Source organism: Brevibacillus laterosporus DSM 25 (assembly GCF_002706795.1).
Lineage (GTDB): Bacteria > Bacillota > Bacilli > Brevibacillales > Brevibacillaceae > Brevibacillus_B > Brevibacillus_B laterosporus.
This window is the reverse complement of record NZ_CP017705.1, coordinates 1,540,514-1,598,184: the sequence shown is the minus strand read 5'-3', so window position 1 is coordinate 1,598,184 and position 57,671 is coordinate 1,540,514. Positions and strand designations below refer to the sequence as shown.

43 protein-coding genes and 2 riboswitches (2 of these 45 running past the window's edge) are annotated in these 57,671 nt (G+C 40.7%); of the genes, 30 read left to right on the top strand and 13 right to left on the bottom strand.

All coding sequences use genetic code 11. The features are described 5' to 3' along the window. The 21 genes from BrL25_RS07705 to BrL25_RS07605 all read left to right on the top strand — a co-directional run. Positions 1–320, top strand: partial view of an efflux RND transporter periplasmic adaptor subunit gene (locus BrL25_RS07705; protein ID WP_140576846.1) — the end only. The gene continues 943 nt to the left of window position 1, outside the view; only the last 320 of its 1,263 coding nucleotides appear in the window; the start codon falls outside the window, past its left edge; it ends in the stop codon at positions 318–320. Beyond that, complete coding sequence (locus tag BrL25_RS07700; RefSeq protein ID WP_018670327.1) at positions 313–3,696, top strand: efflux RND transporter permease subunit; 3,384 nt, start codon at positions 313–315, stop codon at positions 3,694–3,696. Before BrL25_RS07705 ends, BrL25_RS07700 begins: the two co-directional genes overlap by 8 nt. Positions 3,697–3,834: 138 nt before the next feature. After that, a complete protein-coding gene (locus BrL25_RS07695) occupies positions 3,835–4,341 on the top strand; it encodes a VanZ family protein (RefSeq protein ID WP_018670328.1) in 507 nt (168 codons plus the stop codon). A gap of 120 nt (positions 4,342–4,461) precedes the next feature. Further along, the gene (locus BrL25_RS25555; protein ID WP_018670329.1) at positions 4,462–6,201 is read left to right on the top strand and encodes an acetate/propionate family kinase; all 1,740 of its coding nucleotides are present in this window, start codon (positions 4,462–4,464) and stop codon (positions 6,199–6,201) included. A 113-nt stretch (positions 6,202–6,314) separates the two neighbouring features. Further along, entirely contained in the window at positions 6,315–6,758 is a 444-nt protein-coding gene (locus tag BrL25_RS07685; RefSeq protein WP_018670330.1) for a S1 RNA-binding domain-containing protein, read from the top strand. A gap of 109 nt (positions 6,759–6,867) precedes the next feature. After that, on the top strand, positions 6,868–7,698 hold the full coding sequence (locus BrL25_RS07680; protein ID WP_018670331.1) for an alpha/beta hydrolase family protein: 831 nt from the start codon (positions 6,868–6,870) through the stop codon (positions 7,696–7,698). A gap of 335 nt (positions 7,699–8,033) precedes the next feature. Then, positions 8,034–9,329, top strand: a complete 1,296-nt coding sequence (locus tag BrL25_RS07675; RefSeq protein ID WP_018670333.1) for a radical SAM/SPASM domain-containing protein — start codon at positions 8,034–8,036, stop codon at positions 9,327–9,329. Next, positions 9,329–9,604: a PqqD family protein gene (locus BrL25_RS07670; RefSeq protein WP_018670334.1), complete on the top strand. Its 276-nt coding sequence runs from the start codon at positions 9,329–9,331 to the stop codon at positions 9,602–9,604. The genes BrL25_RS07675 and BrL25_RS07670 overlap by 1 nt, the downstream gene beginning before the upstream one ends. A gap of 151 nt (positions 9,605–9,755) precedes the next feature. Beyond that, positions 9,756–11,015 carry an MFS transporter gene (locus BrL25_RS07665; protein WP_018670335.1) on the top strand — a complete coding sequence of 420 codons (1,260 nt, stop codon included), beginning with the start codon at positions 9,756–9,758 and terminating at the stop codon, positions 11,013–11,015. Positions 11,016–11,141: 126 nt separating this feature from the next. Beyond that, positions 11,142–12,371: a PucR family transcriptional regulator gene (locus BrL25_RS07660; protein WP_018670336.1), complete on the top strand. Its 1,230-nt coding sequence runs from the start codon at positions 11,142–11,144 to the stop codon at positions 12,369–12,371. Between the two features lie 157 nt (positions 12,372–12,528). Next, positions 12,529–13,656: an alanine dehydrogenase gene (ald, locus tag BrL25_RS07655; protein ID WP_018670337.1), complete on the top strand. Its 1,128-nt coding sequence runs from the start codon at positions 12,529–12,531 to the stop codon at positions 13,654–13,656. Positions 13,657–13,818: 162 nt separating this feature from the next. Next, complete coding sequence (locus BrL25_RS07650) at positions 13,819–14,907, top strand: quinone-dependent dihydroorotate dehydrogenase (RefSeq protein ID WP_018670338.1); 1,089 nt, start codon at positions 13,819–13,821, stop codon at positions 14,905–14,907. A 166-nt stretch (positions 14,908–15,073) separates the two neighbouring features. Then, on the top strand, positions 15,074–16,000 hold the full coding sequence (panE, locus tag BrL25_RS07645) for a 2-dehydropantoate 2-reductase (protein ID WP_018670339.1): 927 nt from the start codon (positions 15,074–15,076) through the stop codon (positions 15,998–16,000). A gap of 38 nt (positions 16,001–16,038) precedes the next feature. Next, positions 16,039–16,977: a 4-hydroxy-3-methylbut-2-enyl diphosphate reductase gene (locus tag BrL25_RS07640; protein ID WP_018670340.1), complete on the top strand. Its 939-nt coding sequence runs from the start codon at positions 16,039–16,041 to the stop codon at positions 16,975–16,977. 96 nt (positions 16,978–17,073) lie between these two features. Continuing rightward, positions 17,074–18,291 carry an MFS transporter gene (locus tag BrL25_RS07635; RefSeq protein ID WP_018670341.1) on the top strand — a complete coding sequence of 406 codons (1,218 nt, stop codon included), beginning with the start codon at positions 17,074–17,076 and terminating at the stop codon, positions 18,289–18,291. Between the two features lie 212 nt (positions 18,292–18,503). Next, positions 18,504–18,632 (top strand): hypothetical protein, encoded by a 129-nt coding sequence (locus BrL25_RS26230; protein WP_018670342.1) that lies wholly within the window; start codon positions 18,504–18,506, stop codon positions 18,630–18,632. A 372-nt stretch (positions 18,633–19,004) separates the two neighbouring features. Next, positions 19,005–20,213 (top strand): ABC transporter transmembrane domain-containing protein, encoded by a 1,209-nt coding sequence (locus BrL25_RS07630; RefSeq protein ID WP_018670343.1) that lies wholly within the window; start codon positions 19,005–19,007, stop codon positions 20,211–20,213. 387 nt (positions 20,214–20,600) lie between these two features. Continuing rightward, positions 20,601–27,614, top strand: a complete 7,014-nt coding sequence (locus tag BrL25_RS07625) for a non-ribosomal peptide synthetase (RefSeq protein WP_018670344.1) — start codon at positions 20,601–20,603, stop codon at positions 27,612–27,614. Between the two features lie 92 nt (positions 27,615–27,706). Then, entirely contained in the window at positions 27,707–27,997 is a 291-nt protein-coding gene (locus tag BrL25_RS07620; RefSeq protein WP_236847808.1) for a hypothetical protein, read from the top strand. Between the two features lie 155 nt (positions 27,998–28,152). After that, a complete protein-coding gene (locus BrL25_RS07610; RefSeq protein WP_018670346.1) occupies positions 28,153–29,400 on the top strand; it encodes an efflux RND transporter periplasmic adaptor subunit in 1,248 nt (415 codons plus the stop codon). Further along, the gene (locus BrL25_RS07605) at positions 29,393–32,500 is read left to right on the top strand and encodes an efflux RND transporter permease subunit (RefSeq protein ID WP_018670347.1); all 3,108 of its coding nucleotides are present in this window, start codon (positions 29,393–29,395) and stop codon (positions 32,498–32,500) included. The genes BrL25_RS07610 and BrL25_RS07605 overlap by 8 nt, the downstream gene beginning before the upstream one ends. Positions 32,501–32,625: 125 nt before the next feature. Here the strand turns inward: BrL25_RS07605 and BrL25_RS07600 are convergent, their stop codons facing one another. The 7 genes from BrL25_RS07600 to BrL25_RS07570 form a co-directional block, all read right to left on the bottom strand. Further along, a complete protein-coding gene (locus tag BrL25_RS07600) occupies positions 32,626–32,958 on the bottom strand; it encodes a spore coat protein (protein WP_018670348.1) in 333 nt (110 codons plus the stop codon). 27 nt (positions 32,959–32,985) lie between these two features. Next, complete coding sequence (locus BrL25_RS07595) at positions 32,986–33,276, bottom strand: hypothetical protein (RefSeq protein ID WP_018670349.1); 291 nt, start codon at positions 33,274–33,276, stop codon at positions 32,986–32,988. A 175-nt stretch (positions 33,277–33,451) separates the two neighbouring features. After that, on the bottom strand, positions 33,452–34,273 hold the full coding sequence (locus BrL25_RS07590) for a nucleoside/nucleotide kinase family protein (protein ID WP_018670350.1): 822 nt from the start codon (positions 34,271–34,273) through the stop codon (positions 33,452–33,454). 119 nt (positions 34,274–34,392) lie between these two features. Further along, positions 34,393–35,241 (bottom strand): pyrroline-5-carboxylate reductase, encoded by an 849-nt coding sequence (gene proC / locus BrL25_RS07585; protein WP_018670351.1) that lies wholly within the window; start codon positions 35,239–35,241, stop codon positions 34,393–34,395. A gap of 28 nt (positions 35,242–35,269) precedes the next feature. Further along, on the bottom strand, positions 35,270–36,571 hold the full coding sequence (locus tag BrL25_RS07580) for a glutamate-5-semialdehyde dehydrogenase (protein WP_018670352.1): 1,302 nt from the start codon (positions 36,569–36,571) through the stop codon (positions 35,270–35,272). 22 nt (positions 36,572–36,593) lie between these two features. Beyond that, positions 36,594–37,745 carry a glutamate 5-kinase gene (proB, locus tag BrL25_RS07575; RefSeq protein ID WP_035311883.1) on the bottom strand — a complete coding sequence of 384 codons (1,152 nt, stop codon included), beginning with the start codon at positions 37,743–37,745 and terminating at the stop codon, positions 36,594–36,596. A gap of 383 nt (positions 37,746–38,128) precedes the next feature. Then, the gene (locus tag BrL25_RS07570; protein WP_018670354.1) at positions 38,129–38,866 is read right to left on the bottom strand and encodes a hypothetical protein; all 738 of its coding nucleotides are present in this window, start codon (positions 38,864–38,866) and stop codon (positions 38,129–38,131) included. Positions 38,867–39,114: 248 nt separating this feature from the next. Here BrL25_RS07570 and BrL25_RS07565 point away from each other — a divergent pair, with 248 nt between their 5' ends. From BrL25_RS07565 to BrL25_RS07550, 4 genes are all read left to right on the top strand, one after another. Continuing rightward, complete coding sequence (locus BrL25_RS07565) at positions 39,115–39,528, top strand: hypothetical protein (protein WP_018670355.1); 414 nt, start codon at positions 39,115–39,117, stop codon at positions 39,526–39,528. A gap of 257 nt (positions 39,529–39,785) precedes the next feature. After that, positions 39,786–42,194: a 3-hydroxyacyl-CoA dehydrogenase/enoyl-CoA hydratase family protein gene (locus BrL25_RS07560; RefSeq protein WP_018670356.1), complete on the top strand. Its 2,409-nt coding sequence runs from the start codon at positions 39,786–39,788 to the stop codon at positions 42,192–42,194. 30 nt (positions 42,195–42,224) lie between these two features. Beyond that, positions 42,225–43,403: an acetyl-CoA C-acetyltransferase gene (locus BrL25_RS07555; protein WP_018670357.1), complete on the top strand. Its 1,179-nt coding sequence runs from the start codon at positions 42,225–42,227 to the stop codon at positions 43,401–43,403. Between the two features lie 56 nt (positions 43,404–43,459). Then, complete coding sequence (locus tag BrL25_RS07550) at positions 43,460–45,238, top strand: acyl-CoA dehydrogenase FadE (RefSeq protein WP_018670358.1); 1,779 nt, start codon at positions 43,460–43,462, stop codon at positions 45,236–45,238. Between the two features lie 53 nt (positions 45,239–45,291). Here BrL25_RS07550 and BrL25_RS07545 read toward each other — a convergent pair whose 3' ends face one another. Continuing rightward, positions 45,292–46,347 (bottom strand): LacI family DNA-binding transcriptional regulator, encoded by a 1,056-nt coding sequence (locus BrL25_RS07545; RefSeq protein ID WP_018670359.1) that lies wholly within the window; start codon positions 46,345–46,347, stop codon positions 45,292–45,294. Positions 46,348–46,443: 96 nt separating this feature from the next. Then, positions 46,444–48,807 carry a glycoside hydrolase family 31 protein gene (locus tag BrL25_RS07540; RefSeq protein ID WP_018670360.1) on the bottom strand — a complete coding sequence of 788 codons (2,364 nt, stop codon included), beginning with the start codon at positions 48,805–48,807 and terminating at the stop codon, positions 46,444–46,446. 357 nt (positions 48,808–49,164) lie between these two features. Here BrL25_RS07540 and BrL25_RS07535 point away from each other — a divergent pair, with 357 nt between their 5' ends. The 3 genes from BrL25_RS07535 (at position 49,165) to BrL25_RS07525 (ending at position 52,800) form a co-directional block, all read left to right on the top strand. Next, positions 49,165–50,799, top strand: a complete 1,635-nt coding sequence (locus BrL25_RS07535) for a PTS transporter subunit IIBC (protein ID WP_035311886.1) — start codon at positions 49,165–49,167, stop codon at positions 50,797–50,799. 1 nt (position 50,800) lies between these two features. Further along, complete coding sequence (locus BrL25_RS07530; protein WP_018670362.1) at positions 50,801–51,586, top strand: endonuclease/exonuclease/phosphatase family protein; 786 nt, start codon at positions 50,801–50,803, stop codon at positions 51,584–51,586. Between the two features lie 158 nt (positions 51,587–51,744). Continuing rightward, the gene (locus tag BrL25_RS07525; protein WP_018670363.1) at positions 51,745–52,800 is read left to right on the top strand and encodes a copper amine oxidase N-terminal domain-containing protein; all 1,056 of its coding nucleotides are present in this window, start codon (positions 51,745–51,747) and stop codon (positions 52,798–52,800) included. Positions 52,801–52,970: 170 nt separating this feature from the next. Here BrL25_RS07525 and BrL25_RS07520 read toward each other — a convergent pair whose 3' ends face one another. The 4 genes from BrL25_RS07520 to BrL25_RS07505 form a co-directional block, all read right to left on the bottom strand. Beyond that, on the bottom strand, positions 52,971–53,483 hold the full coding sequence (locus tag BrL25_RS07520; RefSeq protein ID WP_018670364.1) for a cupin domain-containing protein: 513 nt from the start codon (positions 53,481–53,483) through the stop codon (positions 52,971–52,973). A 66-nt stretch (positions 53,484–53,549) separates the two neighbouring features. Continuing rightward, positions 53,550–54,209 carry a methylthioribulose 1-phosphate dehydratase gene (locus BrL25_RS07515; protein ID WP_018670365.1) on the bottom strand — a complete coding sequence of 220 codons (660 nt, stop codon included), beginning with the start codon at positions 54,207–54,209 and terminating at the stop codon, positions 53,550–53,552. Next, entirely contained in the window at positions 54,206–54,883 is a 678-nt protein-coding gene (locus BrL25_RS07510; RefSeq protein WP_018670366.1) for a 2-hydroxy-3-keto-5-methylthiopentenyl-1-phosphate phosphatase, read from the bottom strand. Before BrL25_RS07510 ends, BrL25_RS07515 begins: the two co-directional genes overlap by 4 nt. Further along, positions 54,880–56,094, bottom strand: a complete 1,215-nt coding sequence (locus BrL25_RS07505) for a 2,3-diketo-5-methylthiopentyl-1-phosphate enolase (protein WP_018670367.1) — start codon at positions 56,092–56,094, stop codon at positions 54,880–54,882. Before BrL25_RS07505 ends, BrL25_RS07510 begins: the two co-directional genes overlap by 4 nt. Before the next feature lie 84 nt (positions 56,095–56,178). Continuing rightward, a riboswitch (SAM riboswitch) is annotated at positions 56,179–56,307 on the bottom strand. Positions 56,308–56,529: 222 nt separating this feature from the next. Further along, a riboswitch (SAM riboswitch) is annotated at positions 56,530–56,652 on the top strand. A 10-nt stretch (positions 56,653–56,662) separates the two neighbouring features. Between BrL25_RS07505 and BrL25_RS07500 the strand changes: the two genes are divergently transcribed. Together BrL25_RS07500 and mtnK are read left to right on the top strand one after the other, a co-directional pair. Continuing rightward, entirely contained in the window at positions 56,663–57,325 is a 663-nt protein-coding gene (locus BrL25_RS07500; protein WP_018670368.1) for a DUF1722 domain-containing protein, read from the top strand. A 22-nt stretch (positions 57,326–57,347) separates the two neighbouring features. Beyond that, a protein-coding gene (gene mtnK / locus BrL25_RS07495; protein WP_018670369.1) for an S-methyl-5-thioribose kinase crosses the window boundary here: on the top strand, positions 57,348–57,671 show its 5' end (the start). Its footprint extends 903 nt past the window's final position; the window shows 324 of its 1,227 coding nt (coding positions 1–324); the start codon lies at positions 57,348–57,350; its stop codon lies beyond the right edge, outside the window.

The following is a 57,671-nucleotide window of genomic DNA, read 5'->3' as shown; positions in this document are numbered from 1 at the left end:
AGGGTACATACACGGTAGAAGTAGCCGTGCTAGGCAACCCACAAAATTGGAAAACAGGTATGACTGTCTCTACCCAAATTACAAGCAAAGACAGTAAGGATATCTATGTTCCCGTATCAGCAGTCGGCTTACAGGATGGGGAACGATTTGTAATTGTCATAGATGGCGGAAAAGCAAAGCGGCAAATCGTTACAGTAGGTGCTATTCACAATGATATGTATCAAATTAAAGAGGGAATTTCTGATGGACAGGTCATAGTTCGATCTGGTTTATCATACGTAGCAGAGGGTGAAGCAGTGAAGGAGAGTTCCCATGAGTGATCCTATGACGAAACATCCGCGAAAGCAGTTGTTACTTCTTACAGTGGGGCTTATTTTGTTACTAGGATTAATCTCGCTTTCTTCCATACCTCTGCTCGTGTTTCCTGATGTGAAAAAAACGATTTATCAAGTTGAGATTACGGCTCAGGGACTTTCAGCAGATGAAGTAGAAGCACAGATTTCTCAACCAGCTGAAGCTATGATAAGAGAGCTTTCTGGAATTAAAAAGCTAACAGCTATCTCCAAGGAAGGGCAAGCAAAAATTGAAATTGAGACAGAGAATCATTTTGGCAATGATTTTTTTAGAAAGCTACAAGCTAAGCTAAACGATAGTGAAGGATTGGGGATTGGTAAGGATTCTATTACGGTAAAACAGGAGGAATTGTATCAAGAGCCTGTTGCGATTGTGTTTATGACTGGTCTGGCTATTCCTGAATTGAAGAGACTGGCAGAGAACGAGATAAAGGGTAGGCTCGAACGTATCGATGGGATATCACAGGTAGTAGTAAAATCACCCAATGTACAAAATGAGATTGAATTATTACTTCGCCCCTCTATGCTACAAGCCTATCAGCTAACGCCAGGTGACATTGTAAGAGAGCTGCAAAATAAAGGGAAGAATGAATCACTTGGAAGCATTGGTGAAGGTGTAGATGGTACCACGTTCTCATGGAATAATACGTCTCATTCTTTAGAAGATTTATCTACGTTGACCATTTCTACACCAAAAGGGGAAGTAGCATTACATCAATTGGTTGATATTCGTGATTCACGCTATGAGATTGGTGAGTCACTGAGGTTCTATCACGGAGAGCCTGTAGTTGAGTATCAGCTTTTCGCAGCAAACGAAGCATCCCTTCTTACAATTGATCAGCAGCTCCGTCAACAAACAGCTGAGCTAAATAGAGAAGCAAATCAGAAATACCAATTGTTTATCAGATCTGGAGCACTCCAGGAGGCTTTGGCATCCATGCGGATTGTCCTTGCTCTTTTTAGTGGAGTTTCCATTTTGGCAGCTCTCTATATTGGTTATCGGATGCGTCAATGGAAGGCTGGATTATTGCTATTAGTCTCCGTTCTCCTAACCTTGCTCGTGCTAGCGACTGGTCTTTATTTTACAGATCAGACCTTTACCATTGCTTCTGTCGGACCGCTGTTGGTGATAGTTACCCTATGTCTAGGAGCAGGTATGCTCTTATTTGAACGCTATGCGCTCATACAGATCTGGAATGATCAACAGGTTTGGCAGGCAACTAAGAGCAGGTGGATTCCTATTATCCTTCCGCTTGTTATCGTTAGTTTATTGTTTATCCCCCTTTTGTATAGTCGCCTTTTACAAGAAGAGGACAAGCTTAGTTTATTACCAGCACTTCCGATCCTGCTTTGGGGTGGAATCGGGGTTTGTCTGATCTATTTATACGTTCTACCAACAACTGCTGCTCTATGGCTTCGGGCACGAAAAGGACCTGATTCCAACGAGCACGAGCAACCTAGCAAGCACATAAGCAGCATAAATCGTCGTAGCTCACGTACAGAATTTAATCAAAATACAGATTCCCATGCCCTTCAACGCATGAGGAATTGGATACAACAAAAAATCATATCAACCTGGTACGAGCGTATGCAACTGGGCTTATTACCATATCTACTAGCGTTACTTGCTGCATGGGGTGTTTACTTCTTTTGTGGCCCGTTTGCGCAAGCTGACCCTTTCTTACAATGGAATCAAAATGAATCCAAAACACTAAGTGACACTAGTCAAACTTTTACATTGGACCTTCCGCCCTACACACCAATGGTAGAAGCTCTTCAGAAGGCCAAGGATACGGAAATCATGCTACGTAAAACGATTCCTGAGCTTCAAGATTCCTATATGGATGTGACACCGTCTAGCATCACGTTTTATTTACAGTATCAAAATCAATCTTCCTGGGAGCGTAGTAGTTATAAAATAAAACAGAATATTGATACAATATTATCCAATGTACCAGATGCTAATTATTCAGTTAAATTTGCTCAGTCAGGGGTAGAGAACGAAGAGAAAGTGAAATTTACCGTTCAAGGCCCCTCCTTGCCAAAAGTAAAAGAAGTAGCGAATCAAGTCATACAAGTAATGGAAAAGACAGGCGACGGGTTATCCTCACAGGTATACAATGTGATGACCAGTGAAAATTCAGAAGGGCAACAAATGGAGATCGTTCCCAAAGCTGAGATCACTAGTTTATACGGTGTATCTGCTGAAGATGTTGAGCAGCAAATGAACAGCTACTTAGGCCCACAAAAGGTGAGTACGGTAGAATGGGATGGTGTGAAAAGTCAGATTGTACTACGCTATCCCAAGTTGTACATGGATTATCCTGACCAGCTACAACAAGCGCCTATTAAGACCCTCAATGGACTGAAACCGCTGGGAGAGTTAGTGATCATGCAACATAAAACTCTATCTCCTACCTATATACGGACGGATAAGACGTATCAAATCAATATTCATGCAACCGTTAAAAAGCAGGGAGAAGGGAAGTTTCCGACTACACCAAGGACTCTGTATTACAGCATGCCAGAAACCTTCAAAAAAGAAATTCGATTGCCAACCGATTATAAAATAGTAACGCCACTTGATAAAGAACTAGAGGAGCACAGTGTAAAAGGCTGGGAACAAAAGGGGCCATTCATTGTCACATTCACGATCAGTATATTGATTGCTCTATTGGTAGCTACTGTGTTGAAACAGTTGCGTTCGACGATCATCGTTATCTTACTGACACCGCTACTGGTGGTGCCATTAGTTGCAGGGGTAGCGATTTGGGATTTACCTGTCAATCAGCCAGCGGTATTTGCTACACTGTCATTGATTACTTTTTTAACACAACAAATATTGCTAATGTGTCGTTATTTTGAAGAGTACCCAGAGCAAGGAGAGCTGAGCTTAATTCAATCACATAGGGGGAAAACGGCTACATTTATGTATATGCCAAGCCTTCTTTGTATCGTGGGCGTTTTTTTCATTCCGTTTCTGCCGTTCTTGTTTGGATGGACGAATCGCTATTTCTTTAGTTCCTTCTTGGGAGTTATGTCAGTAGGATTCCTATGTATTCCATGGATCATGCTCTATATAGTACCAAGCTTATATCGATATGGACCTAGTCAACAAAATGAGCATCGAGACCACATAGGAGTCATACTACGCCAATCATTTATCCATTGGTGGAATAATAGAGGGAGACGTTCTCTCACCAAATCAAGTGATTCTAACCAAAGCGTAGGGTGGTTAGTAAATAAAGGAAGAATAAAGAAAGAGAGCGCAGAAGAATCTGGAGATAGACGTGAAAAGCTCTGTCCAGAAGACTTTCAACCAATACCGCGTACGGATAGGTAAGCAAATCGATCATAACGATATATGTCTATAAGTGGTAGATGGAAAAGGGGCTGTCAACTAATTGGATAGCCTTTTTTCCATTGGTTAATCTTTCAGGTATAATGGTGAACATCATTTTATTTCACAAAGAGGTGACTTATGAATCGTCGAAAGGGACTATTGTACGTATGTATCCTACTACTGGCACTAGGTGTTCAATTCGTATTTTCTTCTCAACCGTATGGACAACAGGATATGCGTGGACAATTAAAAAAATATATCGATCTAAATGGTATTCAAAAAAAAGTTGGAAATATTTCATTTCAGTATGTAAACAAGGAGATAAGTTTTGAAAATAATGGTGTAGAGGGAGTTTTAGAATTCTTAATTCGTAAAGCAGGACACTTTTTTGGTTTTATGTTCATTGGAATCATGCTGTTTCAAGCCATTCGCTATTTGTCCTCTCCTGCTTATTCGTTACCATGGAGCCTATTTTTAAGCCTGTTTCTAGGGGTGTTAGATGAATGGCATCAGTCTTTTACACCGGATCGCTCCTCACTTGTTACGGATGTTGTTCTTGATTTTTCGGGAGCATTCATTGGCATAATATTTTTATTTGTCTATACAATTTTCAGAAAAAAACAAAAAAGTTTAAAAATGTTGTAACAGAATACTCACAGGTGTTAACATTTTACCGTAGGGTTGATGATAAAATTTAGGAAATCAACCATTATAAAGAGAGATAACACCACTATAGAATTAGGAAAAAGAAGGGAAGTCTGTTAAATGAAAGTACCTGTTGGTATTTCAAACCGTCATATTCACTTATCACAACAAGATCTAGATCAATTATTCGGTCCTGGCTATGAGCTTAAAAAGCTAAAAGATCTAAAACAAGTTGGTCAGTATGCATCAGAAGAAACGGTTAACATTGTTGGACCAAAAGGTAGAATTAATAAAGTGCGTGTATTAGGACCGGTACGTAAAGCAACGCAACTAGAAGTATCCCGTACTGACAGCTTTGTCTTGGGTGTAGAGCCTCCAGTGCGTGATTCCGGAGATATTAAAGGTAGCCCTGGTATCACTCTTGAAGGGCCTCATGGAACTGTTACCATTGATGAAGGTGTTATCATTGCATTCCGTCACATTCACTTCTCAGAAGACGAAGCAAAAGAATTTGGCGTAAAAGACAAACAATTTGTATCCGTTGAAGTTCCAGGTACTCGTTCCATTGTGTTTGAAAATGTATTGTGCCGTGTGCATAAGGATTTCCGTTTAGAATTGCACATCGATACAGATGAAGCGAATGCTGCTGGTCTTAAAAACAATATGGAATTAGAGGTTATTGTACCAGTTGATAATGGCGACACTTACTCTAAGTTTAAAGCACAAGAGAAAAAGCTAAGCCTTGTTTTAAACTGTGGAAGCTCTTCTGTAAAATATCAATTGTTCGAATTGCCTTCCCGTAAAGTAATTGATAAAGGCATTGTAGAAGAAGTAAAACGCGATGCTTATGAACAAGCAATTAATGCCATTTTTGATAAGTACAAGCAATATGATATCGCTATGGTATCTCATCGTGTCGTTCACGGTGGAGAGGATTTCAAGGAATCCGTCATTATTACAGACGAGGTAAAACGCAAAATCGATGCATTGTCTCGATTTGCACCTCTGCATAACCCTATCAACCTACTGGGGATTGAATTGGCGCAAAAAATTCGCCCAGATGCGCTTCATGTAGCCGTATTTGATACAGCTTTCCACCAAACAATGCCTCCAGTATCCTATTTGTATCCATTGCCATATGAATACTACGAGAAATACGGTATTCGTAAATACGGCTTCCACGGAACGTCCCACCGTTATGTCGTACAACGTGCTGAGCAATTAATGGGTACACCAAAAGAAAAATTACGTCTAATTAGTTGTCATATTGGTAGTGGTGCTAGTATTACAGCTGTTCGCTATGGACAATCCATTGATACATCTATGGGTATGACCCCACTTGCTGGTGTAATGATGGGTACTCGTAGCGGTAATATTGATCCAGGTATCTTGCCATACATCGCTGAAATCGAAAAAACAGATACAGCTGGTGCAATGGATATTTTGAACAAAGAAAGCGGTGTACTAGGGTTATCTGGTATCTCCAGTGACTTGCGTGACATAGAAAAAGCAACAGCGGAAGGTAACGAGCGTGCTAAATTAGCACTTGAGCTATTTGCACAACGTCTACATGACTTCATCGGTCTGTACTTGGCTCGCCTTAATGGTATCGATGGTATCATCTTTACAGCAGGTGTTGGCGAAAACAGTCAATTGGTCCGTCAATTGGTATGTAACGGACTAGAATACGCTGGTGTTATTCTCGATAAAGAAGCAAATCGCAACAATAAAGGAGAAGGCTTCATCAATAGTGCCTACTCTCCAGTTAAGATTATGGTAATCCCAACTAATGAAGAATTGGTAATGGCTACCGATGCTTACCAGCTTTTCCTAAATAAAACAGATATGGTACAAGTATAAAAGTGAAGAATGGGCTTTTCATTGAATCGTTTTGTCTGCTATACTTAGGAAATGAGCCTGTATGAAGTGGGGTTCTCGACACTTGGTGAAAAGATAAAAGGAGTGCAAAATGGATGGCAGTAGAAGTTGGAAGCATCATTGAAGGAAAAGTGACGGCAATTAAACCTTTTGGTATGTTTGTTGCTGTGGATGAAACGCAACAAGGACTAGTTCACATTTCCCAAGTTGCAAATGGTTTTGTAAAGGATATTAATGATCACTTTTCCGTTGGAGCTGCTGTAAAGGTTAAAGTACTCTCCATCGATGATGCAGGTAAGATCTCCCTTTCCGTTCGCGCAGCTTTACCAGCACCAGAACGCGAAGCTCGCGACGAACAAAAAGAGCGCGGTGGAGACCGTGGCGGCTATCGTGGTGGTGGGAATCGTGGTGGAGACCGTGGCTTTAATAAGCGTGACACTCCTAAGGATTCGTTTGAAGACAAAATGAAAAAATGGATGAAACACAGCGAAGAAAACATAGCTACTATCAATAAAAAACAGAATAAGCGCGGATACTAATCGCAGCGATGTTTATAAACAGAGAAGAGGAACTATCATGGTTCCTCTTTTCTTTTTCATGTTTTAGCATAAAATCTGGATATTTATAGAGAACAGGTGGTAATAAAACATGTGGAGAGAACTTTTGCAAGATGTTCCTGAGATTATGCGGATAACGGAAGAAGAACGAGCCATTCCGGAGGTGGCTTTGTTCACGGTAACTTATCTTAGTGATACTCACCCTGTAAAAGCACTTTTAGCTATTCCAGATCAAAATTTGTTATCGCATCATAAAACGGAAAGTCTTTTGCCAGCTCTTCTATACTGTCGAGGAGGCTATAAGAAAGTCGGGAGGGTGCAGCCATTGCGAATTTCTCAAATGGCAGCTTTCGGTTATGTTATTGTTGCTCCTCACTATCGGGGAAACGAGGGAGCCTCTGGTAAAGATGAATTTGGTGGAGCAGAGCTGGAGGATGTGTACCAAGCGTATTTTTTGCTCGCTAGCATACCCTTTGTAGATACTAATCGCATACATCTATATGGCTTTTCACGTGGTGGCATGATGGCATTACGTGCTGCTATGCTTCCTAATCGTTATGCGTCCGTAGTTGTTTGGAGCGGTGTAAGTGATATGCGTCTTACGTATGCAGAACGGCAGGATTTGCGTCCCTTATTGAAAAAAATAATGGGTGATCCAGATGTGGCTCCCCAAGCATATGATAGCCGTTCACCTGTGAGACAAGCTGAACAAATCACCTGTCCAGTTTTGATCATTCATGGTCAAGTAGATGAGAATGTAGGAGTAGAACATGCGACTCGTTTGGCTAAAGCTCTTGATCTACATCATAAACCACATGAGTTGTGGCTGGTAGAGGATGAGTCCCACTTATTTACTTCGGAGCAGATTGGAGAATATACGAAAGCTATGTTTCGTTGGTTAGAAAGCATTTCTATTAAATAGATAATAGGATAAGTAAAGCCAGTTAAATTAACATATCAATGTTTAACTGGCTTTTTTAGTGAAAGTAAATTATTTTAATTATTGACAATATATTGAATTAACAGTAAATTTAAGTAAAGTTAAATTATGCTATTTATAGAAGGGAGGTGAGAGTATGAAAAATTATACAACACCAAAAGTGAAAGTAGTAAACCCTGGCGTAATTGATGTAATTGATTCTTGTCAATGTGGTTCAAAAAATGGAGCAGGAGCGTAAGACACATAGGTAATAGTAGTAATGGCACTACTTGTAAAAATAGTGCCATTACTATTTCTATTAGGAAAGGAATGATACGATGTTAGTAACCGATGATGTATTAACTTTTCCAAAATTAGCTGTCTATCGAGAAAAGGAAGACTATATTATTCATAATTACTTGGTGAGTAGTTGGATTGTGTTGAATCAGCAAGAATATGAAATAGCGCATGAAATGATTTACAACAAAAAGTCACCGCAGGGTTTAATTGATGAACAGTACGATGCAAGTTTGGTAAAAAGGGTCATTGGTTTGATTAGACTGTATAAGATTGATAGCTTTAATGTAGATACTGAGAACAAGCAAAGTATGCATAAACCTGTACCTAAATCTGTTTATTTTGTTACAACATACAAATGTAATTTAAATTGTGTCTATTGTTATGCAGAAAGTAGCCCCAGCAGATCTATGGATAATGATATCTCTACCGAAGAGGCTAAAAGAGTCATCACAGAAGTAAAGGAATTAGGGACAAAAACGATTGTTTTTACAGGGGGAGAGGCATTTTTACGAAAAGATCTCGTGGAATTAATGGAATATTCCGATTCTTTAGGGTTGAATGTCCATATGATTTCAAATGGTTCTTTTATTTCTAACAAAGAGATAGCTAAAAAAATTGCCGAGATTACGAAATTAGTAACGATAAGCCTTGATTCCATGATCGAGGACGAGCATGACAAAAATAGGGGAAAAGGATCGTGGCAGAAGGCGAAAAAGGCCATTGATTTATTGCTAGAAGCTGGTTGTAAGTTAAAAATTAACCAGACAATCACGAAAAATAATATGGATGCTGTGGGGGACGTAATCGATTATACAAATAAAAATAACATCAGGCTCATTATATCTCCTGTAGCTTCATTAGGAAGAGGCAAGACTCACGAACACGAATTAAATTATGTGCAACGTATAAAAATCGAAAACACAATCATCAACAAACAACCTAATTTTGATGCTGTTAACCAGTTTTTCATTAAAAATCATTGTGGTCACGCGTATAGTGAGTTTTCGGTTGATAGCAAAGGCGATGTATTTCCCTGTAAAATCATGCATAATCCCGAGTTTTTAGGTGGAAATGTAAAAGACAAATCGTTAGAAGAAATTTATTACGAATCTCCAGTCTTTACTGCATCCCGAAACAGAATCACGGATAACTTACCAATTTGCGGAAAGTGTACATTTAAACATATGTGTGGTGGTGGATGTAGAGCTATCCAATGGAGCGATACAGACAGTATAGATGGCACAAACACGGAAGAGTGCAAAATTATAAAAAGTAACTTGAAAAAACATATGTGGAATTATTTTAGAAAATCAAAAGAGGAGGTTCCTTCCTAATGATGTCTCCCTATCAAGTAAACAAAGATATCTTTTATGATCAAAATGTAGAGGGTATATTTGTCCTTACACCTGAAGGACAAACGATATTGTTTGAGGATGAAGTAGCCTGTACACTGTGGACACATATTTGTACGAAAGAAACAATTACGCTAGAAGAGATGCTAAAAGAGATATCGGGAAAATTTAATGTTAATACAGAAAATACGATGATTACAAATGATATACAGATGTTTTTAGATGAATTAGTTAGGCATAGGTTACTTACTACCTAGGTAATGTTTCTATTTGCTATCATGACAACGAAAATGATGGATATCAACGTCAAACAATTTGGGGCATGACCATCTAAGATAATAAGTAAGTACATGCAATCATGCCCTGTAGCATCTAAAAATATTTGTACGTTAAGAAGGAGATTTTGGTTTGGATATCATAAGAATATTCAAAAATAAAAACTATACATATCTTTTTCTGGCGAATGTAACTTCCTCTATGGGCAATAAAATTGGTCTCATCGCATTCACATTGTATATTCTTACAAGATTTTCTTCACAGCCTATCTTTGCCACCATTACAGAATTAATGTACTCTCTCCCCATGCTTGTCATTTTCTTGTTCATCGGTGCTGTGGCAGATCGTTTTGACCGCAAAAAGATTGCTTCTTGGGCGGATTTTATTTGTGCTTTTCTTTCTCTAGGATTACTTTTTGCTATTGCCATTGATTCCATCGTCCTTTCCTTTTTCATCATATTTGTGAGGAGTGCAGTCTCTAATTTTTTTAGTCCTGCACAAAGAGCTATCATGCAAGGCATTTTAACCGAAAAGGAATATCCAGTAGCTACCGGTTTAAATCAAATGGTAAACAGTATTCTTATATTAGTAGGCAGTTCCATTAGTATCTTTCTTTATTGGCACATTGGTATAGAGGGAGCAATCTTGGTAGATGCCATATCATATCTGGTATCTGGATTGCTAATCCAATTATGCCATATCAAAGTAGAAATCAGATTGCCAAATGGTGAGAAATCGTGGAAAGATGTATCAATAGGAGCCTTGATATCAGATTTCAGTAAAGGCGTTGGATATATTTGGAATAATAAACTAGTATTAGCCATATCAAGTGCTTTTTTTCTATTTGGAATTATAAATGCCGGTTATGCACTCATTCCTACTTACGCATTGAAGTACAAACTTGCTCCAGAGTCATATGAGACAGTATTGCTATGGATGGGGATTGTGTCAGGAGTAGGTGCTTTGTTTGGAAGTGTAGTCGGGTCCTATTTAGCAACTAAAATGAAACTATATCACATAGCAGTTCTTTCCCTTATGATTATGGGGATCTCGGTTGTTTTCTCAGGTCTTACGAACAACGTTTCCATTTTTATTCTCCTTGATTTTTTCATTTCTCTGGCTTTTCCCTTATTAAATATAGGTTTTGGTGGTTGGTTGCCAAGCCTCGTTGACCCCAAAATAATTGGAAGAGTATACGGGTGTCTTACGCCTATGATGATGCTGTCACATTCTATTACGTTGGGAATTATCGCTGTTACTTTCCCCGTCTATATAGGTGTAAGCTTCTTGTTCTTCATACACGGCACATGTATGCTTCTAGCGGCCATTTTTTACTACTATATCTTTCAAAAGAATTTTGCAAATAAGCGAGTTGTTGAGCAACAGATGTAAAAGCAAATAATGGAAACAATTCGTTTGAAAAATCGCTTTTTCCCCCTATGCCCATTCGTTATAATGAAGAGACAAAAGAATGATAACGGATCCATGTAGGTAACTAAAAAAGCGGGGAATTCATGTATGCAGCAAAAATTTTTTGACCAGTACCAGCATAGCGATATTGATGAATTGGCAGATGTTATAGGTGAATTATTACAAAATCCAATTACCATTGAAGATTTAAATCATCGACTGATTGCCTATAGTTCTCACGGTGATAGTACTGATCAAGCGCGGTGGTCTACGATCATGGGACGACGCGTGCCAGAAAAAGTATTAACACGCCTCTGGAAGGATGGCGTTTTTCAACAGCTCTTTTCGCAAAAGGACCCCGTACATATTCCTGAAAAGAAAGAGATTGGACTTGGAAAGCGGGTTGCAATCACCATACGTAGAGGCAATGATATCTTGGGCTATATCTGGGCACAAGAGGTAAACCGCCCCTTGACCTCCTGGGATGACGAAATTCTTCGTCAGGCTGCGAAGGAAGCGGTGCCTCGACTGCTACAACGACAAGGAAAGCGCAAAGCAGAGCAGGATAGACAAAAAGAGTTTCTGTGGGAGCTTTTACTTGGTGGGCACGGTGAGGAGACGAAGCTACAGCAGAAGGCGATTAACCTACACATGAAAATTGTTCCTCCATTGCTTATTTGCACCATAGAGGTTTTGGAAGGCAAGGGTGAACAGATACATCAATTGCTATATCCCCTATTGATGCGAGATAAAATTTACAATCTAACAGATGGTCCCCAACTGATTTTGCTCATGCAGCATCCTAAGGGGAAAGCTGTGTCAGAAGATACTCTAGTTGTTTATTCCGAACAATTTTTAGAGGAATGTATGTCCAAGCTCACAGACAAGTTTGGAAAAGGAAAAGTCCATATTGGTTGCGGCCGTCCTGTTTGTTCACTAATTGAAGGACGCCAAAGCTATCAAGAGGCTTTGCAGATGAATGCTATAAAACGACTGTTCCCTCATGAAACAGAGCGGATATTGAGATTTCAACAATTAGGGATCTACCGTTTCTTACCACAGATGAAAATCTGGAATAAAGAACAGGCCTACAAAAATGATCAGTTAGCTAAACTACTTTATTATGATCAAGAAAATCAAACCAATTTGACCGAAACATTGGAAGTCTTTCTCGATCATGTCGGAAAGGTTAACCGAACAGCGGCTCATCTGCATATTCATATTAATACGCTCAGCTATCGATTAAAACGAATTGAGGAAATTATGCAGATTGATTTAGATGACCCTAACCAGCGGTATTCGCTCTATATTGACTTAAAGGTAATGAAGCTGGAATAACTCTTTTGCACATTTGTGAAAATTCACAAACGAACGCTTTTTCTCTCAAAGGAATCTCTAATGCTCCCTTTATGAAAACGCTGTATTATTGAGAAGTGAAGAAGAAATTGTAAGTGAAAGAGAACTGAGCAGGGGCTATCAAGGGGAGGATTTAATAATGATTATCGGGATTCCTAAAGAAATTAAGAACAACGAGAACCGTGTAGCGATCACGCCTGCTGGAGTGACAGCATTGGTACAAAGCGGTCATCAAGTGTTAGTTGAAACAAATGCAGGACTAGGCAGTGGATTTATTGATACTGAATATCAAGCAGTGGGAGCTACTATCGTGCCAACAGCAGCAGATGCATGGGCGGCTGATATGGTGATGAAAGTAAAAGAACCACTTGCTTCTGAATATAACTATTTCCGTGAAGGACAAATTCTATTTACTTACTTGCACCTGGCACCAGAACCAGAATTGACCAAGGCATTGGTTGATAAAAAAGTGATTGCAATCGCTTATGAAACCATCCAAATGCCAAATGGCTCTCTTCCTCTGTTAATGCCAATGAGTGAAGTGGCAGGACGCATGTCTGTTCAAATCGGAGCTCAATTCCTAGAAAAACCATATGGTGGTAAAGGCGTACTACTAGGAAGTGTTCCAGGTGTTCCAAAAGGTGAGGTTGTTATCGTTGGTGGTGGTATCGTAGGTACCAACGCTGCGAAAATGGCAGTAGGCCTAGGTGCAAATGTTACTATTTTAGACATTAGTGCTGATCGTCTTCGTCAATTAGATGACCTATTTGGTGGACGTGTTCATACATTGATTTCTAACAGCTTTAACATTGCTAACGCTGTAAAAAAAGCGGACTTGTTAGTAGGAGCAGTACTAATTCCAGGTGCGCGTGCTCCACGTCTGGTAACAGAAGAAATGGTAAAAACGATGGCTCCAGGTTCTGTGATCGTTGACGTTGCTATTGATCAAGGTGGTTCTATTGAAACGATTGATCGTATCACTACACATGATAATCCAACATATGAAAAACACGGTGTTATCCATTACTCAGTAGCAAATATGCCAGGAGCAGTAGCTCGTACGTCTACACTTGCTCTAACAAATGTCACAGTTCCTTATGCTGTTCAAATTGCTAATAAAGGATATGTAGAAGCAATCCGTAGCAATCATGCTCTAGGAAAAGGTGTTAACGTTATTAATGGTCAAGTAACCTATAAAGCAGTTGCGGATACACACAATCTGCCATTTGTTACTTTGGAAGATGCTTTACTAGTAGCAAGTAAATAATAAGTTCCAGATTATAAAAATAATTCATTTGAAAAAGTGACATACTTTTTGTTAAAAAAGGTATGGCACTTTTTCTTTTTTTGACTTTATATCCAATGCCAAAGGTTTATGGTATGCTCTTATATCGAGAACAGAATATGTGTTAGGAGTGAAGTGGCAACAATGTATAAGCACCTAAAAAAGTTTATATTTAAAATGGATCCTGAATCGGCACACGAGAATGCGATTAATGGACTACGAATGGCCAACAGCATTCCTTTAGGCAAAAGGGTATTAAATATGATGTATGGTTATGAACATCCAATGCTCGTCAATAAAGTATGGGATATCGTATTCCCTAATCCAGTGGGACTGGCAGCTGGGTTCGATAAAAATGCTGAGGTTTATGTTCCACTCGGATCAATTGGATTCGGCCATGTCGAAGTAGGTACGTTAACCCCACTAGCCCAACCAGGTAATGACAAGCCGCGTTGTTTTCGTTTAAAGGAAGATGATGCGATCATCAACCGTATGGGTTTTAATAACCACGGTGTACAAGCAGCAGCGAAATCATTAAGTCATTATCAAGATGCTTGCATGCCAGTTGGGGTAAACATTGGGAAAAATAAACTAACTCCTAATGATCAAGCAGCAAGTGACTATGAAAAATGCCTCGAAGCTTTATATCCCTATGGGCATTACTTTGCGATTAATGTAAGCTCACCTAACACTCCTAACTTACGTGACTTGCAGGAAGTAGATAGTTTACGTCATCTTTTGCGGACAATCCGCCAAAAAGCGGATCAGCTAGAGAAATACGGTGCGAAGCGTAAACCAATCCTATTAAAAGTAGCCCCAGACATGTCGGATGAGCATATGAGCGATGTTGTTTATGTTGCTCTAGAAGAGAAAATGGATGGATTGATTGCTACCAACACTACTCTGTCTCGAGAAGGTGTGTCCGATCCTACGCTGGCAAAAGAAGCAGGGGGACTGAGTGGTCCAATGCTATTGCCACGTTCAACCGAATGCGTTCGTGATATTTATAAAGCAGTAGGCGACAAAATGCCCATTATTGGGGTAGGTGGTATCTTCACTGGTGATGATGCGTACCGCATGATGAGAGCAGGAGCGTCTATGATTCAGATTTATACGAGTATGATCTATGTGGGACCGGGTGCTGTCACAGAGATCAACAAACGTTTGGTTCAGCTAATGAAGCGAGATGGATTTACCCATATTAGTGAAATTATTGGGATTGATCATAAATAAATGTGCAATACAGCTAAAAAGGAGCTCTTTCGTTTTGAAAGACTCCTTTTGTATAGCCGATTTTTCTACACATTGTTTCAAAAATTCTACTTGGGATTTCCCAAAAACCAGCTACAATATATGTGAGAAGCTACAATAGGACAAATGATTATAGGGGGTTGGTGTAATGCGGATACTAATGGTAGGTGCGGGAGCAATTGGTGGATATTTTGGTTGTCGTTTGATAGAGGGTGGCAGAGATGTTACTTTTCTTGTACGCCAAAAGCGTAAGGCACAGTTGGAGGAGCGAGGTTTAGTTATTCAAAGTGTTAATGGCGATTCCACAGTTCACCCCGCCTTATTACTAGCTGGAGAAGAAGCGACCCCTTTTGATGTCATTATGTTATCTCCAAAAGCATACCAACTGGATGATGTAATCAATGATATCGCTCCATATGTGGGCGAGGATACAATGATCATACCGCTTTTAAATGGAATTGCTCATATGCAACCACTACAGGAGCGTTTTGGAGCAGATAAGGTTTTGGGTGGATTGTGCTTTATAGAAACGACGCTTAGTGTTGACGGAGATATCATACAAACCAGTAAGGCTCATCGGCTAGCTTTTGGGGAATGGAATGGTGGTACGTCAGAGCGAGTAGAGTGTTTATATGAGTATGTAAAAGTAGCAAATGCGAGCTTCGAACTGTCCAATAACATACAGCAGGAGGCTTGGCGAAAATATTTGTTTATTACGATGCTTTCAGGTATTACCACCTTGATGAACGCAGCAGTAGGACCAATTCGCGATTCTCCATTTGGAATCGAGCTGACGAAACAATTAACAGAAGAATGTGTGAGCGTTATGATAGCGATTGGTGCACCTATCTCTGCTCAAATGGTAGATCATGTGATGGAGACTTTTAAGCAACAGGGCTACAAAATGAAATCCTCCATGCTACGGGATATGGAGAAACGCCTCCCAATTGAAGGAGAGCATTTGCAAGGTTACTTGCTGCGCCTTGCCGAACAGCAGGGAATAGAGACACCAATGCTACGGATTGTTTATAATAACGTAAGAATTTATGAACAAAAGCGTGAAAGCACATTCTAATGCTATAATAAGGGGCAGAAAAGGAGGGCTATGCTGATATGGAAGTTGTAAAAATTGCTCCCCGTGGTTATTGCTATGGCGTAGTGGATGCCATGGTACTGGCTATTAAAACGGCAAAAAATCAAAATGTGCCGCGCCCTATCTACATTTTGGGAATGATCGTGCATAATGCGCATGTGACAGATGCTTTTGAACGTGAAGGAGTTATCACGTTGGATGGAGAAGATCGTCTAGCGCTTTTAGATAAAATTGATCATGGAACCGTTATATTCACTGCTCATGGGGTATCGCCAGAAGTCCGTAAAAAAGCGAAAGAAAAAGGTCTGACGGTTGTGGATGCTACTTGTCCTGATGTAACGAAAACACATGATCTCATTAAGGAAAAGGTGGAGGAAGGCTACCATATTCTCTATATTGGTAAAAAGGGACATCCTGAACCAGAGGGAGCGATCGGGATAGCACCTGATCGTGTTCACTTGATTCAAACGCTGGAAGATTTGCAAAACGTACACGTTACGACCGACAAATTGGTGGTAACAAATCAGACAACGATGAGCCAGTGGGATGTAAGGCATATTATGGAGGCCATTGTGGAAAAATATCCTTCCGTTGAGGTTCACAATGAAATATGTATGGCTACACAGGTTAGGCAGGAAGCAGTAGCAAAACATGCTGGAAAAGCAGATGTAACCATAGTAGTGGGAGATCCTCGAAGTAATAACTCGAATCGCTTAGCACAGGTTTCTGAGGAGATTGCTGGTATTCCTAGTTATCGCATTTCTGATCTGTCTGAGCTTAATATTGAGTGGCTAAAGGGTAAAAAAAGTGTATCTGTTACTGCGGGTGCATCTACCCCTACGCCATTAACAAGAGAAGTCATCGCTTTTCTCGAACAGTTTGATGAGAATGACCCTACAACCTGGGAAAAAATACGGACGGTAAATTTTGATAAACTATTACCTACTGTAAAAGAATAGACAAAAGTGTAAAAGTAGCAACCTGATACGAAAACAGCTTCTTCGGTAATTCCGATTGAAGCTGTTCTTTATGTGGAAAGTAGAGGAGAAAACTGCATGAACAGCAAAAATAGCCAACATACTTTTACAAACGAAAGTGCTTCAAATGCTTACGTAGCCCTAGGTGGACTTTATATCTTTTTGTATTACGCTATGGGCGCTTACTCGCCTCTATTAACAGAGTACTTTAAATCCATTCATTTAACGGGGATTGAAATTGGTACTCTCAGTTCGATTACTCCTGTGGTATCTTTACTGCTACAGCCAGTTTGGGGGATGATTTGTGATAAGTTTCAAATTCGAAAAAAGGCGTTAATACTAGCTCTGATCGCTGCAGCCTGTATCTCATTTTTGTTTACCTTCATTAATACTTACGCATGGGTGTTTTTTACGATTGCGTTCTGGTCTATTTTTCAATGTGCGGCTATCCCGATTTCAGATAGCTTAACACTTAGCTATGTAAGCAAGCGATCCATGCATTTTGGCAGTATTCGATTATGGGGGGCCATTGGATTTGCTATTGCTGCCTTTCTTACTGCCTTGGCTGTTCAACAGTGGGGTCCATCCGCTATTTTTTACAGCACAGGGCTTGCTTATTTTCTCGCTGTACTCTTTTTGATCAGAATTCCAGATGAGCGAATTGAGCGCAGGGAGCTTCCACGTAATAGCTTTAAAAAAGCCGGGACACTTTTTAAAATCCCACGCTTTATACTCTTTCTCCTTTGTACATTTTTCGTATTCGGTTCGATGAATGCTCATAACACCTGGTTTAATCTATACTATCAGCATATCGGTGGAGAGATCGCCACATTAGGTCTTGCTTTCTTACTGTTTGCAGGTAGTGAAGTGCCTTGTATGAAACTAGCATCACGTCTTATCAAAAAAATTGGCTTGGAGCAAACTCTCTTATTTGCTTGTATTGTCTCAGGTGCCAGGTGGTTTTTTTACGGATCAGCTCCAAGTACGACAATCATCCTAAGCCTATTTTTCCTACAAGGATTATCTGTCGGTCTATTCTTAGCCACGGCTGCCCAATATGTACGTGAGAATACACCTCTTTCCTTGCAGGTAACAGCTCTGGCAGTATTTACTTCCTTTGGAGTGGGATTAGGCTCTATGTTTGCTAATTACACAGCAGGCTGGGTCATGGAATACTACGGTATTTTACAAACGTATACATTCTTTGGGATTTCTACCTTACTTGGAATCATTCCTTTATTACTCATTTGTTATGGTCCTTGGAAGCGGAATTCAGAAGAGATTGTTACCGAATAAGGTGAAATGACAAAAAGAAAAAATATAATTTTTCCCCGAATGAAAGACGCGTATAAGGTAGTCTTTCATTCGGGGTTTTCTATGTTTTAAAAAGTGAGAAGAAAAATTTTTGAAAAAAAGAGAAAGAGAATTCAATTTTTTACGTTATACCTTATGACAAGCAAAAAGAATAGGCTGCGCAGCATTCTTTTTGAATGGGAGGATAGACATACATGCAGGACGATCACGAGCTGATTGAGCAGGTCTTGCAGGGGGACAAGGAAGCCTACACGCAGATTACGCTTAGGATTACCGGCTTCAATTTTTTGGGGAGGGTATCACCCATAAAACCGTACGCTTAGGTCTTCATTTCACACCCTTAACGATATTTTTGTATCTGCACCCCATAAGATGCATAGAAAAATTACTCATGAAAGTTTAACAAACCAAACACCCCGTTTACTTCCTCCCGTTTTAAACTACTACTTTGAAACCCAGACCGATAGAATTCACAATCGAACGGAAAACTTTCGAATAAATATAAATAGAGGAAAAAATAGGTATTCAAACAAGGAACAAACTGGACTAACAACCGGAAATAGAAGGCCATTTTAATATCACGAAAACGCTTATCTAAACAAAGATTGGAAGGAATAGAAATTGAGGAATCGACGATAAGACGAGTTTGGACTAAACCTATAAGAAACCATACTACCTTTGGGAGGGGGGATTGTGTGAAAACGACAGCTAAAGTAGCGGGATATGGAAATATTCAAGTAGTATCTCCCTACGATATACAAACGCTGCAGGATTTACAGCTAGTCAAAGAAGCAAACGACCACGCCAAGCTCTATCTAACCGGAATCATTCCGGAAGAGAAGAAAGATAGTTACATCGCGATGGCCACGAATAGCGATCTCATCGAGGTCAACGAGGTAGCTTTGGTCATGGTGACTGCCACAATGCTGATTCTAGATTGGCGATTTTCTCTTATCTTCATTGTACTAGGTGTTGGTATCACTTTTGTTAATGTTCGTTTTGTTCAGCCATTGAGGGAGACAAATGATCAGCTTCAAGCCAAATTAGGCGAAATAACAGCAAAAATAGCTGGGTCCATAGAAGGACTGCCTATTATTAAAACGTTCCCTGCTGGGAAAGTAGTTAGAGAAGATCTGGCCGATACAAATAAGGAGCTAACTCAGACCGCAAATAGCCAAGGTTTTAAGACGGGGTTACTAGATGCAATCAATTTTTTGTTTCGTTTCGTTATGTTTGGCGGTATGTTAGTAGTTGGATTGTTTATATATTCTAAAAATGAACTAGGGGTTTTGGGACAATTGGTTCAGCTACAGACAACTATGGTCTTTATTTTTCTGGAGTTTGGCAGAATTATTGCTTCCCTACAACATTCCTTATCAGGCTCAGCTAGAGTGTACGGATTGTTGAATCACCCAGTCGAAGAAATCGATCCGATCATTGTTGATAATAAATCTCAACAACCTATGCTCACGGAATTTACTCTGGGGTTGCCTGATGGATACAAAACCTTCATTGGAGGGGATAAGGTACGTTTATCAGGAGGACAACGGCAAAGAATCGCCATTGCACGTGCTTTATTATCAAAAGCTCCTATCGTTTTATTTGATGAGCCTACGTCTGCTCTAGATTCACATTCCGAATCATGTGTTCGTGACGCGATCCGCTCATTAAAGGATCAACGTACCGTCATGATCGTAACGCATCAAATGCAAACAGCAGAGATAGCAAATGTCATTTTCGTGATGGAGCAGGGTTCTATCGTGGATACGGTCAATAGCATCTTGGACTTTTTCAGCATGAAATTTACAGAAATACATATAAAAGTTCACAAATTTTACAAACACTTAAATGGAAGAATAATGCTAATATGTTATGGTGAGTCGCAAATGTTTATTTTTTCATAAAATATATTTTTGTGGAATATGTGATTTAGCTTTTACAGGTCAAAGGTTTTTTGCTGCAACAATATGTCACTCACATCGAAAAGGAGGCCAAGTATGATCGCATACAACCGCTTCAATTATCCTTGAGTAAAAGAGGTGATGGTAAAATATTTGATAGATTCATATACAAAAAATCTTTTCTCACATCATGATGATTCCTCTGCATAAAGTACCGTCTTTCCTCAAGCGACTCCCTACATCTCTAGACATAACTCTCATAAATCTTAGATTAACGTCATCTATCCTAACATACAGTCAAACCTTGCAACATGCCGATAGCATCCACATAGTAAGCAATCATAGTATTTTTTTATATAAACTATAATTTCTAACAAGAGGTGCAGCAATATGAATAAGGATTTGCTTCAATTATTTTCGTTGACTCATCCTCAACAAAGGATTTGGTACTCCGAATTACTTTATCCAAATACGGGTGTATCGTCGATTTCATTGACAATTAAAATGAAAGGTAATATAAGTCTAGGTGCCTTGCAACAAGCTCTAAATATGATTATTTTCCGGCACGATGCCTTTCGGATTAAATTGACAGCTCAAAATGGCTATCCTCAGCAATATGTGGAGGAATATAGCGAAAAATCGTTCGAATGTTTAGATTTTTCAGGTGTTGATGGAGAAGCTCAGGCATTAAAGTGGCTGGACCAGCACAATCGTACACCATTTGAACTTCTACATTCAAAATTGTATCAATTTATCATTTGCAAGATTAGTGACCAAGAATATTGGTACAATGTCAAAATTCATCATATTGTCTGCGACGGAATCTCTGCAAGAATGTTCGTCAATCAAGCGAACGAATACTATTCTCAGATTGCAAATGATGAGCTTCCAGAAATAACAGAGAATCATACTTATTTCGACTATATACAAACGGAGCAGGACTATGAAAAATCGGATCGCTATCAAAAGGATAAATCGTATTGGGTAGATAAATTTAGCACCTTACCCGAAGTGATAGGGTTTAAATCATATAATTCTCTTACCTTGAGTACTGCTGGAAAAAGAAAAAATATTATCTTAGAAGAGCGTTTGTATTATAACCTGTATGAGTTTTGCAAACAAACAAACAGTAGTATGTTAACAGTCTTTATGACTGCGTTGTACATCTACTTGCATAAAAAGACAACACAGAACGATGTTTCAATTGGCACATTCTATGCGAACAGAACAACCAAAAAGGAAAAAGAAATGCTAGGAATGTTCGTTAGTACAGTGCCAACACGGGTATTCGTTGATCCTGAGATGGATTTGCTTTCATTATTGAAAGTCGTATCAAAAGAGCAGGTTTCGATCCTACGCCATCAAAGATTCCCGTACAATCAAATGATGGAAGATTTACGAGAAGCACATCAGCATAAGAACCTTCAACGTCTCTTTGGTGTTTCTGTACAGTACCGTGCTATGAATTATTCGCAGTATGAAAATGTTGAAATTGAAGTTGATGAGAATTTTTGTGGAGACGTCATTAATGATTTTGAAATGAATGTGATTGAATTAGATAATCAAAAAATTCTGTTTCAACTAAATTATCGAGCACAGTTGTTTACAGAAATGGAGATGGAACAACTAATTCAACAATTCTTTACCATTATTGAAACAATCATTCATCATCCTACATCAAAAATAGCGGACATATCCCTGCTTCGAGAAGAAGAGAAAAATATGATTATATCTGAATTTAATAATACTGTAATGGAATATCCGCGCGAAAAGCAGATTCATCAGCTATTTGAAGAACAAGCAGCACGTATACCAGATCAGATAGCTGTCATTTGCGAGGGGGAACAACTTTCTTACCGGGAACTGAATGAAAGAGCGAATCAGTTAGCGCGAAAGCTACGTTCTGAAGGAGTAGTAGCTGATCAATTAGTTGGAATCATGGCAGAACGTTCATTAGAAATGATTATTGGAATTTTTGGGATTTTAAAAGCTGGCGGTGCATATATGCCGATTGACCCGGAATTTCCAGAGGAAAGAATTCGCTATATGTTAGAAGATTCAAATGCAAAGCTACTTTTGACCCAGAATCATTTGTTGGAGCGAGTAACTTTTGACGGGAAAATAGTAGATATCAATGATGCTCAAACCTACCACCAAGATAGGTCAAATTTGGAAGCGATAAATGGTCCGAATCACTTAGCCTATGTTATTTATACATCAGGATCTACAGGGAAGCCTAAAGGAGTTATGATTGAACATCATTCAGTTATAAATCGACTGATGTGGATGCATGCAAAATACCCTATTTCATCCGTTGACACCATTATGCAAAAAACAGCGATTACGTTTGACGTATCAGTATGGGAGCTATTCTGGTGGTCGATGGTGGGCTCCAAAATGTGCCTTTTACCTGTAGGAGGAGAAAAGAACCCTGAGCAAATCTTAGAGACAATAGCCGAACATCGCATTACAACAATGCATTTTGTTCCTGCGATGCTGCACGCTTTTCTGGATTATGTTGAACAACAGCCAAGTGAGTTGGCAGAGGAAAAACTCCAGTCTTTACGGCAGGTTTTTGCAAGTGGTGAAGCATTGCCACCACAGCATGTTGATAGATTCCGTCGAGCAGTTTCCTCAGTGTGTGAAGCTAGATTAATCAATTTATACGGACCAACGGAAGCTACTGTCGATGTTACGTATTTTGATTGTGATACAGATGAGGAACTAGCTGCAATTCCGATTGGTAAACCTATATATAATACTCAACTATACATCGTCCAGGCTGATTCTGAGAACCTTCAACCAATTGGGATAGCAGGTGAGTTATGCATTGCTGGTGTTGGTCTAGCAAGAGGGTACTTGAATCGACCGGAGCTTACGGAAGAGAAATTTGTGAAAAATCCGTTTGTCGCGGGAGAACGAATGTATAGAACAGGGGACTTAGCAAGGTGGCTACCAGATGGAAATATTGAATATTTGGGCCGAATTGATGATCAAGTAAAAATCCGTGGGGTTAGGATCGAACTTGGTGAGATTGAGTCACAAATGCGTAAGCTTGATGGTCTAAGAGAAGTAGTCGTTGTAGCGAAGGAAGATCAAGCGAAGGAAAAATTCCTCTGCGCATATATGGTTACGGATAGAGAGGTAAGTACAGCAGAAATACGTGCCCATTTAACAACTCAGCTACCGATCGCGATGATTCCTTCTACGTTTATTTCACTTGAGGCGATGCCATTAACTGCAAATGGAAAAATTGACAAGCGATCGTTACCAGATCCAGACAATTCTTTGCTTAACACAGAATATGTGGCTCCTCGAACACAATTGGAAGTACAACTTGCTACTGTCTGGCAACAAGTTTTAGGTATTGATCGAGTTGGATGTAAGGACGATTTCTTCGCATTAGGTGGTCATTCCTTACGTGCTATGATGGTTATAACTCAAATGCACAAAGAGTATCAAATGGATATTCCTTTACGTTTCCTATTTGAAAAACCAACGATCGAAGAAATATCCCAATACTTGGAGAGCGAGCGCATGAAGCAGATCATTTCTATCCGACCTGCTACAAAGCAAGATTACTATCCGGTTTCAGCAGCACAACGAAGAATGTTTATTCTTAACCAGTTTGATGGGATAGATATCAGCTATAACATGCCTTCTATCATGCTACTGGAAGGAAAACTTGATCTGGTAAAACTAGAAACCGCTTTTAAAGGTTTAATCAACCGTCATGAGAGCTTGCGTACATCCTTCGAGTTAGTAAATGGTTCTCCTGTACAGAAAATCCATTCAGTAGTTGATTTTGCAGTCGATTATCAGGTAACTGTTGAAGAAGAGCTGGAAGAAATCATTGATGAGTTTATCAAACCATTCCAGTTAAATATGGCACCATTGCTTCGCGTCAAGCTTGTTCAAACCCGATTGGATCGTTATTTGTTACTAGTAGATACGCATCACATTATTTCTGATGGAGTATCATCTGGGATCATCATCAGCGAATTGGTGGAATTGTATCAAGGGAATACGTTACCAGAGCTTACGATTCAATATAAGGATTTTTCTGAATGGCAACATGAACAGTCTCAGACGGATCTGTATAAAAAACAGGAAGACCACTGGGTTCAAACATTTGCAGATGAAATTCCTGTGTTAAATCTACCGACAGATTTTCCGAGACCAAATACACAAAGCTTTGACGGAGATGTAATCACAAGAGGAACTGGCAAAGAGCTTATGGAAGGCTTGTACAAGATAGCTGCAGACACAGGAACCACACTTTATATGGTCTTGTTAGCCGCATATAATGTACTTCTTTCCAAATATTCGGGTCAAGAAGATCTGATTGTGGGTACACCGGTTACAGGTCGATCGCATGTTGATTTACAGAGCACTGTTGGGATGTTTGTCAATACATTGGCCATGCGAAATAAACCAGCTAGATCAAAATCATTTAGAGAGTTTTTAATAGAAGTAAAACAAAATGCATTACAAGCTTATGAGAATCAGGATTATCCATTTGAAGAGCTAGTGGAGAAACTGGAGCTACAAAGCGATGTAAGCAGAAATCCAATGTTTGATACCATGTTTACTCTCCAAAACAGAGGAGAAGATTCTATTGAATTAGATGAGCTACGGTTTATTGCCTATGAAGGGGAAAATAAATGGAAACACTCTAAATTCGATATCACCCTTATCGCCACAGAAGAAAGAGATCAAATTATGATTGGTGTGGAATACTGCACCAAATTGTACCGTCAGGAAACAATAGAACGCTTGACGACAAATTTCCTTCAGATTATAAAAGCGATCGTAGATAATCCTGAAGTGAAGCTAGCTACTATCGAAATACTGACGAATGCAGAAAAAAATCAGCTTTTACAAGAGTTTAATAACACAGAAAGAAACTATCAGCAGGATACAACGATTCATCAGCTTTTTGAAGAACAGGTAAGAAAAACACCAGATCAGGTAGCACTTATCTGGAACAAGAAGGAGTTGACTTATCAAGAGCTAAATGAAAGAGCCAACCAATTAGCTCGTACGTTACGTAATAAAGGAATCGTTCCCAATCAACTAGTAGCTATTATGGTAGATCGTTCCGTAGAAATGATTATCGGTATAATGGGTATCTTGAAAGCTGGAGCAGCCTATGTCCCTATTGATCCAGCTTATCCTACTGAACGTATTGAATATGTCTTAGAAGATAGCGGTGCTGTTCTTTTACTGACCCAGTCGCATTTGTTCAATGGATTAGCAGTTAATATGGTGAGGCTAGATTTAGATGAGGAGCAAAATTATGTAGTTGATGGAACCAATCTCACAGTTGTGAACCAACCAACTGACTTGGCATATGTCATCTATACTTCAGGTACAACTGGTAAACCAAAAGGTGTCATGATTGAACATCATTCCATCGTGAACTGCCTGCAATGGAGAAGAGACGAGTATGCATTTAATCCAAAGGATAAAGCTCTGCAGATTTTCTCATTTGCTTTTGATGGATTTGTAGCTAGTTTGTTTGCTCCTATGCTTGGAGGGGCCATTTCGATCTTGCCAAGGGAAGAAGAGTCAAAAGATCCATTTGCACTACGAAAATTGATCGCCTCTGAATCAATCACTCATTACTATGGTGTTCCAAGTCTGTTTAATGCAATTGTGGATAGCGCTACAGCAGAGGATTTACACCAATTACGTTGTGTCACTCTTGGAGGAGAAAAATTATCACCCCAAATTGTCCAAAAGATTAAACAAAAAAATCCTGCTATTGAGATTAACAATGAATATGGACCTACAGAGAATAGTGTAGTTACGACTATCCAAAGAGCAATTGGAGTAGATCAAGAGATTACAATTGGTCGACCGCTAGCCAATGTAACTGTCTATATTGTTAATAATGAGCATCATTTACAGCCTATAGGAGTAGTAGGGGAGTTATGCATAGCGGGTCGTGGACTGGGTAGAGGTTATTTAAATCGACCAGAATTAACAGAAGAGAAGTTCGTTGCTAATCCATTTGTATCTGGGGAGCGCATGTATAAAACGGGTGATTTGGCCAAGTGGCGTCCAGATGGCACGATAGAATATGTTGGTCGGGTAGATGAACAAGTCAAAGTACGAGGTTTCCGAATTGAGATAGGAGAGATCGAATCTACCATTCTTCAGTACCATGGTGTTAAGGAGGTAGTGGTTACTGCTCAAGAGGATCAACATGCACAGCAATTTTTATGTGCGTACTTTGTAGCTGAAAAAGAAGTTGTACTGGCTGATTTGAGAAAATTTGTTTCCAAGGAACTCCCAGCCTACATGGTTCCTACCTACTTCGTACAGCTTTTAGAACTACCTACTACTGCTAACGGAAAAGTAGATAAGAGAGCATTGCCAAAGCCTCAGAACGTCGGCGTTGCAGCAAAAGAATATATTGCCCCTAGAAACATGGTAGAGGAACAACTGGTTGCTATTTGGAAAGAAGTATTAGCAGTAGAGAAAATTGGCATCACTGATCATTTCTTTGAAATCGGGGGACATTCCTTAAAAGCGATGCTTCTCATATCAAAGGTGTATGAGTACATGCAGGAAGAGTTGCCACTACATCTTGTATTCCAGCATCCAACGATTGAAAAAATGGCAGAATTTATCTTGCATAAGCAGTACGAGCAAAACGCGGGTCACCCGATTCTACTAAATAAAGAAACAAATCGACCTGTATTTAGCTTTACACCGATTGCAGCCCACAGTACCTTCTATCAAAAGCTTGCTGAAGAAGTCCACGACATTTCTTTATATAGCTTTGACTTCATAGAAGAAGACAATCGCATTGAGCAGTACGTCAATGCAATTACTCAGATCGATTCTGAGGGGCCGTATACTTTGATGGGGTATTCCTCTGGCGGTAATTTAGCTTTTGAAGTAGCAAAAGTATTGGAAAACCAAGGAAGACAGGTGTCCAGCATTATTTTATTTGACTCCTATTGGAAGGATAAAGCAATTGAACAAACGGCTACTGAAGCAAGAAAAGAAATTGGAGCCTATTTTAAAAAAATAGCAGAAAATAACGAGCTGTTTAATATGACAAAAGAGGATCTAGAGCAGTTCATAACTAACGATTTTATCAAACAAAGTTTTTTTCAAAACATGTTCAGTTATCTGATGTTCCATAATCAATTGGTAAATAAAGGTAATACAAAGGCCGCTATTCATCTCATCCAAGCAGAATGCGAGCAAGGAAACGTAACAGCCTATGAGGCTGAAAAATGGAATGAGGAAGTGTGGGCACGAGCATCTGAACGATTTATAAACTATCGTGGCTATGGAGATCATCCGAGGATGCTTAGCGGAGAACAAGTTACTAAAAATGGCTCCATACTCAAAGAGATTCTCGAAGCGAGTTTTGCTCTGAAGTAAATTATGTAGGAAGTGTAGTTTCCGTGATTTCCCCTATAAAGATTCTTGTTTGTAGGGGAAATCACTATTTATCTTTTCGAGAGGAGCAGCAGATGAATTTTCAAAAACAAGAGCAAACACCCCTCAAAAAACCTGTGTTCCAGTGGGTATTAACGCATGTCAGACCATATCGTTTTTGGGTTTTTCTCTGTATCGTTACTTCTCTGATCGTAGCGACGGTCGAAATTTGGATGGGAATCTTAATTAGAACGATGGTAGAAAATACAAATGACTATCAAAAGCTAGTAAGCTTCGCCACCTTGATTTTCGGATTAACGATTGTCGGCTTTATGGTAAAAGCTTTTAATCTAAAGGATGTGTTATTTGAGAAATATTCAAATTAAGAATCCATCAGAATTAATTGCAGGTGTGCAAGAAGCATGCTGGGATGCGGTCAGAATTCATTAATTCAGACCCCCTTTATCAAATGGAATGAAAGTTCATTCCGATAGTCAGTTTTCACAATCTAACAGATTTATAATATAGGAGTGATAAGAACATGAATACTACCGTACAAAAAAGGTTTTGGATTCTACTCATACTCTCCCTCTCGATGATCGTGATGACGGCATGCAGTAAAGATAAGGAAGCAACTGTTCAACCGCAGGAGGCGAAAATAGTTGTAGCAGAGGCAATTAAAGCGAAAACATTTAAAGAGATAAGTGAGCTTTCGGGGACGCTTGCTCCCAAGGAAGAAACAACGTTATCTTTCGAAGTAGCAGGAGAGATCAAGTCTTTACTCTACAAAGAGGGAGATCAAGTAAAAAAAGGGGATATCTTGGCCCAGCTTGATTCCACAGATTACTCTCTCCAGCTAGCTTTGGCCGAGGCTAATGTATATGGTGCGAATGCTAATTTGGCTAAAGTAAAAAACGGCTTCAGAGAACAAGAGGTTCAGCAAGCAAAAGTAGCGGCTGATGCAAAGAAAATTCTGCTGGAAAAGGCACAAAAAGATTACATACGCATGGAGCAACTTTATAAGAGTGGTGCGCTCCCTCAAACTGAGCTTGAAAATGTCAAAAACGCACTTGAACTTGCTAAAAAAGACTTTGCCTCAGCTCAGCAATCCTACTCGCTTGTAGTGGCAGGGGCCCGGACGGAAGATATAAGCTCGACTCAAGCGAGCTATCAGGGCGCTGTTGTTGGTCGAAATCAGGCCGTAGCCACTCTAGCAAAAACACAAATAAAAGCTCCGATTACTGGAACAGTACTATCAAAACTAGTGGATGTGGGACAACTGGCGAGTCCGGGCGTTCCTATTTACCGTATCGGTAACATTAACCAACTAAAAACAGTTTTACCCGTACCTGACAGGGATATATCCGCCTGGAATGTAGGAGATACAGTCGAATTTACACTGTATGAGCAAAAACGTACAGGAAAGGTCTCAAAAGTCTATCCAGCCACCAATGAGCAGACAGGTACGATCAGCGTAGAAGTTATGATTGATAATGCAAAGCATGACTGGTTTCCCGGACAAGTAGTGAGTGCGAAGAGGGCCTTGTCACAAAAAGAAGGAATTTTTGTGCAGGTAGAAGCTGTCTTTAGCCGAGGGTCTGGTCCTTTTGTCTATGTGATAAAAGATGGGAAAGCAAGGAAGACACCTGTAACCCTTGGCCAATACGTTGATAACTTTCTGGAAATTACATCCGGGCTACAAGCAGGAGATATGTTGATTACGAAAGGTGCTGACCGATTGCTCGATGGTGACATTGTTGCCGTGGGAGGGGGCAAACAGCATGATTGAGTATTTCATCAAAAAGCGAAAAATAACGCTTGTATTCTTTACGATGGTGGTGCTAATTGGGATATTCATTTCCCGTTCACTTCCTAAGCAGGAACAACCAGACACCATTGTCAGTATGGCTACGGTCACAACCATTTATCCGGGGGCAACTCCAGAAAAAATGGAACAAACCGTAACAAAGAAATTGGAAGAAAAGATCAATGAGGTTCAAGGCATCAAATCAATTAGTTCCGAATCCCGTTCTGGGATATCCCTTATTACCGTTAGGTCAGAGAGTAAAGTCGAACCGAAAAAGGTATTTGAAGAGCTGCGGAAAAAAGTGAAGGATGCTGAGACTGATTTACCGGAGGAAGCAGAGCAACCAATCATTAATGATGACATGAGTCGTACGTTTATACAGACTTTTCAAATTACGACTGAATCATTTGAAGAAATTCTTCAGCTACGCGATACACTTGATCTTTGGAAGGATCAGCTTCGTACCATACCTGGTGTTTCAGACGTCTCTATACTCGGCTTGCCAAAACAGGAACTAAAAATACATATAAATGCCCAAAGATTGCAACAATACAAAATTTCCTGGACACAAGTCATGAATGCTGTTCGAACGAAAAACGAAACGACGCCACTTGGGGATGTTAACATTGACACCCGTAAATATCAGCTTACAATGCCTGTTAGCTACAATGCTGACACATTCAAAAAAGTAATTGTGACCCGTACAACAGACGGAGTGCCTGTTTATCTTCAGGATATCGCGACGATTTCAGATAGTACCAAAAGACTTGAATACCGAACCTATTATAACGGCAAGCCTGCTGTGACGGTCAGCATAAATGGCGAATTGGGAAGCGATGTTCCTAGGGTTCAGAAAGCCATTGATCAAAAGCTAGAAACGTTAGAAAAGAATCTTCCTTCGTGGGCAAAAAAAGAGCCTGTCTTTTCCCAGGTGGATCGAATTGATGAGCTTTTCTCTGGACTTTTTCACGAGATGCTGATTGCTATTGTGGCCGTTCTTTTCATATGCAGGCTAGGTTTGAACCTGACGACGTCCATGATGGTAGCGTTGGCGATTCCGATCTCATTATCAGCAGGAATGGCTGTCCTGCCTTTCTTTGGAATTACACTCAACCAGATGACGATCTTCGGGCTCATCATTGTACTTGGTATTCTTGTGGATGACGCAGTCGTAGTGAATGACAATATCGAGAGAAGGCTTTCTATACTGGGGGAAGACCCGTATACGGCTGCTATATTTGGAACCAAAGAGGTCTCCGTTTCAATTATCACAGCTACTCTTGCTACGGTTTCGGCGTTTGGGCCGATCATTTTTCTTCCTGGAGATGCGGGGCATTTCATCTTTCCCGTTCCGGTCATCATCATCTTCTCGATGCTGGCCTCAATGCTCATGTCACTTACGATAGTTCCTATTTTTAGAGAATGGAACGAGAGGCGGAACAAAAAACAGACAAACTATCAGAAGCCAGCCGGTCTATTAGGAAAACAAATCAATTCCTTGATTCATTGGTATGGGGATCGCGTAATGCCGATTATGCTGAAGAATCCATTAAAAACAGGAGTAATTGGGGTATTGATAGCAACCGTGTTTTATGGATTGATTACATTTATACCCGTTCAGCTTTTTCCTGATGACGACAGACCACAGATGATTGTCAACATTAGCACGCCTGTTGGCAGTAATTTGCAGGAAACAGATCGAATTGTTCAGAGCGTTACAGAGTGGATTCAGCAGCAGCCGCATATTGAAAAGGTCTCTGCTTTCGTAGGTGGGAATGGGCCACAGATGATTCCGAGTGCACCACCTGTCGGATCAGGAGAAAATATGGCACAATTGGTAATTACATTTGATAATAAGCAGATGGATTCAAGAAAAGTCCTGAAGCCGTGGATGGCACAGTTTAAACAGATGTACCCAGAAGCAAATATTATTCCCTATAGTGTAAAGGCAGCGATGTATACAGGAAGTCCGGTAGCCATTCGGGTGTATGGAGACGATTTGCATCAGCTATATGCCATTTCGGAGCAAATAAAACAACTGATTGCCGAGACGAGGGGAACTTATAATATAAACGATACTCTGGGTAACGAGCAATATTCCCTACAATTCAATGTGAATCAGGGAAATATGGATAAGAAGTTGATCAGTGAAGCTGACTTGACGAGGACATTACGTCTGATTAGCCAAGGAATTCCTATGGGGCAATTTGATAATGGAAAAAATTTGGTTGATATCACTCTGCTTGCGGATCAATCGGGAATGACAACTCAGCAAGTCTTTGAGCAGCTCACGGTTCCAAACGTTCAGGGTCAGCTCATTCCTGTTGCTCAGATAGCCGAAATGAAGCCATCCTTATCACTACAGAATATACCCCGCTACAATTTGTCACGCAGTGTTACAATTACGAGTGATGTAGGGGATCGGACGGCCAATGATGTGATGAGAGAATTGAAAGAGAAGATGGAGAGGCTAGAATTACCAGCTGAGTATGCATGGAATGTAACTGGTGAAACAGAAGAGGAAACCGATATTTTACTTGATTTAGGAATGCTGGCGGTTGTAGCGGTTTTCCTCATTTTTCTCTTGATTGTCATACAGTTTAATTCGTTATCCATTCCTATTTTGGTCATGAGTACGGTTTATCTGGCGATTTCTGGTAGCTTAATCGGGTTATTCATCACAAGAACACCAATCGGATTTATGACAGTGGCGGGCTTTATCTCCTTGTCTGGGATTGTTGTGCGAAATGGGATTGTATTGATTGAGTTTATCGAGGAGGCAAGACATACTGGTGTTGAACTGAAGGAAGCGGTTATTGGAGCTGGTAAAGCCCGATTGAGACCGATCCTGTTAACAACTCTGGCAGCGATAGCAGGCCTTACACCAATGGCGATTACGGGCAGTGTGATGTTCAAACCGCTCGCTATTACCATCATTTCTGGACTATTGTTCTCCATGCTACTAACGCTGATTGTGGTCCCATCCCTGTATACGGTTCTTGCAATTGGCAAGCAAAGGAAAATCGCAAGAAAGAAGGCTCGGGAACAGATAAATAGCCAACAGGTTGAAAAGCCATTGTAAGTCAAGGCTTCCTCAGTGGTCGTAAAAAAGTAAAAAGGAATGGATAGCGAGTCAAATGATTTACGACTGTTACCCATTCTTTTTTACGTGTCTTAAAAAGTCTACGATAAGCTTTTCGTTGTTGATTAATGATTATATGGAAATTGAGTCGAATACCCGCTAAATTGCTGGTGAGCTTGTGTTACCTTTTGTTGATCTTCCACCTCAAGCTTATACCAGCCTTTTTGGAACATACAATTATATAATTCACGGGCTGATTGATGAGTTTCCGTTAATAATTGCAAATAGGATTCATGTAATTGCTGGTGACTTGCTTCCCGTACGGCATCATTTAGGCTGTCAGTCAAATATTTGCAGGTGCTAAGCGCATCGTTGATATAATCACGATCATTCATTTCAGGTCCTTTGACTTGCGGTAGTTGTTTAGATTGCGGATTAGCTATTTGTTTGTTTTGCATAGAGATGTACCCTCCCTTTCCTTGAGATTATTGCATTTGTGGCAAAGATCCTGTGACGGCTGTATTGTTGATTGTTAGGTGTGTCAGCAGTTGTTCATAATGCATTTGATGCATGTAGCCCGTTTTGTTCAACAGGTCTTTTATCTGAGGGTCCTGTACCTGCTGTGCGAAAAAATGGAGCTTCTTAAAAGCGTTTAACTCCCAAGACATAGCATCCTTTAGATAACTTAAATCCTTGCCTGTAATGATCGTAGGCGGAGTTGGAAACGGAAGTTGTTGATTTTGGGAGTTAGCTAATGTAGAAGAGATTGTTTGCATAGGGAAAGCCTCCTTTCAAATCATAGACAGTTTACAAAGATAGCTTTTGTTTGAACAGAAGGTTTCATACGAGACAAAAAAGCCCTTTCCTAAGCCAACTGGCATTTAAGGAAAGGGCTGTACATATTTACTCCTCATCTTTATTATCATACATGTAAAAGAGGAGTATGTTATTTTACTTGTCGTTTGTAGCTTGGACGAATTGCAAAGTAGTAATTTCAAAGTCAATGCTGGCTGGAGCAATAAATAAGTAGTATTCTAACTCCTCCTGCAATTGATGCTGTAACTCAATTAACCGAGAACGTAAATCTTCTCCGAGCATTGCCTGTACAGCCAATGTAACTTGCAGGCGAGGCATAGCTTGAAATGTGTAATCTACCTTGTGAACTTTCACGACAGTGTTATTTCGATAGCAGGCCTGCTGTACTAATTTACGCAATACCTGTTCATGAATCTGGATACGACCTTGAGAAAAGGAAGGTTGAACAACTGTGGTTTCGCCCACGTGTTTTTTTGAGGAAAAGATTTGCCACGCTGAATCGACAATACGTTTAAACAAATCTTTTTCTACTTCTACGCGTGGGATAGGAATTACGTGCTGACCCATTGTTTCGCGAACATAGCGTGCTGCTTCAATCTCTTTTTCAGGCTTGATCGCTTCTATTGGTATGTATTCCGTTACTTCTGGCAAATCAAGAGCACTTACAATCTTTCCGATCATCCGTGTTGAAGTGCCCAGAATTAAAATCTTCTCTATAGGGAGCTTGTGCAGAACGCGCGATACCTCATCGACATGATCTGAAAAGTGAAAGATAGCGCGTTTTACTGCACGAATTTTTGTTTTTTCGTATTTAGCTGAGTAGCCTGCAACCTTACGACCCTCGTAGATGAGAATCCCATCATCAATGATGGCATCAATGTGACGTGAGTGGGCGAGACTTAATGCACTGGTGCTTTTACCTGTACCACTAGGGCCATAGAGAGCATATACTTGCACAAACTTCCCTCCTCCACTTTTTTATTCAGTATAGCATGGATTAATCAAGTACAGGGAGGGAAGCAGGTAACAGTAACAAGTAATATGGAAAATGCTAATAGAAGTCCGTAGACGTCCTTTTACCGATAAGGTGCTCCTAGCTCTCGTGCACGTTCAGTTGCTCGTAAAACCGCTTCTGTTATGGCTTGTTTAAAACCATGCGATTGCAATACCTCTAGCCCTGCTTGTGTAGTTCCACCGGGGCTAGTTACTCTTTTGCGTAGAACAGCTGGTTCTTCTTTGGTGGCTAACAACATGTGCGCAGCACCGAGCAAGGTTTGCACTGTTAGCTCACGGGACATCTCCTGTGAAAGACCTGCTTGTTGTCCAGCACCTTCCATCGCTTCAACGAGATAATAAATATAAGCGGGACCACTTCCCGATAAACCAGTGATAATATCTAATTCTTGTTCAGGGACTGTACACACCTGACCGATTGACTGAAATAAACATTCTGCTATGGCCAGATGGTGTGCAGATGCATATCTACCAGCAGCCATTCCAGTTGCAGATAAACCTACGGCCGAAGAGGTGTTTGGCATCGCTCGAATGATTGGACATTCCACTCCGAGCCATTCTTGAATAGAGGAGGTAGGGACACCGGCAATGACCGAGATAATCAAGTGATCCGGTGTTACGTAATCACGTAAGGTTTGGCAGGCTGTGGCTACGTCTTTTGGTTTCATTCCTAAGAATAATACTTGAGATTGTAGAAGCATGGCAGATAAATCACGAGTTGGGATTACTCCGTACTGCTCTTGCAACTCACGGAGCCTGGCATCATCTGAATGATTCGTCACATTGATGCTACTAGCAGGTAGTAAATGTTTAGCTGTGATACCTTTTACAATGGCTTCTACGATGGAACCTGCTCCCATAAAACCCACGTGTAGTTGTTGGCATATCTGGTTAGCTTGATGATTGTTCATGAGAGAGATCTCCTTTCGTGAATGAATATTATCGCGTTTGTCCGTTCCCTAAGACACGGTATTTAATTGAAGTTAAAGCTGTTAGTCCCATGGGACCACGAGCATGTAATTTTTGTGTACTGATTCCAATTTCAGCTCCAAAACCAAATTCCCCACCATCTGTAAAACGAGTGGAAGCATTATGGTAAACAACAGCAGCATCTACAGCTTGCAAGAAGCGTTCTGCTTGCGTTTGATCCTTGGTCAAGATAGATTCTGAGTGCTTTGTGCCATAGGTAGCGATATGTTCTAAAGCTTCGTCTATATTGGTAACTATTTTAACAGCTAGGATTGAATCTAGGAATTCAGCATGCCAGTCTTGCTCGGTAGCTAAGACAAGACGATCGCGTAACTCCGGATGGGAAGCAAATGTTCGTTCGCATGCTCGTAGCTCTACTTCTGCATCAAGAAGGGAGGTCAAAAGAGCTGTTGATTGATCATGCCCAAAATCCTGATGGATAAGTAAAGATTCAAGAGCATTACATACAGCAGGACGACTTAGCTTAGCATTTTGCACGATGGCCTGGGCCATGGAATAATCAGCTGTTTGATCAATGAAAATATGGCAGTTACCCACTCCTGTCTCAATAACAGGCACAATGGAATTTTTCACAACACGATTGATTAGCGATGCTCCTCCACGGGGGATGATTACGTCGATAATTCCATGGAGGCTGCACATGACATCTACGGCCGCTCGATCGGTCGTAGCAAGGTACTGGACAGCTTCATGTGGTAGCCCTAGATTTTGTAGGGCGGTTTGAATACTTTTAACCAAAGCTAGATTAGAACGAGTGGTAGAGGCACTGCCGCGTAGTACTACTGCATTTCCCGTTTTTAGTGAGATTGCAGCCGCATCCACTGTAACATTAGGACGTGCTTCATATATCATACCAACTACCCCTAGTGGTACACGAACGGAACGAATAGATAAACCATCCTTTTGTACCCACTCAGCAGTTGTTTCGCCAATTGGATCAGTGAGAACAGCTAAATCCTCTAGGCTATCAGCCAAGGCGGTAATACGTTCAGGGGTTAGACTGAGACGATCAATTAAGCTATTGAGCTGTCCGCTTTCTGTTGCTTTGTCTACATCATGTTTATTTTCAGCTAAAATATAAGCCTGATCAGCTACAAGTTGTTCTTTTATAGCGCGTAATGCAGCATTCTTTTGTTCACTAGTCAAAAGGGCTAATTTTCGTGAGGCATGTTGAGCTAATTTCGCCTGTTTAGTAACTTGGTCAACGACCTGCTGGGAAGTTACTTTCGTTTGTTGGTTTCCTTCTCTCATTTTTTCCACTCCTTTTTCCTGCTTATTTTTGGATGAGATGAGGTAGCGATACCCATTGATCTCGATGGATTGCTTCTGTAATAGGTTTTTCCTTTTGCGGCTCACTAATGATTTCACGCAACAGTTCACTATCATACCGACAGACACCTCGGCCAATTAAACCAGCAGGAGCATAAACTTCAACAACATCCCCTTGAGAGAAGTCACCTTCCACACTGGTAATTCCTGCTGGCAGTAGACTGCTTTTGCGTTGCTGGATAGCTTCTTGGGCCCCAGCATCTACATGCAAGCGACCAGCGATAGCGGAATGTAGGGCAATCCACTGCTTTTGTGTAGAAACACTCTCACGTTTTTCAGCAGAATGAGGAGAAGCGGTGTCAGAATCCATTTCACCAAAATCTCCAATATAGGTTCCTTCCCCAATTCCATTGATGACGTGTAATAAGCTATCTTTTGAGGATAATCGACCGATAAATGTACGCGTGCCGACTTTTAAAGCAGTCTCAGCAGCGATTACTTTTGACTGCATTCCCCCGGTACCAAGAGATGAACCAGAACCACCTGCTACTGCCTTGATTTCGTCTGTAATGGTAGCGACCTTGTCGAAACGCTTTGCGTCAGGATGATTTCTTGGGTCTTTATCATAAATACCGTCTGTATCAGTTAAAATGATGTAGATGTCAGCATGTAACATACCAGCCACTAATGAACCTAACATATCGTTATCGCCAAACGTTAACTCTGTAACGGAGACAGTATCATTCTCATTAATGATAGGAGTGATGTTCCGTGAGAGGAGTAGTGACATCGTTTGAAACGCATGACGGTATCGTTCCTGATTAGAGAAGTCACTGCGAGTCAACAGAATCTGTGCGATATGATAGCGATAGGTTGCAAACAAAGCTGAGTAATGCTCCATCAAAATACTTTGTCCGATGGCTGCTGCGGCTTGTTTAGCCACAATAGTTCTCGGTCGTTGTTCATAGCCAAGCAGGCAATATCCACTTGCTACAGCTCCAGAACTCACGAGTACTACTTCGTGTCCTTCACCACGCAGAGCTGCGATGGCATCTACCAAGAGACTCATTTTTTGCTGATCGCAACCGCCTTGTTTCTTTGCTAAGGAACTGCTTCCTACTTTCACCACAATGCGCATTTTTCCAGTCTGATTCATGTTGATCTGCTCTCCTTTTTCATCTCTAACAAACAAAAAAACCTTCCATCCTTAGAAAAACATAAGGACGAAAGGTTTACTTTCGCGGTACCACCTTAATTAAATGTCGAGCCAACCTTACATGGATCGCCATCTATCTTTACACTTAAAGAAAGCCATAAATAGGCCTATAAGCGCTTTCCTTGATAACAGGGGAAAGAATCCTGTCTAGGTCGTCCCTAGCCGCTCTGGGATGGGTTCAAGCTGTCTCATGCACGCGATCTTCCAGCCAATGGATCACGTTCTCTGGAGCAGAAAGGGGGCTTTACTATTTCCCTTCAAAGCGATGAAGTATGATTATTTACATCATTATGATGGGGAGGACAGGAAAATGTCAAGGGACGTTACTGGAAATTTTCCTGTCCATATATACCAGAGCGTTTTGTTATTTCGTACCGTTTGGATTCATGATCCCGCCCCAAGTGATAACGGACAAGCGAGCGAGAGGATACAGTAGTAGGTGAAATCCCTGTCACTTCTACAATTAATCCATTATTTTCAACGGAGACTTTCATATTTTGGGTAGTGATAAATACAGGATAGCGCCTTGTAGAAGTAGAAAGATACACATTTCCATCAACGATTTTCGTATCTAAATGATCGTATAAAGTAACTGCCAATGGTCTACTCCAATACTGCTGAAAGAAAGCAAGAATTCCATCCCTAGTATTATAAGGTTTTGGCAATTGCCGATAAATGAGTCCATCTTCTTTCATTTCTTTGCCATCAGGAAGGGTGGCAGCGAAATATTCTAGGTCAATGATTACCTGTTCGGCTTTTTGTAAGAAAACCGACACATCATTGAGATTTGTTTCCATATGAGCCATTGCTGTCGTTTGCCATTTAGAGTGTTCCTTTTTTGTGTCGGCTATTTTTATGTGGCCTAATTTTCCATCAGATGTAGCGGAATTTCCCTTGTGTTTATTGGCAGTACTTTGTGATTTAACGCTTTTCTCTGCCTTTTGACTCTGTTCTTTTTCACTGGTATTCTTTGATTGCTCTGGTGGTTTACCACCTTTACATCCCGTTGTCCCTGCTACAATTAGAGCTACTATCAACGGAATAACCCACTTTTTGTGCATAACCAATCACCTCACCATTTTCTCCTTTTCTGCTAGCTTTTGAGTAGAAAGTCGATTTCAAACCCGTTAGATTTTACTAACAAAAAGCATGGAGTAAGAAAGAGATGGTTATGATAAGACAATATTCAAGCGAGAAAACGGAAAAAAGAACGACGAGGGGTTGTTTGTTGACTGTTTTCCCACTATCATAAAAGGGATAAGCATTGAAAATAGGGGGGAGCCCCCGTTATTTGAGGTGGTAATAACGCATGTTCGGATTTGGAAATAAACAAAGAAAATTAATGACGTATGACGTACTGCTTGTAAAAACAAAAGATGGTAAGGGTCGTGACTTTTTCCAAGTTGCTTTTCATAGCTCCCAAGCCGCTGATATTATGAGTATGATTATGAAACTGGAGAAATCTAAATATAATTCAACGGAATATCTAGGTGAGCTTGGTGATTTTCGTATAATTACCCATTATGAAGGGGTAGAAAGCATTAATATTCATGACACTGTAGACCCTGATGCGACACCTGTTCAAATTCAAGATTTCGCGAATATTATGCTTCGTCGTTTTGAATTGCTTCAAGAAGCTGGCAAGCTGGAAGAAACAGATGAGTTAGCTTTCTTTATGGGCGAATTAACGATGCTACGCGATGAATCCTTTACAGGGTTATAGAATTTAATCAAATAGTGGTCAAATTCAGAAAATAGGATTGCAAGGTATGGTTATTTGGTTTACAATGAAGCTGAACAATTACTTAATTGGTAGCAAATGTCAACATTCCACAGAATCGAAAAAATAAGACGATTTTTGTGGAATGTTTTTATAGGCAGATAATGAATGAGCATTCATTCAAATGTAAAAACGACACCAAATCTGCCTACCTGCTAAAATCAAAGCCAATGATACAGGCATATGAAGGAGGAGACTTCATGGAACGCAAAATTAACAAAGCTGCGGTCTTGGGATCAGGGGTCATGGGAGCTGGTATTGCTGCCCATTTGGCTAACGTAGGTATCCCTACTTATTTACTGGATATCGTACCGCGTGAATTGACGGAGGATGAAAGCAAGAAGGGATTGACGCTGGATAACCCAGCTGTTCGTAATCGTATTGCACAAGCAGGTCGTGATCGACTGCTAAAGGAAAAGCCAGCGCCTCTGTATGATAAAGATTCCATCTCCCTCATCACAGTAGGCAATTTGGAGGATGATCTAGACAAACTAAAAGAAGTGGATTGGATCATTGAGGTTGTTGTCGAGAATGTAGACGTGAAAAAGCAGGTATTTGCTAAAATAGAAGCTTATCGTAAACCAGGCGCGATTTTGTCCTCTAATACTTCGGGTGTTTCCATCAATGAAATGTCTCAGGATTGTTCAGAAGAATTCAAAAAATCCTTCCTGGGAACGCACTTTTTTAATCCGCCTCGCTATTTAAAGCTCTTAGAAATCATTCCAGGTGAGCATACTGATCCAGCCTTAGTTGAATTTATGATGCATTTTGGAGAATTTGTACTCGGAAAAGGAACTGTTCTTTGTAAGGATACACCGAATTTTATTGCCAACCGCGTTGGTACATATGGTCTACAAGTGTCCATTCAGGAAATGCTACGTCTCGAATTAGGAGCAGACGAAGTAGATGCTCTTACAGGTCCAGTAATTGGTCGTCCAAAAAGTGCAACGTTCCGGACCTTGGATGTGGTAGGTCTGGATACGTATGTGCACGTTGCAAAAAATGTTCGTGATAAAGCAACGGATGAAGCCGAAAAAGCCATGTTTGAAATTCCAGAGCTACTTACCAAGATGGTGGAAAATCGCTGGTTAGGTCAAAAAACTGGTCAAGGCTTCTTTAAGCAAGAAAAAACGGCAGCAGGAAAAGAGATAGTAGTTTTAGATACGAATACGTTGGAATATAAGCCAAGGGTAAAAGCGAAGTTTGCTTCACTGGAAGCTGCTAAACAAGCGAAAACATTGCCACAGAAATTACAGGCGATCGTGTATGGAAAAGATAAAGGTAGCGAATTTTTATGGAACGTATTGAAAAAGACGATGCTGTATGCCGCAGCAAAAGTACCAGAGATTGCTGATGACATTGTTTCGGTAGATAAAGCAATGAGATGGGGTTTTGGTTGGGAACTAGGTCCCTTTGAAACATGGGATGCCATAGGTCTTGAGAAATCAGTGGCTCGTATGAGAGAAGAGGGCGAAACGATTCCAGCGTTGGTAGAGGAGCTACTAGCTAGTGGCAAAACCTCCTTCTATGAACAAACTGAAGGCAAGGTAACGGCTTTCCATATTGGCGGGGCCTTTAGGGAGTTAGAAGAGAAAAAAGAAATCATTAATCTAGCTGCTCTAAAAGAACAGGGCAAAGTGATTGTCAAAAATGCAGGTGCGTCCTTAATTGATCTAGGTGATGGAGTAGCTTGCTTTGAATTTACTACGCCGCATAATGCACTTGGTGTGGATATTTTACAAATGTTCAACAAGGCAGCAGATGAGGTAGAGAAAAACTTTACCGGCATGGTTATCGGAAACCAAGGCAAGAACTTTTGTGTTGGCCTAAACTTAGCGATGGCTTTAATGGAAGCACAAGATGAAAACTGGTTTGAGCTAGATATGCTGGCTAAGAAATTCCACAACACCGTTAACCGAATACGTACAATGCCTCGTCCTGTAGTAGCCGCGCCGTTCGGAATGACGCTTGGTGGCGGAGTAGAGATTTGTTATATGGCTGACCAGGTGCAATTAGCGGCGGAAACCTATCTTGGCTTTGTTGAAGTAGGTGTTGGGGTATTGCCTGGAGCTTGTGGTACAAAAGAAATGTTATTTAGGGCGATGGAAAACATTCCGAGTGGAACTCCTACTCCTGTCGATGCTTTCCCATTTGTGGCACGTGCATTTGAGACAATTGCCATGGCTAAGGTATCCACTAGCGGTAAGGAAGCCATTAAATTAGGTTATATGCGTCCAACCGATCGTGTTTCTATAAATCAGGATCATCTATTATATGATGCTAAACAAGCAGTACTAGAGCTTGATAAACGAGGATATACAGCTCCTGTTGAACGCAAGATTCCAGCTATCGGAACGACAGGATATGCCTCATTACGTCAAAACATTTATGGATTGCGTGAAAGTGGCATGATCAGTGAGCACGACGAATTAATTGCAACGAAAATTGCTCGGATCATGTCTGGGGGAGATGTCCCAGCAGGTACGCAGGTTAACGAAACGTATATTCTTGAACTTGAGCGCCAGGGCTTCCTTGAATTAATCAAAACACAAAAGACACAACAGCGCATGCAACATATGCTTGCTAAGGGAAAACCGTTGCGTAACTAAACAAGCGTCGGAAAAGAAGGAGGAGAAAGCATGAGAGAAGTAGTCATCGTGGCAGGAGCACGTACGGCTGTAGGTAAGTCAAAGCGCGGCTCATTAAAGGATGTTCATCCAGTTGATCTGGGCGCATATGTCGTAGAGGATTTGCTTCGCCGTGTTCCGAATCTGGACCCGGCGTTGATTGAGGATATTATTATTGGGAATGCAGTGCCAGAAGCGGAACAAGGAACCAACATGGCTCGTTTAATCGGTCTTCGTGCTGGACTGCCGACCAATGTATCAGGGATTACGATAAACCGTTTTTGTTCATCTGGTTTACAAAGTATCGCTTATGCAGCTCAACAAATCATGTGCGGTGGTGCTGATGTCATCATTGCAGGTGGTGTAGAAAGCATGAGTCTTGTACCGATGGTTGGTAATAAGGTAGCTTTGAACCCAACTTTGGTAGACACGATGCCAGAAGCCTACATGGGCATGGGACATACGGCAGAGAGAGTAGCTCAGCGTTATGGCATTAGCCGTGAGGATCAGGATCAATTCGCGGTAAGAAGCCATCAGCGTGCGGCTGCTGCTATTGCGGCTGGTAAGTTTAAAGATGAGATCGTCCCAGTACCAGTGAAGCAGGTATATGTAGATGACAACGGTAAGCGTCATGAGAAAGAATTTGTATTTGATACGGACGAAGGTGTACGTACTGATACAAATGTTGAAACCTTAGGAAAATTACGACCAGCCTTTCATGTAAAAGGTAGCGTTACAGCGGGTAACTCATCCCAAACTAGCGATGGGGCTGCCGCCGTTCTAGTGATGTCTAGAGAAAAAGCAGATGAATTGGGTATTAAGCCAATCGCTAGATTTCACTCCTTTGCGGTAGGTGGTGTTGATCCTGATGTGATGGGAATTGGCCCGGTTGTTGCTGTTCCAAAAGCCCTGAAGCAGGCTGGACTTAGCATCCAAGATGTAGATTTGTTTGAGTTAAACGAAGCATTTGCCTCGCAATCTTTAGCCGTTATTCGTGAGCTAGGCATTGATGCTGAGAAGGTGAACGTTAATGGTGGTGCAGTCGCATTAGGACATCCTTTGGGATGCACAGGTGCCAAATTAACGGTATCTCTACTCAATGAGATGAAACGACGTCAGTCAAAATACGGTGTTGTAACAATGTGCATCGGTGGCGGTATGGGAGCAGCTGGGGTGTTTGAGATTCTGTAAGTAAAAAAGATGAAAGCATGAATCATGCTTGTTAAATATGGAAAGGAGAAATTGACATGGCAGATGTAAAAGAAATTGTACGCGGTGGAAGCTTTTTGATCGAGACAGGTTTAGCAGAAGATGTATTTACTCCAGAGGATTATACAGAAGAACAGAAAATGATTGCAAAAACTACAGAAGAATTCGTCATTAATGAGGTGTTGCCTCATTTGGAAGAGATTGAACATCATCATTTTGACCATTCTGTTCGCCTGTTAAAAGAAGCAGGAGAATTAGGGCTATTAGGTGCAGATGTTCCTGAAGAATATGAGGGACTTGGGCTTGATAAAATGAGTTCCGCGTTAATTACGGAAAAAATGGCACGTGCACGTAGCTTTGGACTAAGCCACGGTGCTCATGTAGGGATTGGTTCCTTGCCAATCGTTTACTTTGGTAACGATGATCAAAAACGTCGGTACTTACCTGACCTGTCATCGGGTCGACGCCTAGCAGCCTATTGCTTAACAGAGCCGGGTTCTGGTTCCGATGCGTTAGGTGCTAAAGCAACAGCGCGACTGTCTGAGGATGGTACGCATTACCTGTTAAATGGTGAAAAACAATGGATTACCAACGCTGGATTTGCTGATGTATTTGTGGTCTATGCAAAAATCGATGGTGAGCATTTCACAGCCTTTATTGTAGAGCGTGATTTCCCTGGTGTATCATTTGGACCAGAAGAGAAGAAAATGGGTATTAAAGGTTCTTCTACTCGTACCGTTATTTTTGAGGATGCTCAGGTTCCAGTCGAAAATCTATTGGGTGAGCAGGGCAAAGGTCACGTGATTGCATTTAATATTTTGAACGTGGGTCGTTATAAATTGGCGGTTGGTACAGTAGGTTCTGCAAAACGTGCATTAGATATTGCTACTGAATATGCAAAAGAGCGTAAACAATTTAAAACGCCAATTGCTAACTTCCCGCTTATTCAAAATAAATTAGCTTCGATGGCAGCAAAAGTATATGCGTCTGAAAGCTCTGTATATCGTACGGTAGGTATGTTTGATTCTTCCCTATCAAGCTTGGGAGAAAAAGCAAATGATGGTCGTGAGGTAGCAAAGGCAATTGCTGACTATGCGATTGAATGCTCCATCAACAAGGTGTTCAGCTCAGAGGTATTGGATTTCTGTGTGGATGAAGGCGTGCAAATCCATGGTGGATATGGCTTTATGTCTGAGTACGAAATTGAGAACATGTATCGCGACTCTCGTATTAATCGGATTTTTGAAGGTACCAATGAAATTAATCGCTTACTGATTCCTGGCACATTGGTTAAAAAAGCGATGAAAGGCGAATTGCCTTTGTTGCAGGCAGCGTCAAGCTTACAGGAAGAGTTGATGAGCTACTATCCTAGCGAGTTGGAAGAAGCTCCTTTGGCTGTTGAAAAGCATCTGTTGGATATGACGCGTAAAATCATTTTAATGGTTGCAGGTTCGGCTTTGATGAAGTACCAAAAGCAATTGGATCAAGAACAAGAACTACTAGCGATTGCGGCCGACATGCTAATCGAGCTGTATGCTATGGATAGTGCCGTGAAACGCACTGAAAAAGCGATAGCAAAGAATGGAGCAGACAAAGAACAGCACAAGCTAAACATGACAACGGTGTTTGTGCATGAAGCTTTTGAGCGGATTGAGCAAGGGGCGAAGGAAGCATTAGCAGGAATGGAAGAGGGAGATGATCTCCGTTTACGCTTATCTATTCTGAAAAAATTGACTCGTCGTGATCCAATCAATAGCATTGGATTAAAACGTCAAATTGCAGCCCGCTTATTGGAGAAGAATGGCTACGCTGTATAAAAACATATAGATTGAGCATAAAAAAGGTTGCCAAGATAGTCGGCAACCTTTTTTTAATTTTTCTTTTTTAGTTTTTTGGGGGTGGAAGTACGATAGTTATCGCAAGAATTTCGCTCTACTAATTTGAAGGGAATAATAATGCGTTTGGTGGGTTCATTTGGCTGTTCAAGCTTCTCAATCAAGCATTTTCCAGCCTGATACCCCAATTGAAAGATTTGAATATCCACTGAGGTGAGCGGCGGCTGGGAGATTTCCGTGATCAGAGCATTATTAAAACTAATCAAAGAAACATCTTGAGGCACCTGAACCCCGATTTCGTTAAGTACTCGCAAAATTCCTAAGGCCATCATATCATCGGTAACGATCAGGGCAGTGGGTCTGTTAGGCAAATTCATTAATTCAATTGCGGCTTCCTCACCGCCTTCTCGTAAGACTTTTTCCCGGACAATATATTCATCATGTAGGGTGAGAGAAGCTTGGGTGATGGCCTGCTTGTATCCTTCTAAACGGTCAATGGTTACCACCATGTCAGGAGAACCACCGACGAAAGCGATTCGTTCATGCCCCTTTTGGATAAGGTACTCGGTAATTTCTTTAGCCGCTGAATAGTTGTCGTTGTCAACATGATTAATGGCATCCATGTCTATATGCGGTTTTCCCACCATTACAAAGGGGAAATCTCGTTCTTTTAGGTAGTTGGTAACACGGTCGTTAATTTTGGAATAGAGAAGAATCAATCCATCTACTCGACCACCTTGAACCATTCTCACAACGCCATCATATAATTCTGCTTCTGTCTCCCCGGTGGACATACAGATAGCGTACTCGCGGCTGTGGGCAATTTTGCTGATACCTCGGATCACTTCAGGAAAGAAAGGATTTTGGAAGATACGATCCGTTGAATCAGGCATCACCAGCCCGATGGTTTGAGAGGATTTGCTAGCGAGACTCCGAGCCTGGTAGTTAGGATGATAGCCGAGTTGTTCCATTGCTTCTCGGACTCGCTGCTTGGTTTTTTCGCTAATGCGTGGATGGTTGGCAACGACTCGAGAGACTGTAGATGGTGCTACATTTGCTGCCCTTGCTACATCTTTAATTGTTACCCCCATGCGTTACCATCCCTTTCCACTTATTCTTTCATTTGTTTTACACTATGATCCCTCATGAAAAAACAGTCAGGGAGGCGCCCCCAACTGTTCTATTATTTATTGGCTTAGTTGAAATGTGAGGATATGTTTATCTTTTAAATAAGAGCCTGTCATTTCTTGACCATTAACATAGATGGTTTTCATAGTATCTACTCCATGTATGTGGACAATCATTGATGTCCAAGAAGGCGAGTAGCCAGTGTGAATATCCTCTATGTTTATTTCTACTTGATTTTCATCGTGGTGACAAGTAATTTTTCTCTCTACATATTGATTATTTTGATAGGAGAAAGTACAACCGTCGTCTTCATACAGGATATACTCCGTTTTTTGTTGACTTGGATAGATATGAATAATGATTTGCTCGTCAGGTACCTTAGTGGATAATTTGACTGGTGCTTCCGGAATAATTGCTCCTTCTTTCACAAAAATCGGTAGGGTATCTAATGGTGCAGAGACCATGATATGTGTACCGCCTTCGAATTTCGTATCTGTCCAGTAATCATACCAGGTGCCTGCTGGCAAATAGACAACACGATGGTATGTTGATGGTCTAGTGATGGGAGCAATTAAAACATTCTCACCAAGTAGGAACTGATCAGATAAATTGCCGGTATGTGGATCATTTGGATATTCCAGTACAAGTGGACGCATCACAGGAAGACCCGTCTGATGGGCTTCTCGGAACAACGTGTATAAGTGCGGAAGCCATTTATAACGTAGTTCAATATATTTCTTTGTGATTATCTCCACTTCTTCCCCAAACGCCCATGGCTCTTGTGCAACTGTACCAAGGTTGCTGTGGTTTCGGAAATAGGGAGTAAAAGTACCAAGCTGCGTCCAGCGTGTCAGCAATTCACCGGTAGTATCATGAGCAAAACCACCAACATCAGGCCCGGTAAAAGGTACCCCTGATAACCCAAGATTCATGCACATAGGTATCGCCATTTGCATGTGCTCCCAGAAGCTCCGATTATCTCCTGTCCAGACAGCGGCATAACGTTGTACACCAGCGTATCCAGCTCTGGTCAGTACGAATGGACGCCTTCCAGATAATTGTTCTTTTAAACCTGTATAGGTAGCCTCGCCCATTAGGAGCCCGTAGATATTGTGTAATTCACGATGGGTTTTTGGATTTCCGTCATTTTCATGTATGACTGATAAATCCATGGTCTTTGTTTCATTGAAAACGGCTGGCTCATTCATATCATTCCAGATACCTTCAATGCCCATGTCTGTATAAAATTTTTGCTTTTGTCCCCACCATTTCCGTACATTCGTATTGGAAAAGTCAGGGAATGCACTAATTCCCGGCCATACTTCCCCTAAATAAATATTTCCTTCGATAGATTTGCAAAAGTGATTTTCACGCACGCCTTCTTGATAGATAGGGTATTCTGCATCTTGTTTGACTCCTGGATCAACAATGGGAACGATGTTAATTCCTTCTGCTTTTAATTCTTGAATCAGCGAATGGGCATGAGGAAATCGGTCATAGTCAAAGGTAAAAACACGGTACCCATCCATGTAATGAATATCCAGATAAATGGCATCGACAGGAATCTCTTTCTTCTTAAAATTCCTTACCAGCTCACGGACTTCCTGTTCGTTTTTATAGCTGTAGCGTGATTGATGATAGCCGAGTGACCATTTAGGGGGAATGTCCATGCGTCCTGTTAATGTGGTGTATTGGGTAATAACATCCTTTGGGGTAGGACCCGCCAGAATGTAATAATCTAATTCTCCACCTTCTGCCCAAAAGGAATAGCTGGTTGAGCTAGATTTCAGATCAAAAACGCTGCGATACGTGTTATCAAAAAAGATTCCATGCGCAAAACCATTCCGAATCGTCATGAAGTACGGAATGGATTCATAGAGAGCATCAGTCTCTGGATTATGTGGAGCAAACACGTCTGTATTCCACATTGTCATTTTTTCACCGCGTTTATCAAGAAAGCCGGTTTTTTCTCCAAATCCATAAAAATGGTCGGCAGCATTCATTTCTTTAAAGCAGATAATTTCTTGTTTTTGTGTAAAAGCCATTCCTCTCTCGCCTTCTTCTACAAGCAATCGGCCCAGAGGATCATAAGCGGCAATGCGAAAAGGATTTTTGTTGATTTTTAGGTGAAGACTAGCTGTTTTAATCAGGAGATACTGATCGTGGTCCTCACATATAGAATCGATATTTTGAGGAGCTTTTATTAGAGCGAAACTACTTTCTAGGGTTGGTTTTGATAGCGGTTTCATAGTTATCCGGACAATATCATCCGCATAGAAGGACAGATTAACCCAGCCACGCTCACAGCGAAATTGGAAGCGATCAGTGTTTTCATAGTCTAATAAAGTACCAATGTCATAGTAGGGAGTTGAATTGTTTGCTTGTTCATTTCCAGGATGAATGGCAAAACTGGTATCTTGCATATAAGAACCTCCTTCGTTCTTTTTTTGACCGTATGTTTGAAAGGATCTCATCCTCATTATATTTTCAATTAATCAATTGTGCAACCGGTTGCATTAAGTTAATTTTGAATCGTGTATCGTCCCTTTCTTTAAGGAGGTGTTTTTTATTCGGTTTATAGGGGAATAAATCGTGTATTAAACGTGTTTTTTATTAATAATGTATAAGCGATATAGTCTCTGTTACGAAAAGGGAATGTATTATAAATTTTCACTTGTTTTATGAAAGCGTTTTTATTACAATAATTTTGTGCAAACGATTTCACTATGTTGATAAAAATACTTATATAAGTATGTAGGGGGGGAGTCACAGTGAGAAATATGGCATCTTTTGATTTTTGGCAAAAGCTTGGGAAAGCTCTTTTAGTAGTAGTTGCTGTTATGCCTGCTGCGGGGATTATGATTTCTCTAGCCAAGCTGATTGCGATGGCAGGAGGAGATGTAACCTTTATTGTCAGATTTGCCCACGTGATGGAGGAAATAGGGTGGGCTGTAATCGGTAATCTTCATATTTTGTTTGCAGTTGCTATTGGTGGTTCATGGGCAAAGGAGCGGGCAGGTGGTGCATTTGCTGCACTGATCGCTTTTATCTTAATCAATCGAATTACGGGTGCAATTTTTGGAGTAAGTACAGATATGCTATCTAGTTCTGACGCTACTGTCTCCTCCTTATTTGGAAAAGAATTACTAGTAAAAGACTATTTCATTTCATTTTTAGGTGCCCCTGCTCTTAACATGGGTGTTTTTATCGGTATTATTTCTGGTTTCCTAGGAGCTGTTATCTTTAATAAGTACTATGATTACAATAAACTTCCGGCATCGTTAGCTTTCTTTAATGGGAAGCGATTTGTTCCGTTTGTCGTTATTTTTTGGTCCGCTGTAACCGCTATCATTTTGGCTACTATTTGGCCGTCTATTCAGGGAATTTTGAATGATTTCGGAAAATGGATTGCTTCTTCTAAAGACTCAGCACCTGTTATTGCTCCCTTTATCTTTGGAATGTTAGAGCGCTTGTTGCTACCATTTGGATTGCATCATATGTTGACTGTTCCGATTAACTACACCCAGCTTGGGGGTACATACACGTTGCTTACTGGTACCAGTGCGGGTCAAGTAGTGGCAGGTCAAGATCCATTGTGGCTTGCTTGGGTCGCTGACTTGAACAATCTACTTTCTCAAGGAGATACAACGGCATATAACCAATTGCTAAATAGTGTGACGCCAGCGCGTTTTAAAGTAGGTCAGATGATTTTATCAACGGCGTCACTGCTTGGAATTGCGTTAGCTATGTATCGCCATGTGGACATCGAGAAAAGACCAAAATACAAATCCATGTTTTTCTCTGCTGCTTTGGCCGTATTTTTGACTGGGGTAACAGAGCCTATCGAATTCATGTTTATGTTCGCTGCACCTCTTTTGTACGTGGTTTACTCGATTTTAACTGGGATTAGCTTTGCGATGGCTGATTTCATTCATCTACGTCTACATTCCTTTGGATTTATCGAGTTGCTGACAAGAACACCAATGGCGATACGGGCAGGAATGATACAAGACATTATCAACTTTGCGATTACATGCCTTGTTTTCTTTGGATTGAATTTCACTGTCTTTCATTTTTTGATCAAAAAGTTTAACTTCCCTACTCCAGGTCGCGCTGGAAATTATACAGACGAGGAAGAGCCATCTACAAACCAAGAGCAATTGAAGAAAACCACTACTGGTGTTGCAGAAACGATTGTTCAGCTATTAGGTGGAGAAAATAATATAGAAGATGTGGATGCATGTATGACACGTTTGCGGGTAACAGTCAAAAATATAGAAGATGTGGCTACGGAATCCGAATGGAAAAAGACAGGCTCGCTTGGACTTATTTTAAAAGATAAGGGAGTTCAGGTTGTGTATGGTCCGAAAGCGGATGTGATTAAATCAAGTGTCCAGGATTATTTAGGAGTCTAATATGAGGTTATTAACACTGAACTGCCATTCGTGGCAAGAGTCTGATCAGCATACAAAGCTAGTGGAACTAGCAGATACTATAGTAGAACATGCTTACGATGTTATCGCTCTACAGGAAGTGAGTCAATCGATTGGTGCTGTTGTGATTGAGGATCATATCAAGGCTGATAACTATGCTTATCTTTTATTACAAGAGCTTCAGAAGCGAGGGCTAGACGGTTATCGGATGATCTGGGATTTTTGTCATATTGGATATGGGGTATATGAAGAAGGAGTAGCTCTATTGACCAACCTCCCAATCAGGGATCAGAACGCATTCTATGTGTCTAAGCATACAGATACGTCATATTGGAAAACCCGCAAGGTTGTGCAAGCTACTGTGGAGTATCATCAGAAGTATATTTCATTTTTTTCCTGTCATTTCGGATGGTGGGAGGATGAAGAGGAACCTTTTTTCGATCAGTTTGAACGTTTGATAAAGCGGATTGATAAAAATGAACTTACCTTCTTGATGGGAGATTTTAATAATCATGCCGGGGTGAGTGGAGAAGGATATGACTGTGTAAAAAGGCATGGCTGGTACGATACGTTTCTACTAGCTCAGGTTCAAGATGAGGGCAGCACGGTTCAGGGGAAGATTGCTGGATGGGATTGCAATCAGGAAGGCTTGCGGATTGATTATATCTGGGTAAATCAGCCTGTTTATGTTCTAGAATCCAAAGTTATTTTTAACGGTATAAACAAACCAGTCATATCTGATCATTTCGGAGTAGATGTCATGATTTGATGCCAAAAACCAAAGTCTTGATTCATTAACAATCGGGCTTTGGTTTTTTTATTTTTATTTTTTTTATCTTTTCCTGAAACGTTTGTGAAAAACACCTCGTCAAAGAGTGTGAATCAAACAAAATGGAAATTTTGTTAATGAAAATGGAGGTATCCACAATGAATAAAACTTTTAAAATGTTAAGTGCTGCTCTGGTTACCGCTGTGGTGGCTACCAGCTCCATTTCAGCTTATGCCGCTACCCCACAACTAACACAAACAAACAATGTACTAACAAAACCGGCTTCTAAGCATGCTGTTTATGTAAATGGTAAAGTAGTAGATGAGAAGCTAAATGTATACGCAAATAAACAAAATGTACTAATGATCCCATTGCGTACGATTTCTGATCAACTAGGTTATCAGGTTACCTGGAATGCAGAAACCAAGAGTGCTGAATTGCAAAAAGGCGCACAATGGACAGCGGTTGCGGTGGGAAAAGATCAATACAGTGTAAATAAAATGTACGTGCAATTAGGATCAGCTCCAGAGTCTAAAGCAGGAGTAACCTATGTACCAGTTTCCTTCTTTGATAAAGTGCTTCATCAACAAGTAATTGTCGAGGGTGATGGGACAATTAAGATTGGCGAACAAGTACAAGGAGTTACGAAAAAAGGTAGTATTACTAACATCTCTATTGAAGAAAAAGATGCTTCTATCAAAGGTGCCATCATGGTGAATGGGTTCACGAATGGTGTACGTCTAAACATCACAGACGAGACAAGCATCGTTAATCAGGATGGTAAACAGCTTACAATAGCTGATTTGAAATTGGGTCAAGAAATTGAAGCTGAGCATGGCATGGCTATGACTATGAGCATTCCACCAATGACAAATGCAGTGAAAATCGTGGTAAATGATAAAATGGATACTCCTGAGGTTCTAGGAACAGTTGGTGAAGTCGTTGAAGCGAAAACATTAACAGATGGAACCATTCAGGTAGTGATTAAAGGCGAGAAGCTAAATGACAATTCCTTTGAGATGATTGCGCTAAATTTAGCAAAAGATACCCCGATTATCGATGCAAAAGATAATAGCGAATTAAAAGCAGAGGACTTGCGTAAAGGGACAAAAGTCTATGGATTCTATGGTCCTATAACAACAAAGAGCTTACCAGCAATTGGGCAAGCAGTAAAAATTGTGGTTGAGGAGGAGTCCTTGATTCAGCCTAAATAATTCGTGTAAGGTACTGTAGAATAGTAGACTGAAAATAGAATGGATAAGAAAAACGCTTGGACGGATGGTCCAAGCGTTTTTTTATGTTTAATGAAGAAATAAATTTGAAGTTAAATGGTAAAGCTGCAAATGTTAATTCACGTTCGTTTGAAGCTCTCTTTACAAATCTCCTAGTAAATCGCTTCCCAACCCGCAGGAGTTACAAACAGACGAATCGCAATAATTTTTCGATCCTCCATTAAGGTGAAATAGTGTCGATATGAAGATGGAACGGAGATTAAATCACCAGGGGATAGCTCTACATCAAAGTAGCGACCATCTGTACCTAAAATAGCAAAAATACCATGACCATCTACACAGAAGCGGACTTCATCATCCGTGTGATGATGTTCTTTGACGAAGTTCTCTAATTTTTTATCTAACTCTGGTGTTTTGTCGCTTAGCACAATTACGTCTGCTGTAGTGTAGTTGCGACGTTCACTAATATCTTGTATCTCTTTTTTGAAGGTCTCTAAAATTTGTTGTTTTTCTGCATCAGTTGGCGCGTAATTACTTCGTAAAGCAGGATCTAATCGATCTACACCCCAATATTCGTAGATAACATCCTGCGTGGTTAAAAAAGCTTGAACTGCTTCTGTACCTTCAATATATTCATTTGTATCGTGAAAACGTACTTTTGCCATGGCGAAAGACCCCCTTGTGTTTTAAATCTTATGAATTATTCATTTATTTAATTAGGATAATTTACATTAAATAGCAATGCCAGAAGCTTGCGAAGATAAATTACTTACTTGCAGTAAGCGTAGTTGATATTCAAATAGAAATTCAAAAGCTTCTATATGTCTCTTTGCTTCAAAATCATTACGACCCCATGCATATATTCCGTGGTTACGAATTAACACGCCGGGTACATCAGGCCTTATCGCCTCTTTAATGGCTGCTGCTAATGTAGGGATATCTGCATAGTTTTCGACAATAGGGACGTTAAGTAGAGCGTTCTCTTCCCAAATGCCTAGTCCCTTGATCAATTCCTGACCGTGAATACTAAAGCTTTGCTTTTGGGCGTACAATTCGGAAATCACATTGTTCGCTATCGTATGCACATGGAAGCAAGCGCCAGCATCGGGAATGCTTTGATAGACAACAGCATGCACTAAGGTTTCCGCAGACGGCTTCAAATTGGTAGGCTCTACGGAACTAGAGTTGCTGTCAACGATCAGGTAATCTTCTGGCGATAATTTTGTTTTATCTTTGCCACTGGCGGTCACAGCAAATTGTAAGGGTACATCGCTGATTTTAATAGAGAGGTTTCCACTAGTGCCCGGAAACCAGTCTCTTCTAGCAAACGTTAGCTTTACTTCATCTAGTTTTTTAAAAGCGGCGGTGCGCTGTTCAAGTGTTGTTGTCATAGCACAATTCCCTCCTGTTTGGCCTGAATGGCTTTAATAATTGAAATCACATCATAAAAAGTAGTAAATGGTTTATGTGATAAATTTTCTTCCTCACATTTTTCTAATAGGAAGGAACGGGCAATGACAAAGTCAGCAATTCGAGAGCCTGCTAAGTCAGTAATACTGTCCCCAATGACAACACGCGTATAGGCCGTAGCATCATAGCTTCTAATAATGGTAGTTTTACACATTCCACAATCTGTTTGGCAATGCTCATCGCAGGTATGCGGCCACGTAATTTTTATGCTCTCTTTGCTAAAATCACTGCCATTGCAGTAGATTGGACCATCCAACTGAAACGGAGCCAGAATCGGGTGAACAAAGAAATCAATACCTCCGCTTGTAATGAGCAAAGTCACATTTTCTTGACGACAATATTCCACAAACTCGGCAAAACCAGGGCGGATACTGGCATTCTTCACAGCAAATTGAGTAATTTCGTGTTCGAGTGAAGAGGGAAGTAGGGAAAAAAGCTTTCCTACCCCTTCTCTAATGGTTATTTTTTGCGTCAAAATCTGTTCGGTTAATTCTTCCCAGCCTGGGGGATGAAAATGGCGCATGATTGCTACAATGTTGTCTTTTTCTGTAATAGTTCCATCGAAATCGCAAAAAAGCACAAGTTGTTTTGTCATGCAAGACCTCCCCATTTTTCTAGTGCGAGTCGCAGTTCTTCAGAGTCGGCAGCTGCCTTAGTAAGACTAATTCCATTTACGGATGCATCAATAGCGGCACGGAACGCTCGACCGCCTGCTGTTGCTCCTAGTGGGTGCCCATGAATACCGCCGCCTGCGTTAACCACCTGATCTAGACCAAAGTCAGCGTACAACTGTGGAACCAATCCAGGATGAATACCTGCCGATGGAACGGGGAAGGCAGGTTGTAAGGTACCGTATTCTCCAACTAAATGATTAGCTAGCTGATTAGCCTCTAGCTTATCTAATGCAACATTTCCGTATGGAGAAGGGAACAAGACCAGGTCAGCCCCAGCTAAACGCAATAGATTACCGAGTAAGAGCGGAGCAGCTATGCCGTAATCAGGACTAGGATAATAAGCGCCAGCGAGTGCAGGATGCGCCATGATTGGTACCTGAATGTCCGGATCTTCTGCTAAACGTTGCAAGAGATCGAAGCCGAAAGCAAGCGCATTAAACAGGAGGCAAGAAGCACCTGCATCAATTGCTTGTTTCGCCCGCTCAATAAGCTGTGAGCTAGGTCCTGTAAGGTTAGCGGCATACAAGACAGGCTTACCGGTTTGTTCCGCAATTTCATCTGAAATGGCTTTGAAACGTCTGATGCGTTGGATAAACGGAGCTTTATCATCAGCAAAGAAAATTTCGTCATCCTTTATCAAATCAAGGCCACCTTCTGCTTGTGCACGAAACTGAACCTCTAATTCCTCTAGTGATAAACCTGTGCATGACTTAAAAATACTCATTAATAAAGGGCGATCATGCACACCGGTTATTTTTCGTATACCTTTTATGCCAAATTTCGGACCCTTAAAGCCTTGTAAAAAGGCAGGGGGAAGTTGAATATCCACTAGCTTGATTTTGCCATCCATTGATAGCTTGCCGAATACCCCTGTAAGAAGAGAAGGGATATCTTGTGTAAAGCATATTGTTGGATAACTAATAGTGATAAGACCTCGTGTTTCACCTGATGAGGTAGATTCGAGAGGAGCTACATGTGCTACTTCACCTAAATAGGCACGTAGTTGCTCTTGTTTGGCCAGAGGAAGGTCTGTCCATGAGCCTACTGTCATACCAACTGCAATACCTTCCGCTTTTTTTTGTAAATCCTTTGCTTGTGTTAAATAGGTTACGAGGATTCGATCTGTACTCATGGATGACCTCCTTATAGGTAGAGAATTTATCAACTAAAAACGCCCCCTTCAAGAGAAGGAGGCGTCTGATAGACAGATCTTCTTCTCTTATCTCTCACATAAACCAATAAAGCAAGATTATGTGTAGGATTTAGCACCGTTTCGCATCGTTATACCGATACGAGGGTTGCCGGGCATCATAGGGCCAGTCCCTCCGCCTTCTCTCAATAAGAGCTAAATAATTGTTGTAGTTGTCAAAAAAGAAGCTGTTTCTTGGAGACCATCTTATCCCTTTTTATAAAATGCGTCAACCCTTTTATAAATAAAATCTGAGTTGAATAAATTGTTTGACATAAATGGTTTACCTGTGTATATTTCTACTAACGATTCATTTTGAAGCTTCGTTACGTAGGATAAGAACCTGCATTCACTTACAATTACATATAACTTTTGGATACCTTATCCAGAGACGGTGGAGGGACTGGCCCGATGAAACCCAGCAACCGACACATAGCCACTAGCTTGGCGTGTGCACGGTGCTAATTCCTGCAGAGACATTAAAATTCTGGTAGATAAGGGGGAACGTTTAATGAATATGGCATGTAAAAACGACCTCTTTTCTTCGGAAAAGAGGTTTTCTTTTTCTTTGGTAAGCAAAGCATGGTGTGAACAGATATGGGCAGAGCACAAATATTGGGTCATGATGAGGTGTTATCAAAAATATAAGCAGATATCACAAGCATTTCGGGATCAATTAAAATTGACACGAGAAACAGGCGAGCGAGATTGGAGTATATTTGCAGAGCATTTGTTACATGAATTCCAGAAGATCAGGGAATTGCCTATTGATTCAGGCAATGCCTGCAATGCTTTGAGCCATGCATTCGGTCATTTACGCGGTAAACTTAGTGAACAAGAAAGCGGGTCCTGGCATGTATTATTACAAAGGAGCTGGGAGGAAGCCCATCGCATCTTGTTCTTACTTACTATGGAATATGGTGATGATTATTTGTCACGATCCCGCATATTTTCACCAGATGTTCCTAGCAGTCATACATGGATTCGTTTTCGGGGCAAGGACTTTTTTATTGAAAAGGATTTGGGGCGATGGAATATTCTTGAGCCGAGTGAAGTCTGGGAGCGAGTCGGTGTGTATCAGGTTAACCTATTGACCAAGTATCGCTTATTAGCAAATCTAGGAGGAATCGTCCATCCCTTGGCACATTACGATCAATACATCAACCGATACTAGTGATAAAAAGGAGAGGGAAGATATGGGTTATCAAGCGTTATCGGTTCAAGAAGCCATTTTATACGTACAGAATCAGGGAACGATTTTTACACAAGACGCGTCTCTTGTTAGCCAAGAAATTGGTGATGGAAATTTAAATTTGGTCTTTAGAATAACGGATGAAGCGACCGGTAAAAGTGTCATTGTGAAGCAGGCCTTGCCCTATGCTCGCGTCGTTGGCGAATCGTGGCCGTTAACACTAGATCGATCGCGAATTGAAGCCGAGGCGCTCAAGATTCAGCGAGAGCTAGTAGGGGATTTAGTACCTGAGGTATACCATCACAATTCGGAGCTTGCCTTGACGATT

Bases quoted from the DNA above. Each gene is read 5' to 3' on its own strand.
- proC (WP_018670351.1), bottom strand. From the start codon at position 35,241: ATGAACAATCATCAAGCTAACCAGATATGCCAACAACTACACGTGGGT.
- BrL25_RS07620 (WP_236847808.1), top strand. From the start codon at position 27,707: ATGAATTTTCAAAAACAAGAGCAAACACCCCTCAAAAAACCTGTGTTC.
- BrL25_RS07535 (WP_035311886.1), top strand. From the start codon at position 49,165: ATGGCATCTTTTGATTTTTGGCAAAAGCTTGGGAAAGCTCTTTTAGTA.
- BrL25_RS07635 (WP_018670341.1), top strand. From the start codon at position 17,074: ATGAACAGCAAAAATAGCCAACATACTTTTACAAACGAAAGTGCTTCA.
- BrL25_RS07520 (WP_018670364.1), bottom strand. From the start codon at position 53,483: ATGGCAAAAGTACGTTTTCACGATACAAATGAATATATTGAAGGTACA.
- BrL25_RS07700 (WP_018670327.1), top strand. From the start codon at position 313: ATGAGTGATCCTATGACGAAACATCCGCGAAAGCAGTTGTTACTTCTT.
- BrL25_RS07505 (WP_018670367.1), bottom strand. From the start codon at position 56,094: ATGAGTACAGATCGAATCCTCGTAACCTATTTAACACAAGCAAAGGAT.
- BrL25_RS07565 (WP_018670355.1), top strand. From the start codon at position 39,115: ATGTTCGGATTTGGAAATAAACAAAGAAAATTAATGACGTATGACGTA.
- BrL25_RS07540 (WP_018670360.1), bottom strand. From the start codon at position 48,807: ATGCAAGATACCAGTTTTGCCATTCATCCTGGAAATGAACAAGCAAAC.
- BrL25_RS25555 (WP_018670329.1), top strand. From the start codon at position 4,462: ATGAAAGTACCTGTTGGTATTTCAAACCGTCATATTCACTTATCACAA.
- BrL25_RS07685 (WP_018670330.1), top strand. From the start codon at position 6,315: ATGGCAGTAGAAGTTGGAAGCATCATTGAAGGAAAAGTGACGGCAATT.
- BrL25_RS07625 (WP_018670344.1), top strand. From the start codon at position 20,601: ATGAATAAGGATTTGCTTCAATTATTTTCGTTGACTCATCCTCAACAA.
- BrL25_RS07675 (WP_018670333.1), top strand. From the start codon at position 8,034: ATGTTAGTAACCGATGATGTATTAACTTTTCCAAAATTAGCTGTCTAT.
- BrL25_RS07550 (WP_018670358.1), top strand. From the start codon at position 43,460: ATGGCAGATGTAAAAGAAATTGTACGCGGTGGAAGCTTTTTGATCGAG.
- BrL25_RS07605 (WP_018670347.1), top strand. From the start codon at position 29,393: ATGATTGAGTATTTCATCAAAAAGCGAAAAATAACGCTTGTATTCTTT.
- BrL25_RS07640 (WP_018670340.1), top strand. From the start codon at position 16,039: ATGGAAGTTGTAAAAATTGCTCCCCGTGGTTATTGCTATGGCGTAGTG.
- BrL25_RS07515 (WP_018670365.1), bottom strand. From the start codon at position 54,209: ATGACAACAACACTTGAACAGCGCACCGCCGCTTTTAAAAAACTAGAT.
- BrL25_RS07560 (WP_018670356.1), top strand. From the start codon at position 39,786: ATGGAACGCAAAATTAACAAAGCTGCGGTCTTGGGATCAGGGGTCATG.
- BrL25_RS07545 (WP_018670359.1), bottom strand. From the start codon at position 46,347: ATGGGGGTAACAATTAAAGATGTAGCAAGGGCAGCAAATGTAGCACCA.
- BrL25_RS07500 (WP_018670368.1), top strand. From the start codon at position 56,663: ATGAATATGGCATGTAAAAACGACCTCTTTTCTTCGGAAAAGAGGTTT.
- BrL25_RS07650 (WP_018670338.1), top strand. From the start codon at position 13,819: ATGTATAAGCACCTAAAAAAGTTTATATTTAAAATGGATCCTGAATCG.
- BrL25_RS07530 (WP_018670362.1), top strand. From the start codon at position 50,801: ATGAGGTTATTAACACTGAACTGCCATTCGTGGCAAGAGTCTGATCAG.
- panE (WP_018670339.1), top strand. From the start codon at position 15,074: ATGCGGATACTAATGGTAGGTGCGGGAGCAATTGGTGGATATTTTGGT.
- BrL25_RS07670 (WP_018670334.1), top strand. From the start codon at position 9,329: ATGATGTCTCCCTATCAAGTAAACAAAGATATCTTTTATGATCAAAAT.
- BrL25_RS07610 (WP_018670346.1), top strand. From the start codon at position 28,153: ATGAATACTACCGTACAAAAAAGGTTTTGGATTCTACTCATACTCTCC.
- BrL25_RS07695 (WP_018670328.1), top strand. From the start codon at position 3,835: ATGAATCGTCGAAAGGGACTATTGTACGTATGTATCCTACTACTGGCA.
- BrL25_RS07510 (WP_018670366.1), bottom strand. From the start codon at position 54,883: ATGACAAAACAACTTGTGCTTTTTTGCGATTTCGATGGAACTATTACA.
- BrL25_RS07525 (WP_018670363.1), top strand. From the start codon at position 51,745: ATGAATAAAACTTTTAAAATGTTAAGTGCTGCTCTGGTTACCGCTGTG.
- BrL25_RS07580 (WP_018670352.1), bottom strand. From the start codon at position 36,571: ATGAGAGAAGGAAACCAACAAACGAAAGTAACTTCCCAGCAGGTCGTT.
- BrL25_RS07660 (WP_018670336.1), top strand. From the start codon at position 11,142: ATGCAGCAAAAATTTTTTGACCAGTACCAGCATAGCGATATTGATGAA.
- BrL25_RS26230 (WP_018670342.1), top strand. From the start codon at position 18,504: ATGCAGGACGATCACGAGCTGATTGAGCAGGTCTTGCAGGGGGACAAG.
- BrL25_RS07680 (WP_018670331.1), top strand. From the start codon at position 6,868: ATGTGGAGAGAACTTTTGCAAGATGTTCCTGAGATTATGCGGATAACG.
- BrL25_RS07600 (WP_018670348.1), bottom strand. From the start codon at position 32,958: ATGCAAAACAAACAAATAGCTAATCCGCAATCTAAACAACTACCGCAA.
- proB (WP_035311883.1), bottom strand. From the start codon at position 37,745: ATGAATCAGACTGGAAAAATGCGCATTGTGGTGAAAGTAGGAAGCAGT.
- BrL25_RS07555 (WP_018670357.1), top strand. From the start codon at position 42,225: ATGAGAGAAGTAGTCATCGTGGCAGGAGCACGTACGGCTGTAGGTAAG.
- ald (WP_018670337.1), top strand. From the start codon at position 12,529: ATGATTATCGGGATTCCTAAAGAAATTAAGAACAACGAGAACCGTGTA.
- BrL25_RS07570 (WP_018670354.1), bottom strand. From the start codon at position 38,866: ATGCACAAAAAGTGGGTTATTCCGTTGATAGTAGCTCTAATTGTAGCA.
- BrL25_RS07595 (WP_018670349.1), bottom strand. From the start codon at position 33,276: ATGCAAACAATCTCTTCTACATTAGCTAACTCCCAAAATCAACAACTT.